Here is a 56654-nt window from a genome sequence, read left to right as displayed (position 1 = left end):
GACAGATTATTCGCAAACCGTTCGACGTGGCGCTGGAAGCGGTCAACTGCCACCACAACTATGTGCAGAAAGAGCGGCATTTTGGTGAAGAAGTGCTGGTTACCCGCAAAGGCGCGGTGTCGGCGAAGAAGGGCGAGTTGGGGATTATTCCGGGCTCGATGGGCGCCAAGAGTTTCATCGTTCGTGGTCTGGGCAACGAAGAGTCGTTCAGCTCCTGCAGCCACGGCGCCGGTCGCACCATGAGCCGTACCAAGGCGAAGAACACCTTCACCGTCGAAGATCAGATTCGCGCCACTGCCCATGTGGAGTGCCGCAAGGACGAAGCGGTGATCGACGAAATTCCGATGGCCTACAAGGACATCGACAAAGTCATGCACGCCCAGCGTGAGCTGGTGGAAGTGCTGCACACCTTGCGTCAGGTGGTGTGCGTCAAAGGATAAAAGGAAAAGCAAGTCATGGAACTGCAAGAGCGTCATCCGCTGTGCGCCACAATGCGTGCGCGGGTACTGGAAGAGCTGGCGCGCATAGAGCGTGAACGCAATGTCACGGTGTTATACGCCTGTGAGTCAGGCAGCCGGGCCTGGGGTTTTGCCTCGACCGACAGCGATTACGACGTGCGGTTTGTTTATGTGGAAAAGCCCGAGTGGTTCGTTCAGGTCGATGCGCCGCGCGATGTGATCGAACGTCCGCTGGACGATGAACTCGACGTCAGTGGCTGGGAATTGCGCAAGACCCTCGGGTTATTGCGCAAATCCAATCCGACGTTACTGGAGTGGCTCGACTCGCCGCTGGTTTATCGCCGTGAAACCGCTCAGGTGGCACAGCTGCGCGAACTCGCCGAAGCGTTCTACAGCCCGCCAGCGGCGCGCAATCACTATCTGTCGATGGCGAAGAAGAACTTTCGCGGTTACCTGCAAGGTGAAACTGTCCGTTTCAAGAAGTACTTCTACGTGCTGCGGCCGCTGCTGGCGGTGCGCTGGATCGACCAAGGGCGAGGGCGGCCACCGATGACGTTCGCCGACCTGCTGACCACCGTCGACGACCGCGCGCTGCTCGCGGAAGTCGACGAACTGCTGGCCCTCAAACGCAATGCCGACGAGAGCGCCTACGGGCCGCGTCGTCCGGCGCTGCACGGGTTCATCGCCGCCGAACTTGAGCGCGAAGTGCCCACATTACTCAGAACGTCGGAAGACTCGCGACGCCTGGATCGGTACCTCAGGGAAACCGTCGGGTTGTACGCGTAAGGAATGCAATGAAACAGGAAGTGATAGAACTGGACGGTGCCATCGGTGGCGGCCAGGTGTTGCGCAGTGCCTTGAGCTTGTCGATGCTGACAGGCAGGGCGTTTCGCATTAAACAGATCCGCGCCAAACGCAGCCGTCCGGGATTGCTCAGGCAACATTTGACGGCGGTCATGGCGGCGGCCGAGGTCTGCGGCGCGACGGTTTCCGGTGCGCACTTGGGCTCGCAAGCGTTGAGCTTTGAGCCCGGCGCGATTCGCGCTGGCGATTACCAGTTCGCCATCGGCACCGCCGGCAGCTGCACGCTGGTCTTGCAGACCTTGTTGCCGGCGCTGTTGCGGGCACCAGAGGCGAGTCGGGTGTGCATCTCGGGTGGCACGCATAACCCGCTGGCGCCGCCGACCGATTTCCTCGAGCGCAGTTGGCTGCCGCTGTTGCGGCGGATGGGCGCCAACGTCGAGCTGGACTTGTTGCGACATGGATTTGTCCCGGCAGGCGGCGGTGAAATTAAGGTGAACGTGCAGCCGTCAAATCTGACGCGGCTGGATCTGTGTGAACGTGGCGAGGCGATTTCGCAGCACGCATCGGCGCTGACCGCCGGGCTGGCGCCGACGGTGGCCGAACGTGAGTTGAGCCAGGTTGCCAAGCGCTTGAGTCTGCCGCCTGCGGTGCTGCAACATGTCACGCTCGATCCGGCGCGGGGGCCGGGCAATGTGTTGTTGCTGGAGTACGCATTCGAGCACGTCACCGAGGTGTTCAGTGCGTTTGGCCAAGTGGCGCTACGGGCTGAAACGGTCGCCGACGCTGCGATCAATCAGGCCGCCGACTGGTTGCGCAGTGGTGCTGCGGTGGCCGAGCACCTTGCCGATCAATTGCTGTTGCCAATGGCGCTGGCCGGTGGCGGCTCGTTTACCACGCCGCGCATGACCGAGCATCTGCACAGCAATATCGCGGTGATCGAATTGTTTTTGCCGGTTCGCATCGATTGTCAGGAGGAGGGCGCGGATCGATTGCGCATTGAGGTCATCGCCAACTGATCGTCAGGCCAGGGGCGATGGGATTTCATCAGAAAATCCCGTCGCCCATTTTTATGTCCGCAAAAAAACTCATGAAAGGCGGCAAATTGCTGGCCCCCGGACTTTCGCTTCCCCGGCAAAATCGCCTTTTTTCAGAAGGTTAGGTTGGCTTATGCGGACGATTGTCATCACCGTTGCAACGCTTTCCCTGGCTGTTTTCGCGGTGGGAGTGCAGGCGAAAGAGCTGAGTAAAAGCCATCGCTTTGCCTGCACTTGGGGCTCGGATATTGCTGCCGGTGCCCAGCAATCGAAACTGTCAGGCGTCTCGCTGTATGGCGCGCGTAAGCAATTGCAGGTGCGCCGGTTCCAGCAGCCGTGGATGCGCATGACGGCGATGGGAATTACCGAGCAAACCTACAACAGCACGTCGAAGCTCAAGCCTGCGGCGGTCAAACAGACCTATTACGAACAATGCGTACGCCACGAACTGGCCCAGCGATAACGCAGAAAGCCCAATCTTTTCAGGTTGGGCTTTTTCATGCCTGACTAAATGTCAGGGTTACTTTTCACTTTCGCAATTGACCATCCACGCCACGCCAAAGCGATCCACCAGCATGCCGAAGCGTGCGGCCCAGAAGGTCGCTTCCAGCGGCATGTCGACGCGACCGTCCGTGGCCAGTGCGTTGAACACGCGTTCGGCCTCGGCAATGCTGTCGACGTTCAGCGAGATCGAACAACCGCTCATGCCTTGAGTCGGCCGATCGGGCGTGGTGTCCGAGGCCATGATCATTTGATCGCCGACTTTCAGGCAGGTGTGAATGATCAGGTGGTGATGCTCTTTCGGCACATGCTCGGCGGCGGGTGTTTCGCCGAACGTCATCATGGCCTCGAGTTTTCCCTGCAAGGCTTGCTCGTAAAAGGTGAAGGCCTCGCGGCAGTCACCGTTGAAGATCAGGTACGGGTTGATTTTCATGTCTCTGCTCCCGGCAGTCAGGCGCGGAGCGTGGCGGGGGTTCGCCGGGTTCCGCGTAGGGCGGTTAAAACATAGCAGAGCGTTGGACGCCGGAAAGGCCTGAGTCTTCCAGATGTTTTTGTTCTGAAAAGCGCGTCGACGATAACGCGCTCGTCGTGTGAAATTTGGTCGTAGCGCTGGAGTACCATAACGCACCACCATCGCCTGCCGAGTCCAATGCCCCATGCCTGACTTATCGCGTTTCACCTCCTTGTTCGATCAGGCGCAACGAGCGTTGCGTTTGGTTTGGGGGACATCGCGTGGCTTGTTTCTCGGGCTGGTGCTGGCAACGTTGGTGGCCGGGCTGCTGCCGGCACTGGCGGCGTGGCTGGGGCAGCGGATTGTCGATGCCGTGGTTGCCGCGATGCAGTTGCACGCGCAACACGGCAGTGCACCGCTATGGCCCGTGTTGCGATACGTGTTGTTGGAGGCGGGGGTGTTGGCAATGTTGTCCGGCACGCAACGGGCACTGTCGGTGCAGCAGTCGCTGCTGCGGGTGCAACTGGGGCAGAAGGTCAACACGCTGATTTTGCAGAAAGCGCAGACCCTGTCACTGGTGCAGTTCGAGAACTCCGAGTTCTACGACAAACTGGTGCGTGTCCGGCGCGAGGCTTCGACCCGGCCACTGGCGCTGGTGATGAAGTCGTTGGGCTTGATTCAAAACCTGATCATGTTGATCAGCTTCGGTGTGCTGCTGGTGCACTTTTCCCCTTGGGCGCTGGTGCTGCTGGTGGTCGGTGCGTTGCCGGTGTTCTTTGCCGAGGCGCATTTTTCCGGTGACGCTTTTCGTCTGTTCACCCGCCGCGCGCCGGAGAGTCGGCAGCAGAGCTACATCGAAACTTTGCTCTCCCACGAAACCTATATCAAAGAGGTCAAGCTGTTCGGCTTTGCCCCACTGTTGCTGCAACGCTACCGCGACACCTTCGCCAGGCTGTATGCCGAAGACCGGCGCCTGACACTGCGGCGCGACGGCTGGGGCTTCGGCCTCGGACTGCTCGGTACGGCGGCGTTCTACGTGGCCTATGCCTGGGTGGTGATCGATGCCGTACATGGCCAGATCAGCCTCGGCCAGATGACCATGTATCTGGTGCTGTTCAAGCAAGGCCAAAGCGCTGTGAGCAGCAGTCTGAGTGCGATCAGCGGCCTGTACGAAGACGGCCTCTACCTGACGAGTCTTTATGAATACCTGGCCGAACCGGTTCAGGTGGAAACCGGCCACCTGACGGTCGGCGTCTGCCCGGGCGATGGTTTGCGTTTCGAAAACGTCGGTTTCCGTTATCCCGGTGCCAGTCGGCCAGCGCTGGAAAACATCGACCTGCAACTGGTGCCCGGCAAGAGCATGGCGTTGGTTGGGGAAAACGGTTCTGGCAAGACCACACTGATCAAGTTACTGACCCGGCTCTACCGCCCTGACCAAGGGCGCATCCTGCTCGACGGCAGCGATTTGCAGGATTGGCAAGAGACCGCGTTACGGCGGCGGATTGGCGTGATTTTTCAGGACTACATCCGCTACCAGTTCAGCGTCGGAGAGAATATTGGCGTCGGCGATACCTTGGCGTTCTACGACGCGCAGCGTTGGCAGGAGGCGGCTGCCCAAGGCATGGCGGCACCCTTTATCGAAGGACTGGACAAGGGTTATGCCACGCAATTGGGACGCTGGTTTGCCGGTGGCCAGGAATTGTCTGGCGGGCAGTGGCAGAAGATTGCCTTGTCCCGCGCTTACATGCGCCGTGAGGCCGACATTCTGATCCTCGATGAGCCGACTTCCGCCCTGGATCCGGCGGCCGAGGCGGCGGTGTTCGAGCATTTCAGCCAGCACAGCGAAGGGCGCATGACCTTGCTGATCTCCCATCGTTTTTCCAGCGTGCGCAATGCCGACCATATTATCGTGCTGCAACAAGGCCGGATTCTGGAGCAGGGTGGCCACGATCAACTGATCGCAGCGGCCGGGCATTACGCGCAACTGTTCGATTTGCAGGCTCGCGGCTACCGTTAAGTATCCCGCCCGCTGCGCACGGTTGCCGGCCCGGCCATCCGTGGGGCGGGCTTGCTCTGCATCAGGCTGTCGAGCGCCTTGCGGTAATTCTGCCCGCCGAGCGCCATGCTGTTGTTGTGCGTCGCGCCCGGCACCAGCAGCAGGCGCTTGGGTTGTTGCGCGGCGTTGAACAGTTGCTCGCTGAAACGCGGTGGCACGAAAGCGTCAGCCAGACCGTGAACCACCAGCAGCGGCATATGAATGTCGGCGATCTTGTCGATCGAATCGAATTTCTGCGACAGCAGCCAGCGCACCGGCAGTGACGTGTTGGCCACGGACGCGGCGACATCCGCCAGCGTGGTGAAGGTGGACTCGATCACCAGTCCGCGCACGGGTAGCGCGGAGTGATCGCGGGCGGCCGCCTGCCCAAGTTCCGCTGCCAGATCGATCGCCACGGCGCCACCCAGAGAGTGTCCGTAGATCAGCCGTTTGGCTGGGTCCGGTTGCAGCAGTTTGAAGCGTTCCCACGCCACTCGCGCATCTTCGTAGACACTGCTCTCCGACGGCAGATCACCGTGACTCTTGCCGAAACCACGGTAGTCGATGGCCAGCACTGAATAACCCGCCGCACGCAATTGTTCGATGCGGAACAACTGCCCGGTGAGGTTCCAGCGCACGCCATGCAGATAGAGAATGGCCGGCGCATTGGCCTTTTCTGCCGGCCACCACCAGGCATGAATGTTTTCCCCGGCCTTGAAACTCTTTGGTTGCAGGTCGAGTTCCTGCACGCTGCCAGGCAAGCCGTGATACCAGCCGGCGGTGCCCGGTTCGATGCGAAACAGCAGTTTGCGTTCGGTGTGTTCGAGTACGGCACAACTGGTCGGCACGCCGATAATCAGCGCGGCCATGCAGGCGAACGCCAAACGGCGGCGGCGCAGACGCGTCATGAAGGACAGGAACATTAAACGTTTCACCCAGGCGCAGACAAAGAAGGCTTTTTACCAGATGACTTGGTCTGCGCGTGAATTTTTCGACCACCGTCCCGATGCAACGATTACCAAATGCTGCAAAGACTCACACGACCTGCATCACGATCTTGCCGATATGATCGCCAGCCTCCATGTGCGCGTGAGCCTGAGCCGCGTCGTTGAGGGAATAAACCTTGTCGATCATTGGCAGTAAGCGCCCGGCAGACAGTGCCGGCCATACGTGCTCGCGCAGTTGATCGGCAATCGCGGCTTTTTCGGCAGCGGTGCGGGCGCGAAGGAGCGATCCGGTAATGACCGCGCGTTTGGCCATCATTGCCAGCAAATCAAAGTCGTTGGCCCGCGCGCCGCCGAGAAAGCCGAGCATGACCAGTCGGCCATCCATCGCCAGGGCGCTGACGTTACCGTTGAGATACGAGCCGCCCATGATGTCGAGAATCACATTGACGCCCTGGCCTGAGGTTTTCTCGGCGATCACCTCAGCGAAATCCTCATCGCGATAATTGATCGCTTGACCACCCAGTTCGCGAATCGCTGCGCATTTGTCCGGGCTGCCGGCGGTGGCGAACGCTTCTATACCGAATTCGCGGCAAAGCATCAGTGCGGTAGTGCCGATGCCGCTGGTGCCGCCGTGAATCAGCGCGCGTTGACCATGGCTGGCGCCGCCGAGACCGAACAGGTTGGCCCACACGGTGAAGAAGGTTTCCGGGATCGCGGCGGCGTGCACCCAGTCCAGGCCTTGGGGAATCGGCAGGGTCTGGCCGGCGGGTACGGCGCAGTATTCGGCATAACCGCCACCATTGGTCAGCGCGCAAACTTTGTCGCCTACGGCGAACTGATTGACACCCGCCCCGAGCGCCACGACTTCACCGGCGACCTCCAGCCCGGGAATCGGGTTCATGCCGGGTTTCATCGGGTATTTGCCGGCTCGCTGCAAGGCATCTGGCCGATTGATCCCGGCGGCGTGCACGCGGATCAGCACTTCGCCATCTGCGGCGACCGGCAGCGGTACGCGGCGGGGTTGCAAGACTTCGGGCCCACCGGGCGCGGTGATTTCGATTCGGGTCATTTCATTGGGCAGAGACATGTCGATTCCTCTTGGCATCAGTTCTGTAAATGGGAGCGTGCTGCGCAAGCAATGATTCCCTTCAATTTGCACAGCAGCGCGGCTCAACCGGGGCGGGCAGCCATTTCATGGCTTGCTCCAGCAGCAACGCCACGACGATCGCGCCAGCGGCAATGACGAACAACAACGCGTGATGACCGCCGCTGGCATTGAACAGCGCCGAATAGGCAAACCCGGCCAGCGCCTGAAACGTGGCGAATGACACCGTGGCACGGCTCCAGGCGATCTGTTGGCGATGGTGCTCCGGCACCAGTTCATGCACTCGAGCCAGGGCGAGCGGCACGATTCCGGGCGGAAATGAACCGAGAATGACCGCCAACAGCGCCAGCGCCACAAACGAGTGGGACATCGCCAGCAACCCAAGGGCAATCGCCTGCACTGCCAGCACCAGGCGAATGCCGGAGCGTGCGCCAAGCTGATCGGCAAGAAAGCCATAACTCACCGGGCCGACAATCGCGCCCAAGCCGTACATCACCCAGATCAACGCGCCGATATGCGCCCCGGCACCGAGTCCACGTGCCACGTAATCCACCAGAAACACCATCGCCGGCACCAGGCCAGCGGCCATGAAGGCGTATTGGGCGAACAGCAGATACACACCGCGAGGTGTCGGTTCAACGGACACTTTTTCCTGCGCAGCCTGCGGATGCGGAAAGTCAGACGGCCAGCCGAACCAGCTCAGCGCCGTCAGCAATAAAGCCAAAGCTCCCAGGCCCAGCCATGTCGCTTGCAAACCAAGACTCAAAAGCGGTGGCACCAGCGTGCCCGAACCGGCAATGCCGAGACCGATGCCGAGAAAGATTGCGCCACTGGCCAGACCTTTACGCGCCGCCGGAACATGCGGCAATACCGTCGCGGCCACCAACACCATGATCGCGCCACCGGCAATCCCGGACAGCAGCCGCCAGCCGAAGAACCAGCTCACCGACAAGGGAAATGCACAGGCAAAAAATGCGGCGGTGACGATCAGCATCATCAGCCGCAAAGCATTTTTATTGCCGAGCTGGCGCGCTACCGGGCGGCCGAGCAGGGCGCCGATCAGATAGCCCACCAGATTGGCCGCACCGAGGTAGACCACATCATTGGCGCTGAACCACTGCGCTTCAATCAGTGAAGGAATCAACGGCGTGTAAGCGAAACGCGCCAGACCGATGCTGACCAGGCTGGCGCAAAGGCCGGCGAAGATCGGCAGCCAGATACCGGTGGAGGTTGAAGTGCGCATGGGAGCGATCTCGAGGAAGGTTTATGGCGTTCAGCATATCCGCTATCGTTGCTGCGTTAATGCAGCGAATTGGCGGCACAATGATGCGAATTTGCATCGCTGGGAGACAGTATGAATTGGGATGATGCACGGGTATTTCTTGCCGTCTGCCGCGAGTCGACGTTGCGCGGCGCAGCACGGGTCTTGGGGGTGGATCAAGCGACCGTCGGGCGGCGCATCACGGCACTGGAAAAGTCCCTGAGCGCGACGTTGTTTTTGCGCACCTCGGACGGGTACGCGTTGACGGCGGTGGGCGAAGCGGCGCTCAAAAGCGTGGAGAAAATGGAGCATTCGGCACTGGAGCTGGAGCGGCAGATTCAAGGCCTGGACGATCGCCTGACCGGCACGGTGCGCGTCAGTACCACCGATTCGCTGGCCATCGACTTTCTGATTCCGGCGATTGCCCGTTTGCACGAGCAGCACCCGGACGTGCGAGTGCAACTGGATGCGTCCACGCAAATCCTCAGCCTGGCCAAGCGCGAGGCGGATATCGCCGTGCGCAATACCCGGCCGGACAATCCGGACCTGATCGCCCGGCGAATTGCCCGATGGCCGGTGGGGTTGTTTGCTTCCCAAGCTTATATAGATGCCAATGGAGTGCCGCAGCTGGGCACGGCATTTGAAGGGCATGATCTGGTGGTTTATCAACCGTATCTGCAAGGCAAAAAAGACCTGACGTTGGTGTCGGAGCCGTTGAGTCGCGGTCGGATCGTCGCCAGCCTCAGTTCCAGCTTGCTCGTCCGCCGGTCAATTGCCGCAGGGTTGGGTGTAGGAGAAATCCCGGTGTACATGGGCGAGCGCGATGGCCTGATCAGGCTCTGGCCGGAGCGCACGACGCCGCTCCCGTATGAGGTATGGCTGGTAACCCACGCAGACCTGCGCCATACCGCGCGGGTGAGGGCGGTGATTGAGCAGCTTGTCGACGTGTTCGCGTCGGAAAATGAGTAGGTAGACGCTGTTTTGGCAGGGCTACAACCTCTGACGAAACGGCCTACACCAGAGGCAGAATCTCCCGGCTTGTGAGCCTGTTGGATGGGGCCTACTGTTACGGCATGTCGGTGAGGGGCGCAGGACTCGCACTGATGTTGATACCAGGGAAGGTATTGGTAAATCCAGGAAGGTGCCGAATTGAGAACCACGGAATTCAGTCAAAATCCAATCAGTGACCTATCGAGTAAAGGTCGGAATACTCAAACCATGAACGCTATAAGCCGTGAAGAGTTCAATGCCAGGATCGAGACCATTGAGACGAGGATGGATGCTCGGTTCGAGGGTGTGTCGGCAAAAATCGATGCTTACCTTTTGACTCAGGCGGAGAGGGACAAACGGTACGATTTGATGTGGGACGGCGTACAAAAAATCGCCGAAGACTCAAAAGAAGCCATCAAACAAGCCTCGACAGTGAAAGCGCATTACTGGGCGACGACAGCCGTCCATTTTCTCGGAATGATCACCGTCGTCGTGGGGGCGCACTTCGCCAATCAGGCAGCGGTGTTAACCACCTTGCAGACGACACTCGCGGCGATCCAGGTAGGTAAAGATATAGGCGCACCAAGACCTGCTTCGCAACAAGCGCCCGAATCACCACAATAGAAAACGGCCTTCAAAGAAGGCCGTTTTTCGTGAGCACTGAAATACCAGGTCATGGCATCTCTGGCAGTTCCTGCGGCCGCAAATCGAACACCAACACCTCGGCATCGACACCGTTGCTCAAAGTCAGCAACTGTTCTTCGCGAACCCGTACGCCGTCACCTTCCTGCAATGGCTGGCCGTTGAGCTCAACACTGCCGCGTGCAACATGCACATAGGCGTAGCGGTTGGCCGGCAATTTCAGCGTGGCGCTTTCCTTGCCGTCGAACAGCCCTGCGTACACCCGTGCGTCCTGCCGCACTTTCAGCGAGCCGTCGTGGCCGTCCGGCGAAATGATCAACTGCAGACGACCGCGTTTTTTCTGTACGGTGAAATGCTCCTGTTGATAGCGCGGTTTGGCACCGGCAACCTCCGGCACAATCCAGATCTGCAGAAAATGCACCGGTTTTGTTGCCGAATGGTTGAACTCGCTGTGGGCTACGCCGCTGCCAGCGCTCATCAACTGTACGTCACCCGGGCGGATAACCGAGCCGGTACCCAGCGTGTCCTTGTGTTCCAGCGCGCCTTCCAGTACGTAGGAAAAGATCTCCATGTCGCGATGCGGGTGCTGACCGAAACCTTTACCGGCAGCAACGCGGTCATCGTTAATCACCAGCAGGTCGGAAAAACCCTGTTCGCGAGGGTCGCGATAGCTGGCGAAAGAAAAGGTGTGAAAGGACTTCAACCAGCCATGATTGGCGAGGCCACGATCGGAGGCTTTGCGAAGGGTCAGCATGATGAATCTCCTTGCGGGACGTGAATTCGTCCGAGTGAGGAGAAGGTTACTGTTTACCGGGTTGCGCAATAAGTAGGTGGAAATTGAAAGACTGTCCCTGTCAGGTTGACAGTTTTGCGATAGCCTTCACACAAAACTTTTGCGCCCAAGCGGTCGTGGTTGGCCATAATGTCCGGGTTGTCTCACGCCTCTTAGATTTAAGTGATGTCCTCCCATGAAAACCGTGGCAATGGTGCTGTTTCCCGACTTTCTTCTGCTCGACATGGCCGGGCCATTGGAGGTTTTTTCGGTTGCCAATCGCTACTTGAAGCCCGATGCGCATTATCGCTTGATCACCCTCGGCACCGAACCGGGTCCGCTTCGGGCGTCCAACGGCGTCTTGGTACATGCCGACCAGACCATTGACGACGACGCCGAGCATTATGATCTGCTGCTGGTACCGGGAGGCCCCGGCGCCTACAACCAGCGATTTCCGTCTCTGTTTGCCTGGCTCAAGGGCGCCGCCCAGCGGGTCGACTATTACGGTTCGATTTGCACCGGCGCCTTCGTGCTGGGGCATGCAGGTTTGCTTGATGGTTATCGCGTGACCACGCACTGGAATTACACCGAGCGCCTGATCAAGGGTTTCCCGAAAGCCCATGTCGCAACCGATCAGATCTATGTCGAAGATCGCAATCTGATCACGTCAGGTGGCGTCACGGCCGGCATCGATATGGCGCTGGCGGTGATCGCCCGTGATCACGGGAAGAAACTCGCCCAGGATGTAGCCAAAGTCCTGCTGGTGGTGATGAAACGGCAGGGCGGTCAAGCGCAGTTCAGTCCGCTGATGGCTGCCGTGGCACCGCAGGAAACGCCGATCACCCGCGCGCAGAATTATGTGCTGGAGCACCTCGACGAAGCTTTCACGGTCGAGCGCATGGCGGCCATTGCCAACATGAGTGCGCGGCACTTCGCGCGAGTGTTCACCCGCGACATCCACATGACGCCGATGGAGTTTCTGCAAAGTGCGCGCATCGACTGCGCGCGAAATCTGCTGGAAACCAGCGATCTGCCGCTTAAAACCGTGGCTTACAAAAGCGGTTTCGGCAGTGTGCGGCACATGCGTTCACTGTTCGCTGAAAAGCTCGGCCTGACCCCTGCGCAGTACCGCGAACAGTTCAGCTAGAGCGCTTGTGTCCGTCTGGCGCACCCGGATGTCCGTGCTGCGCCTCGTCTAGCGGTTGTCGCGTCATCTGAGGCTGCCAAGATAGTTGGCATGGATAGCCTCAACGATTTGAACACGGCGTCGGTGCTGCATTTCGGCCCTTACGCCTTCCACCTGCGGCAACGGCTGATACTCGATGGAGATCGGCCCTTGCGCATGGGTGGTCGTGCGCTGGACATCCTGCAAGTGCTGGTCGAGCGTGCCGGTCGAGTGGTCAGGAAGGAACAGTTGATCGCTTTGGTGTGGCCGACGTCGGTGGTCGAGGAGATCAATCTGCGCGTGCACATCGCCGCGCTCAGGCGCGCCTTGGGTGACGGCGAAAACGGTCAGCGCTACATCGTTAACGTGCCGCAATGCGGTTACAGCTTTATTGCCCCGATACGCTGCGACAGCGTCACGCAAGTGGTCTTCGAGGGCTTGCAAACGCCCCAGTATAATCTGCCTGCGCGACTGACCCCGGTCGCCGGCCGCGATGCGCTGGTCGGCGGGCTGGTGCGGCAAATGCCACTTTGTCGACTGATGACCGTGACGGGCGCGGCCGGGGTAGGTAAATCCACTGTCGCATTGCGGGTCGCAGAGCTGCTGTTGCAGTACTACCGAGACGGCGTGTGGCAGGTCGATCTGAGCTTGATCGACGGCGACACGTCGCTCCTCGATCATGTGCTGCGCACCCTGGATTGCGATTTGACCGGTCTCTCGACTCGCCATGCCTTGCTGCTGCTGGATAACTGTGACCACCACCGCGACGCTTGCAGAGCCGCGATTGAAACGTTGCTCGAAGCCGCGCCTCGACTGTCGATTCTCGCCACCAGCCGTGAAGCCTTACACGTCAGTCTGGAAACGCATCAGTACGTGCCACCCCTGGCCATCCCGAAACGCTCGACGGCAGATTGCATCACTGAAGCCATGGGTCATTCTGCGGTGCAGTTGTTTGTCAGCCGGGCTCGGGCTCGACAGCATGATTTCCGCCTGCGTGAACAGGATGTCAAAGCGGTCTTTGAAATCTGTCGCCAACTCGACGGTTTGCCCTTGGCAATCGAGCTGGCGGCGGCGCAGATCGATGCGCTGGCGCTGGTCGGTTTGCAAGCGCAAATAGCCAAAGGTCTGCAAGTGCTCAGCCATGGCCGGCGCACCGCAGTGTCGCGGCACCAATCCATGCAGGCGGCTCTCGACTGGAGCTATCAGCGCTTGAGTGAGCAGGAACAACGTGTGCTGCAACGCTTATCGGTGTTCAAACTGGCGTTTACGCTGGAGGCGGCGCTGGCGGTGATCAGTTGTCCGCAATTGGCTCCGCAGCGGCTTGCCGCGATTATCGACGGTCTGGCGCAGAAGTCATTATTGACGGTGGAGCGGGGCGGCAGTGCGGGCCGATACCGGATGCTCAACACCACCCGCTGCTATGCCCGCGAGCAACTTGAGCGCAGCGGGGAAGGGATTGAGCTTGAACGCCGGCATGCGCGTTACATCAAACGGATTCGTCTGGCCTCAGGTGTGCACGCACTCGCGTAATTCGTCGATCAGCACGCGCACCTTGCGCAAGTCCGGGGTCGCGTAGCCCTCGGTGAAGCGTTGATAGATCGGACTGAGCAAATCCAGCGCCTCGCGACAGCGTGACTGGCGCTGCCAGAGTTGCGCCAATGAAGTAGCGCTGCGCAGTTCCCAGGCGAGCGCGCCTTGGGCACGGGCGATGGTCAGGGATTGTTGCAGGAGGTCTTCGGCTTCCTGAATGGCCCCGTCCAGACAACCCGGATCGTCACTCAATAACGCATCCGCCCGAGCCCGCAGGATCTCCGCCGTGCTCCAGCCGGCGTCACCCCTCAGCGCCCGCTCAAGCAGCGCGTCATCCATAAAACGGCCATCCAGCGTGACCATGATTTCCCGTATCAGCCCGCTGCTGTCCTTGGGCACCGGCGCCTTGGCTTGCGCGTCAATCACCTGCGCGTAGTGCCGCGCCCACGTGTTGAACAGCAGCACCGAATGTTTCTGCGACTGCTCCAGCAACAACTGCAACAGCGCCCGGGCGTTTTGCTGATCACCGTTGTAATGAGCGATCAGGCAACTCGCCAGCGCCAGGGTGTAGCAAATCGAAGTGCCATGGTCGATCTGCACGGCAATGTCCAGGGCCTGCCGCGCCGTGCGCCAGGCTTGTTCCGGCAGACCTTGCATCCATAAGACCCGTGCCAGCACCGTCAGCGACGCGACGCTCTGGTCGTATTGCACGCCAAAGCCATGAGTGAAGCGGTTGACATGGCCGCTTTGCGCCATGCGCTGGAGTACCTGTTCGGCATGAATGCGTGCCTGCGGCTGGTCGCCGGCATAGTGCAGAGCCAGCACTCGCAAACGGTGGGTGCTCAGTGACAACAACGGGTCACCGTGCAGACCGAGGCGGTCGAACTGTTCGCTCTGGGCCAGCGCCATGCGGTAGTGCCCGCAACTGAGGTTGACTGCCATATGCCCGGACACTGCGCGCAATTGCCCGGCGACGTCGTCGTGCTCGTGGGCCAACTGGCGAGCTTCGGCGAAAGCTTCGATGGTTTCCGCCGTGCCACCCCAGGTGTGATAGCAGGCACTGCCGAGGGCCAGTTTAAGGGCGACTTTGAGGTGCGGACAGGGTTCGCCGAGTTCATCAAGCAGGCTCAGCGCCCGGCGCACATAGGCACCGTACTCCTTGAGCAGTGACAACTCCTGCCATAAGGGCGCCGACGCCGCCGCCAGGCGAATTCCCAAACTCCCGGGGCCGACACCGTTCAGGCTCCAGTCCAGCGCTGTGCGCAAATCTTCCAGGCCTCGGGCGTAGCGATCGATCCACAACAGCGTCGGGGTATTTTCCCAATCGTTCTGCGCCTGATGCATTAACGCCAGACAGCGTTCGGCATGCCGTTCGCGGGTTTCCTCGCATTCGGCGGCATGCTCGAGTTTTTCCAGCGCGTAACGCCGGGTGGTATCGAGCAAACGGTAGAACACCTCCTCGTCACCCACTTCGACGGCGAGCAGGGACTTGGCCACCAGTTGCGTGATCGAGACAAACACCACGCCGGGGTCGATCTGTTGGCCGACGATAACGGCCGCTGCCGACTCCAGGGTAAAACCACCGCGAAACACGCCCAGACGACGCAGGCAGGTTTGCTCGCAGTGGTCGAGCAGATTGAAACTCCAGTCCAGCGTTGCGCGCAGGGTGAGGTGGCGCTCCAGACTGCTTTGATTGCCCGCTGTCAGCGGCGGCAAACGACCCTGCAATTGGCTCAGCAGGCCGTCCAGACCGAGTTCGGTGACCTGCGCTGCCGCCAGTTCCAATGCCAGTGGAATGCCATCGAGCCGATGGCAGATCTCGATCGCTTGGGGCAACTGGGTATCGCTCAGTTCGAAGCTTTCCTGCGCGGCCGTCGCTCGTTCGACGAACAATTGCAGCGCCGAAAAATTCAGCGTTTGCTCACGATCCAGCGTCGTCGTCATCGGCGGGTATTCGAGGGAGTCCAGACGCTGCACGTATTCGCCTTCGGCTCGCAGACTCTCGCGACTGGTGGCGAGGATATGCACGTGCGGCGCCCCGCGCAGAATGCTTTCACTGAGCGCCGCAACGGCGTCAATCAAATGCTCGCAGTTGTCGAGCAGCAACAGCATCTGCCGCTGTTGCAGGCCTTTGACCAGCGCCGTCTGCGGGTCGCCCTCGAGGAGTGCCAGATCAAGCAGGGCGGCCAGGTGTGAACAGATCAGACGCGGATCGCTCAGCGGTGCCAGATCCACCAGACGAATGCCGTCGCGATAGTGGCCGATCAACTGCTCGGCTACGCGCAGGGCCACGGTGGTCTTGCCGATCCCGCCAGGGCCGACCAGGGTGATGCAGCGTTGGCGCGGCAGTTGCGTCATCAAGCTGTCGACCAGCGGTTGGCGGCCGATCATCCGCGTGCGCCGCAAGGGCAGATTGTGCCGACCGCCAACATCGCCCACAGGACGCTCCTCCATGGATTCCAGCAACACTGGCGCGACAAAACTGTAGCCCCGTTGCGCCACGGTGATGATGTAACGCTGGCCGGCCTGACCGTCACCGAGCGCCTTGCGCAGCGCCGCCATGTGCACCCGCAGGTTGATGTCTTCGACCACGCTGTCCGGCCAGACGCCGGCCATCAATTGCTGCTTGCTCACCACTTCGCCGGCATGGGCCAGCAGAATCAGGAGGATGTCCATTGCCCGTCGGCCCAGACGTAACGGCTGCTCGCCTTCGAGCACGCGCCGTTGTCCGGGATGAATCCGATAGGGGCCAAAACCGAGGGCCTGATTCGGCGAAAGACTCAACAGCTCACTCCTGCGGTGCTGCGGCGGACAGAGCGGAGTAGTGCCGCGCGCATGCGCAGGCCTTCTAATCCGGGGTGTTCCGGCATAATCCTCAGGTTTGAGCGTCAGTGCAACGGTTGCCGGGCTCAAAACACGGCAGGTTGTAAACGGTGAGCTTTCGGTTCACGCATGATCTGGCAGCGCCAGGCAAACGGATTGATGCCTTCGCTGCGGGTGAACATATGGCAGAAATGCGCCTGATCGCAGAACCCGCACTCCAGGCTGATTTGCGTCAGGCTCAGGTCCGTGTGCTGAATCAGCAGCTTGGCACGCGCGATGCGCTGGGTGCGAATCCAGTCCTGCGGCGACACCCCGGTGCTGCACTTGAAGGCGCGGGAAAAATGGCTGCGTGACAGCGAACAGGCGCGGGCCAGCTCGGTGACTTCGAGGCTTTCGCCCAGGCGTTCGAGGATCAGTTGTTTGACCTGTCGTTCGCGCTGTGGGCTTAGCCCACCGATCCCGGTCTTGCGCGGTTCGCTGGCAGGGGCGAGGGCGACGGTGTGCTGTGAGTGAGCCATGGCCAAGGTCCGTGTCGATGGGGAATGCACGGTCGGCGCATCCCCTCAGGTCAAAAAACAACGCTGCGCAGTGGTATTCATTGTTGGGCGAGGGCGGGGGGCTGACGAGTTAATCGTTGTTAATTCCAGCGCATTGACCTGAACTCAGCACATCCCTGCAAGTCTGCGCCCCGCTGTTTGCGGCACGATGACTGCAAGCGTGGCGAACCGATGGGGCGCTGCAATCGGCAGGTCCAAGGGGAATCAAATGAAAGGCATCCTTAATGCAGCGATGATGTTGACGTGCGCGCTGGTGATTTCCAGTGCAATGGCGCAAGCGCCACAGTTAGGCACGCAGGCACCGGGCTATTTCCGCCTGGCCGTGGGGGATTACGAGGTCACCGCGTTGTTCGATGGGTACAACGACCTGTCGCCGAAGTTGTTGCAGGGCATGAGTCAGAGTCAGATCCGCGCGCTGCTGGCACGCCGTTCGATTGAAACCCCGGGTGTCCAGACGGCGTTCAATGCCTTTCTGGTCAATACCGGCAAGCAACTGATTCTGGTCGACAGCGGCGCCGGGCAATGCATTGGCGCTACCGCCGGGCAGCTCCTGGCGAACATGCAGGCCGCCGGCTACCAGCCAGAGCAGGTTGATACGATCTTGCTGACGCACCTGCACCTTGATCATGTCTGTGGTCTGGTCGATGCACAGAAACAAGCGTTGTTCACGCATGCCACAGTGTATGCCGCCAAGGCTGAAGCGGATTACTGGCTTGATCCAACGGCGCTGGCCAAAGCTCCGGCCGGCGCCAGAGAGTTTTTCAAGATTGCTCAGGACTCCACAGCACCCTACGTCGCCGCCGGGCGTTTCAAGACATTCGCCGCTGGCCAGTCGCCGTTGCCGGGATTAGTCGAAGCGACACTGGAGGCCGGACATACGCCGGGCAGCACCACCTACCGTTTCACCTCGCAGAATCAGAGCATCGTTTTCATGGGGGATCTGGTGCATAACCTGGCTGTGCAGTTCGAGCATCCGGAAGTGTCTATCGGCTTTGACGTCAACAGTGCGCAAGCGATCAACGCGCGTCAGGCGGTCTTCAGTGCGGCGGTGGTCAGCAAGACGTGGGTGACGGCGGCGCACCTGCCGTTCCCGGGCATCGGTCATATCACCGCGCAGGGCAAACATTTTCAGTGGGTGCCAGTGGAATACGGTCCTTACAAGCGCGCGGCCAAGGTGCCGTTAATCGAGTAAAGTGCGCAGCGCCCACCCGCAAAAGCGGCCGACACCGAAAAGGAAAACATGCCCATGAACCGTAACGATCTGCGTCGCGTCGACATGAACCTGCTGGTGATTTTCGAAGCGCTGATGTTCGAAAAGAACCTGACCCGCGTCGCCGAAAAACTGTTCATGGGGCAACCGGCCGTCAGCGCTGCGTTGGGGCGTTTGCGTGATCTGTTCGATGATCCGTTGTTGTTGCGCAACGGTCGCGGCATGGAGCCGACCGCGCGGGCGCTGGCGATTCTCAAGGAGTTGCAACCGGCGATGGACGTCATCTCTGGCGCGGTCAGCCGGGCCAAGGAGTTCGAACCGGCGAGCAGTTGCGATGTGTTTCGTATCGGCCTCTCAGACGACGCCGAGTTTGGCTTGTTTCCGCCGTTGTTGCGTCAGCTTCAGCAAGAAGCACCGGGGATTGTCGTGGTCGTGCGCCGCGCCAATTACTTGTTGATGCCGGCACTGTTGGCCTCTGGGGAAATCTCCGTCGGCGTCAGTTACACCACTGAATTGCCGGCCAACGCCAAGCGCAAAAAACTGCGCGACATTCCCTGCAAAGTCCTGCGTGGTGATGACCGACCGGGGCCGCTGACCCTCGACGAATACTGCGAGCGCCCGCATGCGATGGTGTCGTTCTCCGGCGACTTGAGCGGCAACATCGACATGGACCTGGCCAAGGTCGGACGCAGTCGCCGCGTCGTGTTGGGCGTGCCGCAATTCAGCGGTCTGCGCGCCTTGCTCGCCGGCACCGAGATGATCGCCACCGTGCCGGATTACGCGGCCTGCGCGCTGGTTGAAGGGTGTGCGTTGCGCGCCGAAGATCCACCGTTTCCGATCGATGCGGCGCAATTGTCGATGGCCTGGAGCGGGGTGCATGACAACGACCCGGCGGAGAAATGGCTGCGTTCGCGGATCAGCCAGTTCATGGCGGCGCCGCTGGATATCCCAGCGATTTGAATCCCTGACAAAATGCCAGCAAGCACGCGAAACCCCTGTGGGAGCGAGCCTGCTCGCGAAAGCGCTGTGTCATTCAAAGCATTTAGCGACTGACCCGACGCCTTCGCGAGCAGGCTCGCTCCCACATTGGCTCGGTGTGATCCATAGATTTTCGGTGGTTTAAACACCGCCGTTTAAGCAACACCCTCAGACACTCTTTCAGGCTACGCAACCTTGCGCCTTTGCCTACAGCTACGCCAGAATCCGCCGGCTTGTGCGCTTGTGGTCGGGTCTCTATCGTTTGGTGGTCGCTGAAAACTCAGCGATCGGGTTTAGCGACTCGGACCAAAAAAAAGTGCATCAGCGCTCCATGCTTCGTTGCAGGCTATCGTCTGCACTTCGCTATGGCGGCTGTATGCGGGAGACCTTCGGGTCTACCGGGTTGCCTTTTTACCGGTTCGCTAACCTGCATACGGTCGCCACCCATCCTGTTTGGCGACAGGACGTGGTGATCCCGGCTCTAAAAAGGAGATTCACCATGTTCAAAGTCACACCCAACCCACCAGACATCGACCCCACATCCCCCTACGAATCCATCGATTCCAGAAAACTCCACGAAGCCGCCGACCGCGCCCTCGACCATTACCTCCTTCCACCCGGCTCCACGCCACCCCCACGCAGAACCCGTGGCATGTACGCGGTAACTGCCGACACCAAAAACGAAGAACTGCTGACCGATGCCAGCGAAACACTCGCCTCGGCCAAGACCATTGCACAGGACGTCGCCCATCTGTTGCCCGCACCGCAGCGCAGGGCGCTGTTGGGGATTGCGCAGTTGATCATGCTCGGCGAGCTGGCGGTGAATCGGGTACTGGATAACCTCGAAGTGCCAGGCTAACCGGGACCACTGATCGTTCCCACACAGAACTTGTGGACGTTCAGAAACCCTGTGGGAGCTGGCTTGCCAGCGATGGCGTCAGCTCAGCCAACAGCGACGGCGCCTGACACTCCGCTATCGCTGGCAAGCCAGCTCCCACAGAGTTCTTCGGCGTTCCGGTAACCTGGTTGATCGCAAGAACTGAGCACACCCATCCAATTTCCTCCCGACCATCATTGGCATGATTCCAGTCAATGACATTTCAAGGGTCGGGTCATGAATGCCTCAACAGATGAACGGGCACGCGACATCGGTTTGCTGTTCCTGCGGGTGAGCGGCGGATTGTTCCTGCTGTGGGTTCACGGCTTGCCCAAGCTGCTCGACTTCACCGCGCAACTGCAACTGATCGAAGACCCATTCCACCTTGGTTCTCACCTCACCTTGATTCTGGCGATCTTCGCCGAAGTCCTCTGTCCGTTACTGATCGTCGCCGGGTTACTGGCGCGATTGGCCTGCGTGCCTATTCTCTTTGTGCTGCTGGTGGCGCTGTTGGTCGTGCATCCGCAATGGAGTGTGGCCGAAGGGCAGTTCGGCTGGTTGCTGTTGATCCTGTTTACCACTGTGTTGATCGCCGGGCCGGGACGGCTGGTGATTCCTGTTCGTTTACCCGGAGTGCTGCGTTATGCCTGAAGTCCTCAACCCACAAGCACCGGGGGCCGACGAGACGGTCACGTTGATCATCAAACACCGGGTCAAGGCCGGTTTCGAGTCGGCGTATGAAGCCTGGCTGCGCAATATCGTTCACGTGGCAGGGCAGCGGGAAGGGCATCTGGGTGTGGACGTGGTGCGCGGCAAGCGCGGCCGTCTCGATTTCTACACCTGCGTACTGCGCTTCAGCTCCACCGAATCGATGCAAGGCTGGCTGGAGTCGCCGCAGCGTCAGGCGCTGGTCGCCGAAGCCGCGCCAATGCTGGCTGATGGCGACCAGACCGAAGTCGCGCCGATCAATGAATTCTGGTTCACACCACTGGCCGATGCCGCTTCGCCGCCGCCGCGCTGGAAGCAAGCCGTGGTCACGCTGCTGGTGATTCTGCCGCACACCTTGCTGGTGCCGTTGATCTGGGGACCGCTGCTGGCGTTGCATCCGATTCTTTCCAACTACGTGGTCGCCACGTTCCTGATCACCCTGACCATCGTCCTGTCGGTGGTGTACGTGGTGATGCCGCCGGTCACCCGTTTGTTTACGCCGTGGCTCGAAGCCAGCCAGGCCCATGAACACCTCGATTCCCAAGAAACCTCGCCACGCTGAGCGCGCGGGGTTCGCTTCTTTTCACTTTGCTTGAGGAACTGCGATGAGCGCCGATCTGATTTTATTCAATGGCCAGTTTCATACCGTAGACCGCACCAAACCGCTGGCCAGTGCCGTGGCCATCACCGACGGCCGTTTCGTGGTTGTCGGCAACGACAATCAAGCGATGGCCCTGCGCGGGCCGAACACGCAAGTGGTCGATATGCACGGCCGCTGTGTGATCCCTGGCCTCAACGACTCGCACTTGCACCTGATCCGTGGCGGTTTGAACTACAACCTCGAACTGCGTTGGGAAGGCGTGCCGTCGCTCGCCGATGCGCTGCGCATGCTCAAGGATCAGGCTGACCGCACGCCAACCCCGCAATGGGTGCGCGTGGTTGGTGGCTGGAACGAATTCCAGTTCGCCGAAAAGCGCATGCCGACCCTTGAAGAAATCAACCAGGCCGCGCCGGACACCCCGGTGTTCATCCTGCACCTGTATGACCGAGCGCTGCTCAACCGCGCCGCGCTGCGCGTCGCCGGTTACACCCGCGACACGCCGAACCCGCCGGGTGGCGAGATCGTCCGCGACAGCAACGGCAACCCGACCGGCATGCTGGTCGCGCGGCCAAACGCGATGATTCTCTACTCGACGCTGGCCAAGGGGCCGAAGCTGCCGCTGGAATATCAGGTCAACTCGACCCGCCAGTTCATGCGCGAACTCAATCGCCTCGGCCTGACCAGCGCGATCGATGCCGGCGGTGGTTTCCAGAACTACCCGGACGATTACCAAGTGATCGAGCAACTGGCCAAAGACGACCAGTTGACCGTGCGCATCGCCTACAACCTGTTCACCCAGAAACCCAAAGAAGAGCTGAGCGATTTCCAGAACTGGACCGGCAGCGTCACGTTGCATCAGGGCGACGACTACCTGCGCCACAACGGCGCCGGCGAGATGCTGGTGTTCTCCGCAGCGGATTTCGAAGACTTCCTCGAGCCGCGCCCGGACCTGCCGCAAACCATGGAGCAAGAACTGGAGCCGGTGGTGCGCCACCTGGTCGAGCAGCGCTGGCCGTTCCGTTTGCACGCGACTTACAACGAATCGATCAGCCGCATGCTCGATGTGTTCGAGAAGGTCAATCGCGACATTCCGTTCAACGGTCTGCCGTGGTTCTTCGACCACGCTGAAACCATCACCCCGCAGAACATCGAACGGGTGAAAGCGCTGGGCGGCGGCATTGCGATTCAGGATCGCATGGCCTTCCAGGGTGAGTACTTCGTCGACCGCTACGGCAAGCAAGCCGCCGAGGCGACCCCGCCGATCAAACGCATGCTCGCCGAAGGTGTGCCGGTCGGCGCCGGCACTGATGCGACGCGGGTGTCCAGCTACAACCCATGGACTTCGCTGTACTGGATGGTCAGCGGTCGCACCGTTGGTGGTCTGGCCTTGTACGAAGAAGGTCTGCCGCGCACCACCGCGCTGGAACTGTTCACCCACGGCAGTGCCTGGTTCTCCTCGGAGCAGGGCAAGAAAGGCCAGATCAAGGTCGGCCAATTGGCGGATCTGGCGGCGCTGAGCGCGGACTTCTTCCATGTCGAAGAAGAAGCGATCAAGTGGATCGAATCGGTGATGACCGTGGTTGGCGGCAAGATCGTTTACGCCGCTGGCGACTTCGAAGACCTCGGCCCGCGTTCGATTCCGGTGCTGCCGGACTGGTCGCCGGTGGTCAAAGTCCCGGGCCACTGGCGGCCGAATTCGCCATTGCAGGCGCAGGTGCACCAATGCAGCGGCCCATGCGCGGTGCACACCCACAGCCATGAAAAGGCACGGATGTCGAACGCACCGGTCAGCGACTTCGCCGGTTTCTGGGGCGCGTTCGGCTGCTCCTGCTTCGCTTTCTGATTTCCCCTGAAGCGCCGGCCATCCGGTCGGCGCTCAACGCTTCATCCATCCGTCCATCAGGAGTTTTCCCATGAGCGTTCCTTACACACGTCTGAACAAAGATGATGCGGTTGTACTGCTGGTCGATCACCAGACCGGTCTGATCTCGCTGGTCCAGGACTTCACTCCGAACGAATTCAAGAACAACGTGCTGGCGCTGGGCGATATCGCCAAGTTCTTCAAGCTGCCGACCATCCTGACCACCAGTTTCGACGCAGGTCCCAACGGCCCGATCGTGCCTGAATTGCGCGAGCAGTTTCCGGATGCGCCGTTCATTCAGCGTCCAGGCCAGATCAATGCCTGGGACAACGAAGACTTCGTCAAAGCGATCAAGGCGACCGGTCGCAAGCAACTGATCATCGCCGGTGTGGTGACGGACGTTTGCGTAGCGTTCCCGACCTTGTCGGCCATCGCTGAAGGTTACGAAGTGTTTGTGGTGACTGACTCGTCCGGCACCTTTAACACCACCGTGCAACAAGCGGCGTGGGCGCGGATGTCGGCGGCGGGTGCTCACCTGCTGAACTGGTTCTCGGTGGCGTGCGAGCTGCAGGGCGACTGGCGCAACGACATGGAAGGCCTGGCGCACCTGTTGTCGGAGCGTCTGCCTAACTACCGCAACCTGATTAACAGCTATACCAAGTTCACTGCCAAGTAATCGGCCGATCCTGAAAAGCCCCTCACCCTAGCCCTCTCCCGGAGGGAGAGGGGACTGACCGAGGGGCTTTTTCGAGGTACGCCGACCTGTAATACCGAGCCGAACTCAGGTCTTGAAAACCCCGGAGATCGGCTCCCTTTCCCCCTCGCCCCCCTGGGGGAGAGGGCTGGGGTGAGGGGGTAGTCTTTTGATCTTGATTCTTGCGCATCAACGCTTCTGCAACCATCCCAAAAACCCACCTTTCCTCACCGCCACCGGTTTGGCCATCAACGCGAGGCGACTGTTCTGCTGACGCACCGCCTGCAACTTATTCAACGCCCGGCCAACCTCCGTACGTTGCTCCATGCACTCGCGGGTCAGATTCTTGTCGAGACGATAAATGATGCTCGACGTCAATGCTGTGAACGTCGCTTGCGACGGCGTATCCGCCAGAATACTTTGTTCTCCCATGACCTCGCTCGGCCCCATTCGCCCGGCCTCGACCTGTCCGTTACCGTCCGGCACGGTCGCACTGACCACGCCTGTGGCGATCACAAACAGACTGTCCGGCACTTCGTCCAGATCCAGCACCACCTGGCCCGCCGCATACTGCTGCGCAACCATCGACTCGCCGAGGCGATCACGTTCCTCACTGCTCAGCGAGCGGAAGATCTTCACCTCATCGAGCAACGCGCGAGCGCGGGTCGACGGTTCGATCACGCCATCCGGGTGCCGCGAAATACCCGCTGCTTCGAGATGCCGGTGAGCGAGGTCGAACAGTTGATTGCGCACCTCGCTTTTCTTGCCCAGCTCGGCGATGAAGCCGCTGGCGACATACTCCGACATGGTTTCGCCGGCCTCTTTCAGCACGGCTTTCGGCGCCGGACTCAGCAACAGCGAGCTGCTGCCTTGCAGCGTACGATCCAGTGCATCGAGCACCCTGCGTGGGCGAATATGATTGGGCACCTGAATGCTGATCGACACACCGTGCATGTTGCTCGGGCGACTGAGGTTGACGATTTTCGCTTTAGCCGCCACCGAGTTCGGCACCACCGCCATGGTCCCGGCGCTGGTCAGCAGGTGCGTGGCGCGCCAGTCGATGTCGAAGACCTTGCCTTCGACGCCGTCGATCACCACGAAATCATCCACCTGATACGGCTTGGTGGTGTTGAGCACGATCCCGGAAAACACATCGGCCAAGGTGCTTTGCAGCGCCAGGCCGACAACGATCGCCACCACGCCGGAGGTCGCCAGCAAGCCTTTCACCGGCAGTTCCAGCACGTAACCAGCCGCGGCGACGGTGGCGACCAGAAAGACCAGGGCGCCGATCACGTCTTGCAGCAACCGACCGCTGTGGCCGATGCGGCGCATCAGCGCCAGGCCAATCACTTCGGTCAGCACCCGCGCGGCGTACAGCCACCAGAGAATCCCCAGCGCCGTCGCACCCAGTTGCGCCACGCGGTCATCGGCGAACAATGGCGCTTGCAACGGACTGACACCCGCGTTGATTACCAGTGCCGTGAACGCCAGAAACAGCACCAGCCGCACACCCACTCTCGGGGCGCGATGGGTGAAGGGCGAGAAGTGCCAGAGCACAGCGTCGAGCAGCAGCAGGGCGGCGCTGAAAGACAGCAGGTGGGTGTAAAAAAATGTCATGACCTTGGCTCCGCAGTGTCTGCCAATAAAAAGATCGCAGCCTGCGGCAGCTCCTACAGAAAATGCATTCCAAAGTAGGCGCTGCCGCAGGCTGCGATCTTTTGCCGTTAAGGCTGCAAGTGGGTTTTCAACTCGGCCGCCGCCTGACGCACCGCCGCTTTCACCTCAGGAATCTGACTCAGCGGATTGAGCAGGCCAAAGTCATGAATCATCCCGTTGTAACGCACCGAGGTCACCGCTACGCCGGCCGCATCGAGGTGCCGCGCATAACCTTCGCCTTCGTCACGCAGCACGTCGAATTCGGCGGTCTGCACCAGTGCGGCGGGCAGGCCTTTGAGCTGTTCGGCGCTGGCATTCAGCGGCGAGGCGTGGATCTGCGCACGCTCGGCCGGGTTGGTGGTGTAGTTGTCCCAGAACCACTGCATCATGCCTTTGGTGAGGAAGTGGCCCTCGGCAAATTGCTGGTACGAACCGTCGTCGAATTGCGCGTTGGTCACCGGCCACATCAGCAGCTGGAAACGCAGCGCCGGGGCTTTCTGTTCCTTGGCCATCAGCGCCACGACCGCCGCCATGTTGCCGCCGACGCTGTTGCCGGCCACGGCCAGGCGCTTGCCATCGACACCGATGTCCTTGCCGTGCTCGGCCACCCATTTCGTCGCGGCGTAGGCCTGGTTGATTGCGGTCGGGTACTGCGCTTCCGGCGACGGCGTGTAATCGACGTACACCGCAACCGCGCCGGAACCCACCACCAAGTCGCGAATCAGGCGTTGGTGCGTCGGGTAATCACCGAGCACCCAGCCGCCACCGTGGAAGAACATGAACACCGGCAACTCGCCTTTGACCTTGGCCGGACGCACCACTTTCAGGTTGATCGTCTGGCCATCGACCTTGATCGCCTTGTCGCTGACTTCAACACCGGACAGGTCCACTTTCACCGAAGCCTGCGCGCCGGTCAGTACTGCACGGGCGTCTTTCGGGCTCAGTTGTTCAAGGGGTTTGCCACCGCCAGCGGCGAGGGCGTTGAGGAAGGCTTGGGTGTTGTGTTCGACACCGCTGCTTTCAGCGGCGAAAGCATTGCCGATGGACAGGGCGAGGAGGGAAGCGGCGAGGGTTTTCTTGATGTTCATGTTCAATTCCATTTTTTAGTTGGTATGCAGTTGTGTAGGAGCTGCCGCAGGCTGCGATCTTTTGATCCTGTTTTTGCCTTCACGCGATGTCATCGCAGATCAAGATCAAAAGATCGCAGCCTTCGGCAGCTCCTACCTGTTCAGGGTTGTGTTCAAACCGTGAGCACAGATTAATGAGCTGCTCGAAAGTGAAAAAGCGGCTATAAAGCGTTTAACTGTCCACCAGAGAGTGACAATGAACCCGTTCGAAGACATGCGTATTTTTTGCCAGGTCATGGACTCCGGCAGCTTCACCGCAGCGGCCGATCAGTTGGGCCTGTCCAAGCAGTTCGTCAGCCGGCGCTTGATGCAACTGGAAGAGCGCCTCGGCGTGCGGTTATTGAACCGCTCGACGCGGCGCCTCGACGTGACGCCGCTGGGGCAGAGTTATTACGAATCGGCATTGCGCCTGCTCGGTGAAGTCGAGCAAGTGGAGCAGGGCATCGCCGGGCAAACCGCCGAACCGCGCGGGACGATTCGATTGAGTGCGCCGCTGTCGTTTGCCGTGGCGCATCTGGGCTGTCTGCTGCCGATGTTCTTGCAGCGCTATCGGGAGGTCACTGTGGAGGTCGATCTGAGTGATCGGCCGGTGGATTTGCTCGGTGAGGGCTACGATCTGGCGCTGCGCATTGGCGTGCTGGAAGATTCGACCCTGATTGCCCGGCGTATCGCGTCGATCGAACGGGTGTACTGCGCCAGCCCGGCGTATCTGGCTGAACGGGGTACGCCTCTTGAACCGGAAGACCTGCACAGCCATGACTGTCTGCCTTACGGCCACGGGCGCTCGGTGCAGTGGCGCTTCAACGCGGGGCAGGGCAAGCCAGTGTTGGTCAATGTCACGGGGCGTATGCGCGTGAACAACGGCGAATTGCTCAGGGACGCGGCGGTGCAGGGGATGGGCATTACTTATCTGCCGACGTTCATTGTTGGCGCGGCGCTGAAGGATGGGCGGCTGGTGCCGGTGCTGGATAATTTGCGTCCGGAGCCGCTGACGTTGTCGGCGGTGTATCCGCAGCATCGTCAGGCTTCAAGGCCGGTGCAGGCGCTGGTTGAGTTTTTGCGTGAACGCCTGAACCAGAACAACGTCGCCCTCTGAGCCTTACGCGGATCAAAACTGTAGGAGATCGTAGGCGGCTGCGGAATTTGTGCACACTGCAGAACATTGTGGGAGCTGGCTTGCCAGCGATGGCGGTGTGGCAGGCAATACAATTTTGCCTGACCCGGCCTCATCGCTGGCAAGCCAGCTCCCACAAGAGTTGCGGTGTTTTCAGGATTGATCAGTTGGCGCGCTTGTCATCGCCCGGCTCGCCGCCGACATGCACGCCGCGATCATCGCCGGCCTCAGCCGCAGCATGGACGCCACGATCATCACCGACTTCACCGGCACGATGAACGCCATGGTCATCTCCCGCTTCAGCATGGGTGCCGTTGCGGCCGGATGAGGCGTTGTCGCCCGAGTGCCCCGAGCCGTGGTCGCTGCCGCTATGGCCACTGTTGCCACCGCCACCACCACTGCCACTGTTGCCGCCACCGCCGTGACTGCCTCCGCCGCCACTTCCGCCCCCACCATTTCCACCGCTGCCACCACCGCTGCCACCGTGACCGCCGCCGCCGCCACTTCCTCCACCTCCGCCACCGCCCCCTCCGCTACCACTGCCTCCACCACCACTCCCACCATCCTTGGCATAAGCACTGGACACCCCGGACAAGCTATCGGGAATGAGTACCGTAGACGCCGACAGAACTGCGCCGATGGCCATTGCGAGCACGAGCTTTTTAATGTGCATATCGTTCTCCGTCTTTGTGGTCTTGTTGGGAACGTGAGAGTGCGTTGTTGCAGGGATTCGGCCCGTTCCCGGGGGTCAGTGAATACTCGAAGCCAGTTCGAAAATCGGGATGTACATCAGGATCACGATGACCCCGATCAGCAAGCCGATGAAGGTCATCAGCAGCGGTTCGAACAACTTCACGAACCACTCCAGCCAGCGACTGATTTCCTCGTCGTAGAAGTCGGCGCTGCGTTCCATCATTTGCCCGAGGTTGCCGGACTGTTCGCCGGCCCGGAGCAGTCGTAGCGACACCGGCGTCACCAGGTGATTGAGCTCCAGCGCGGTAGACAGCGACTGCCCCTCGCGCACCCGCTCGCAGGCCTGATCCAGTCGCGTCCGCGAAGCCACAGTGAGCAAACCTCGGACCATGGCCATGGCGGTCACCAGCGGAATCCCACCTTGCAGCAGAATCCCCAGCGAGCGATAAAACCGCGCCAGTTCATACATGAAAATCCGTTGATGCACCGCCGGCAGTTTCTCCACCAGCCGATCCAGCCCTCGGCGAAACGCCGGTTGTTTTTGCAGCACGGCGAGGGCGATGACAATCGCGGCCAGCGCGCCAAAAAATTCCGCCTGATGCGCATGTAGAAACATCCCGCTGTTCATCAAAACCTGCGACAGCCACGGCAGGTTATCGCCCAAGCCTTCAAACACCAGACTGAAGCGCGGCACCACATAGCCCATCAGGAACAGCACCACGCCACCGCCAACGATCAGCAACAACATTGGATAGATCGAGGCGCTGATGATCTTCTGCCGCACCTCGTCCATGCGCTGGCGATAGCTGACGTAGCGGCCCAATGCGTCGCCGACCGCGCCGGTCTTCTCGCTGGACTGTACCAGCGCCACGTACAGCGGCGGGAACACCGCCGACAACTGGCCCAACGCCTGCGAGAAGGATTTGCCCTCATAAAGCAGGCGCACCAGCTCACTCAAGGTTTTGCGGGCAGCGGGGGCGGATTCTTTTTCGGCGAGGCTTTCCAGCGCATCGATCAACGGTAGGCCGGCATTGAGCAGCGTGGTCAGTTCCTGGCTGAACAACACCAGGTTGAAGGTTTCGCGCTGGCGCAGTTTCAGTGAGCGCCAATGCTTGTCGGCATGCGAGCTGAGCACACGCAAGCCCTGATCCTCGGCGATCCGTCGTGCCTCGCTGTCGCCAGCCGCTTCGACGCTCAACGACACCACGCCCGCCTTGCCGACCGCTTTCAAATGAAATCGCATGGGCCGCGCTCCGCTCACTGCCAGTTGGTCACTTCAGCGTTTTCGCCTTCGCCGCCGGGCTGGCCGTCCTTGCCCATCGACAGCAAGTCGTACTCGCTGTTTTCGCCGGGATAACGGTAAGCGTAATTACGCCCCCAAGGATCCTGTGGCAGCTTTTTCTGCAGGTACGGGCCGGTCCATTTCGCCTCGTCGCTCGGTGCGGTGACCAAGGCTTGCAAGCCCTGTTCGGTGGACGGGTAGTGGCCGACTTCCAGTCGATAGATGTCCAGTGCTTTGCTCAGTCCTTCGATCTGCGCCTTGGCCACTTTCACTTCCGAGCGACCGAGTTGGGCGAAGTATTTCGGCGCGACGATGCCGGCCAACAGGCCAAGCACCACCAGCACCACGAGCAATTCGAGCAGGGTAAAACCGCGTTGGCCACGCGGACGAAATTGCAGCTTCATGATGACCTCCCGTGAGTGGCAGCCGTGTCGCCTGAAGGGCTTATGCAAATGCCATGCTCAGCCCCCACTGAAAACCCGCTTATGCGTTGAAACCCTTGAAATACGGGCCTTTCAAGAGTCGGCACAGTGCTTGCGTATGGCTCAAACGTGATCGGCCATTGGGGCATTTCCCCCAATTTATCGGGGTCGATCCGGGGAGGCCCGACATGAAAATTATCGCCAGCGGATTGCTCGGTTGTGTGCTGCTCAGCGGCGCCGCGCAGGCCGATGTGTTCATCTCGGTGGACGCCAAGGGCAGCTATGTACTGTCCAACGTTCACCGGCCCGGACGCACTTACGAACGGGTGATCCACGAGGCTGAAATGCCTGTGGCCAGCCTCGATCAACAGCCACAAATGATCGCCAATCAGCCCTACGCGGAGCTGGTCTCAGCGGCAGCCAAAGTCAATCAATTACCTGAAGCGCTGCTGCACGCGGTGATCAACGCCGAATCCCATTACAACCCGGGCGCCACCTCAGCCAAAGGCGCCGGTGGACTCATGCAATTGATGCCCGACACCGCGCGCGAACTGGGCGTGACCGACGTCTACGACCCCAAGGCCAACATCCAGGGCGGAGCGAAATACCTCAAGCGCCTGATGACCCTGTTCGACAACGACATCGCCCTTGCCGTGGCGGCCTACAACGCCGGCCCCGACGCGGTGCTCAGCCGTGGCCGGGTGATTCCGCCGTTCGCCGAAACCCAGCGTTACGTGCCGAACGTGTTGCGTCAGTACCGGCGTCTTCAGGGCCTGGCGATGGATGCGCCGTTGTGAACCCCCAACCCGGTTTCCCCACTTTCGGGGCAAACCGGATAGCCCCGAAAAGTGGGGAAAAAGGGTGGGGAATATCCCCCGGGTTCTCAAGTGGTCGCGGTAACTGATTGAACGCTAATGCAATTTTTTGTGGCACGCGGATTGCTCCGAGGCATTTGTCGAGAAGTGTTCCCAAGAGCACCCACTACGAGGTTACTGATCATGGTTGGCATTCATCACGCTCCGTCTCTGTTGAACTGGCTAGTGATTCTGGCCTCGATGCTCAGCGTCGAGCTGGCCGGCGCGGCCGTGCGTTGCGAGCGCAACCTGGTGGCCAACGTCGTCGCCTTCGATCAACCGTTGATGTTCAACCGCCTCGGTGCGCAGAACATCAACGGCATGATGTTCGCCTTGCGCCGCGATGTCGTTGATGAACATGAGCAGTCGCTGGCTTACGGTGGCGCCGCGGTGCCGGGCAGAGTCTCGTTGCGCCCGGACAAGCGTCCTCGGCCATTAGTGTTGCGGGTGGCGGCGGGTGATTGCCTGACGATCAATCTGCAAAACCTGCTCGACTATCAGGCCAACCCGAACAAGCATTTTGAAAACGAGGGCGAAGAAGAGGGCGCGGAAAACGCCAACGGCGCCGAAGACTTCAAAGTCGATGAGCAAGTGGCTGATCGTCACGTCGGTTTCCAGGTCAACGGCCTGCAAGCAGTGAACAGCATTGATGACATCTCTTCATTCACCGGACGTAACGCCAACAGTCTGGTGCCACCGGGGGCGAGCCGTTCCTACACGCTGTACGCCGAACGCGAGGGCGCGTTTGCCGTCAGCAGCCGTGGCGCGACGTTTGGCGGCGAGGGCGCGGCCGGCAACGTTGCCAATGGTCTGTTCGGCCAGGTCGTCGTGCTGCCCAAGGGCGGTCGCACTTATCGCAATACCCTCACCGAAGAAGAAATGCGCCTGGCCACGACTGGCCGCGCACCCACCGGCCAACCGATCGTCGACTACCAGGCGCGCTACCCACAGCGTGAACCGTGGTTGCGTGAAGGCAAGGCCGGCACGCCGATCATCGGCATGGTCGACGGCAATGAAATCATTTCCAGCGAAAGCGATGCGATTGTCATGGGCAGCAACGCCGACGGCAGTTTCCCGCCCAGCACTTATCCGCTGGAATCGGTCGGCAAACGTAACCCGGCGATCCCCAACCGCCTCGAAGCGTTCCGCGATTTCGCTTCGCAATTTCAGGACGAAACTGCAGCCACCCAAGCGTTCCCTGCGTTCTGGGCTGATCCGGTGATGGCCCATGTGCTGGAGCCGACCCGCGACTCGTTCATGATCAACTACGGCTCCGGCGGCATGGGCGCCGAAGTGGTCGCCAACCGCTTGGGCGTGGGGCCGATGCACGACTGCCTGTCATGCGCCTACGAAGAATTCTTCCTCAGTTCGCACACCGTCGGCGATGTGGCGATGCTGGTGGATGTGCCGGCCAACACCGGGCTTGAGAACATCGCCCCGGGCCAGACACCGCGCGCCGATCAGATCGGCGTGAAAGCCACCATGGCGCTGTATCCGTCGGAGCCGTCGAACGTCAACCACAGCTACATCGGTGACTTCGTCAAATTCCGCAACACCCACAATGGCCACGAGCAGCACATCTTCCACCTGCACGGCCATCAGTGGCTGTTCAACCCCAACGACGACAACTCCGATTACGTCGACGCCCAAGGCATTGGCCCGGGCGCCGGTTACACCTATGAAATCGCCAACGGCGGGTCGGGCAACCGCAACCGCGTGGCCGGCGATGCGATCTATCACTGCCATTTCTATCCGCACTTTGCCCAGGGCATGTGGGCCATGTGGCGGGTGCATGATGTGTTCGAAGAAGGCACTCGACTCGATGTTTCGCAGCAGGGCGCCGACGGCTACCACAGTGAACCGTTTGCCTTGCGCAGCGGTAAACCGGCGGCCGGCGCACGCGCCTTGCCCGATGGCGAAATCGTTGCCGGTACACCAATTCCGGCCATCGTGCCGCTGCCCGGCAAAGCCATGGCGCCGATGCCGGGCAAAGTCGTGGTCGTGCCGAAAATCGGTGAAACCTTGATCGCCGGCAATGATGACGACGAGGATGAAGAAGAGGGCGATGACGACGGTGAACACCATGGCGGCAACGCCGGTGGTCAAGCCATCGGCTCACTGGCGCTGGTTGATCGCAGTGAAGCCAATCGCAATGCCGACGGCAGCCTGAAAAATCCTGGCTATCCGTTCTGGATCGGCGGCATGGAAAGTTCGGTCGGCCAACGTCCGCCAACGCCGCCACTGGACATGCTCGACGCCGCCACCGCGCAATCGCTCAAGGCCAGCGGCAAAGCGCTGTGGGCCAACCTCGACCCGGCGCAGTCCGGCGGTTGGAACGGCGGTTTGCAGCGGCACGCACTGGATGGCGTCGCGGCCGGTGGCGAAGCGCACACCGTGACCACTTCGCTCGACTTCTCCAAGGAAGTCACCCGCGCCAAACCGATTTACCTGCCGGAAGAAGGCACTGAAGTCGAACAGGCCGCGATGGCTTTCCACGCGAAAAAAGATCACCCAAGCTACGCCTTGCTGCCGGGCAACCAAGTGGTGGCCAAGGCCTTCCGTACCAACGGCGCCTTGCCGATGGCGGGCGCGCCGTACTACGAACCGTGCATGGACGATCGGCAGAAACGCCTGACCAGCAGCGCCGGCAGCGGTGAGTTCGCCAGCGGTGAGCGCATCGACGGCATGTCCTTTGTCGGCGCTTCAAGCTTCACCGCCGACCGCCCACGCATCTACAAAGCCGCCAACATCCAGTTCGACGCGGTGTACAACAAGGTCGGTTATCACTTCCCGCAGGCGCGCATTCTCGCGCTGTGGGAAGACGCCTGGCCGGTGATCACCAAGCAGCGTCCGCCAGAGCCGCTGGTGATGCGCATGAACACTTTCGATTGCGTGCAATACCAGCAAACCAACCTGGTGCCGGCCACCTACGAGATGGACGACTATCAGGTGCGCACGCCAACCGACGTGATCGGACAGCACATCCACCTGCCGAAGTGGGATCTGACTTCGGCGGACGGCTCATCCAACGGCTGGAACTACGAGGACGGCGTGCTCTCGCCCGGCGCCGTGCAGGAACGTATTCACGCGATCCGTGAGTTCAATCAGTGCGCCAGTACTGACTCGCGCGACGGCACCCAGACTTGCCCGAAAGCCAGGAACCATCCGTTCTTCGGCCAGTACGGCCGCGCCGATTGGCTCGGAGCGCGCACGGCGATGCAGCGCTGGTTCGTCGACCCGGTGGTCAACGCCAAAGGCGTCGATCGCGGTCTCGGCACCATCTTCACCCACGACCACCTCGGCCCATCGACGCACCAGCAGATTGGTCTGTACGCCACTGTGTTGGCCGAACCCGCCGGTTCGACCTGGTTCCACGCCGAAACCGGCGAACCTCTCTACAGCGGCGCGCGTCAGGACGGTGGGCCGACGTCGTGGCAAGCGGTGATCAATACCGGCGACCTCGATGGCGACGGCAAGAACGACAGCTTCCGCGAGTTCTTCCTCGAATACAGCGACTTCCAGCACGCCTATGAAGCCGGCGTCTATGTCGGTGCCGGCCCTAACGGCGTGCCGAATGCGCAGGCGTTCCCGGCCACCGCTGACAGCTTCCGCTACGCGATCAATCCGCCTGTGCGTAACAACGCCAGCAATCTGCTTGAAGGTGTGCTGGAAGTGCAGGGCGGTCAGGTCCCGGGCTGCCCGAGCCGGCCATGTCCGCAGGCGATCTCGGTGGATGATCCGGGCATGTTCGTCGTCAACTATCGCAACGAGCCGCTGGCCCTGCGCGTGTACGACCCGAACAAGGTCGGCCCGGACGGCAAGCGTGGCATGCAGGCTGACGGCCTCGGTGGCGATCTGTCGTTCGCCATGCAAAGCCGTACCGACCGGGCGATCCCGGCGATGAACCTGGCGCCGAATCTGCTCACCTCGGCGACCGGACCCACCGGCGGCACCACGCTGTTTCCGCCGCACATCAACAAGGGCGGCGCCGAACCCGGTGACCCGTTCACGCCGATGCTGCGCACCTATACCGGCGACAACGTGCGGCTGCGGGTGCATGCCGGCGGCCATGAGGAAGAGCACAACGTCACCCTGCACGGTGTTAAATGGCTGCAGAGCGGTTCCGGTTTCGGCAACAGCTCCAACTCCGGCTGGCGTGCGTCGCAGATGATCGGTATTTCCGAGCAGATGGGCTTCATTGCGCCGGTGTCGATGCTGTCCAGTTCGGCAGCGACCACCGGGGATTATTTGTACTCGATGGACGCTTCGATCGAAGGCTACTGGAGCGGTATCTGGGGGGTGATGCGCAACTACACCGCCAAACGCGCCGACCTGTTCGCCATCCCGAACAACCCGAGCCCGGCGGGCATGCGCAACACCGTGGCGTTCGAGGGCAGTTGCCCACGGATCAGCGCTAACCCCAATGGCATCGGCACCCGTCCGACGGTGCAGCGCAACTATGAAGTGGTCGCAGCGCTGGCCAACGACATTCTCGGCAATACGCTGGGCCTGACCCTCGGCGATCCCGAAGGGCTCGGCCAGCATGTCGGCGGGCCGCTGAATCCGGCGGGCGGCACCCTGGTGCTGAACTCGCGCACGGTGAGCATTCCACAAGTCACCGTGACCGATCCGGAGGATGGCGAGACCATCACCATCGGCGGGCAGAGCGGGCCCTTGCATGATCCGACTGCGATTCTGTATGTGCGCAAATCCGATCTGGATCCGCTCAGCGGCAAGCTGAAACCCGGCATCCCGGTTGAACCGCTGGTACTGCGTGCGGCGGCAGGGGATTGCATCAACATCACCCTGGAAAACCGTCTGCCGAGCGTGATGCCGGACCTGACGCAAACCGCAGTGATGCAAGGCATGGTCAAGCGTGATCGCAACAGCGGTCTGGGTTCGACCACCTTCAGCAACAACCTGATGCGGCCCTCCAGCCACGTCGGCCTGCACGCACAGTTGCTGGCGTATGACATCACCAAATCCGACGGCGCCAACGTCGGCGCCAACCCGATCCAGACCGTGCCACCGCGCGTTGGCAACAGCGGCGCGTACCCGACCCGTACCTATCAGTACTACGCCGGGCACCTGGAGCGTGAAGGCAAACCGGTGACGCAACTGGGCCGTAGCGTCGACAACATCAATGCCACGGCGGTCGAGTTCGGCGGTTTGAACATCACCCCGGCGGACGTGATCAAGCAGCCGCAAAAAGGCCTTGGCGGGGCGATGAGTATTCTGCCGATCGGCGCGACCTGGGTTGATGATGCGCGCAAGGTCAACGCCACGGTGACGGCGCCAGGGCAAACCAGCTACCGCGATTTTGCGATGGTCTGGCACAAGGCGTTGAACACCCGTTGGGCCAATGGCCGGCCGGTGGAAGGGATTGCAGCTGAAGGCTTCGGCGTGCCGACCGATCCGCAGGACAACTCGAGCATGGCGATCAACTACAAGACCGAACCGCTGTGGTATCGCTTCGGCCTCGCCCCGGACGCACCGTTTGGTCATGCCGATGGCGCGGGTTATGGCGACATGACCAATGCGCACATGGCCTACAGCAATGCGCTGGTCGGCGGCGATCCGCAGACGCCGGTGCTTTACGCCAAACCGGGGCAGCCGTTCCGCACGCACATTCTGATGCCAAGCGGTGGCAGTCGCGGCACCACGTTCCAGCTCGACGGGCATGTCTGGTCGGTGAATCCGTTCCAGGCTGAGAAGAGTGACGTCGGTGGTTATCCGATGGGCTCGCCGGGCGTCGGCTCGGTGCGCTTCGGCTACAACCCGATGTCGATGTACATCGGCGCCCACGAAAGCGTCCTGCCGGCCGCGCACTTCAGCTTCATGATCCCGAGCGCCGGCGGTAGCAATGCGATCCCGGGGGATTACCTGTTCCGTGACTACGCGGCCTACGGCAACACCTCCGGGTTATGGGGACTGCTGCGCGTGACCAACGAACCGGAACCGGCGCCGCCAAGCCAGTAGGCACAAACGCAAGACCTGTAAATGCAAAACCCTGTGGGAGCTGGCTTGCCAGCGATGACGGCGGCACAGGCGCCATTGATGTGACGGAAAGGACGCCATCGCTGGCAAGCCAGCTCCCACAGGGACTGCGGTGGGCAGTGAGGGAGTGGGATGGATGCAAATCCCTTGTGGGAGCGAGCTTGCTCGCGAATGGGGGCAACTCGGTTTTTAAGGGTGAGGTTGAAGACGCCTTCGCGAGCAAGCTCGCTCCCACAGGCACCGCGTCGTTTGGACTGAATGTGTAGGGGAGTGCTGGATGAACAGGATCATCAACATCATCGGTATTTGCACGCTGGCCATGGCCGGGGCGGTGCTGACGCTGAGTGAGATTGCGCTGGCACAGACCGGCAGCGGGCAGACGCTAAGCCGTGATGGCGTTTCGGTGGATTTCAAGCTTCAGCCACTGGCCGCCGACGGCAAGCTGCGCGAAGGCGAATTCGCCGATGTGCAGTTCCGTGTCACCGACAGCGCTTCTGGTCAGCCTTTGTCCGGCGTGGCCCCGGGTGCCTGGGTCGACCCGCAAACCCTCGCCGCCGATCAGGCTCAGGGCCGCGACCAGAGCTGCAAAGCCCGGGTCGGCGTGTTCCTCAAGTCCAACATCGGCGCGCGGCCGTTGCTCGACCTCAACAGCTATTTCCTGCTGGTGATGAACCGCGACGCGAGCATCGCCGTGGTCGATCCGTCGGTGTCAGTGGGCGGCATCACCAGCACCCTGGCGCGCATCGAACTCAAGCAACCACCGATGGACTGGGTCACGCCCAAAGACAACAAACGCGTGTTCGTCTCGATGCCGACGGCGGGCGAAGTGGCCGTCATCGACAGCGAGCAATTCAAAGTCATCGATTCGATCAGCGCCGGCAACCAACCGTTTCGCGTCGCGCTGCAACCGGACGAACGCCTGCTCTGGGTCGGCAACAACGCGAGCAAAGCCGAAGACTCCGGCGTCACGGTGATCGACAGCCAAAGCGTGAAACCCCTCAAACATCTGCAGACCGGTCGCGGCCACCACGAAATCAGCTTCAGCAAGGACAGCCGCTTCGCCTTCGTCAGCAACCGCGACGACGGCACCGTCAGCGTGGTCGACGTTGCCAGCCTGACCATCGTCGAGCAGATCAAAACCGGCGCGCATCCGTTGTCAGTCGCCTATTCAGCCCTGTCCGGCGCGGTCTACGTCGCCGACGGCAAGGACGGCACCGTCACTGTTATCGACGCCAGCACCCACGCCATCCGCCGGGTGCTCAAACTGCAACAAGGTATCGGCCCGATGGGCTTCAGCGCCGACGGCCGCTTCGGTGTGGTGCTCAACACCGTGGAGAACCGCGCCAGCATCATCGATGCCGCCACGAACAGCGCCATCCATGATCTGGAGGTCAGCGCCGAGCCGTACCAAGTGGTGTTCACCCAGGCCTACGCCTACATTCGCGGACTGGCCTCGCCGAAAGTCACCATGATCAACCTGTCCTCGCTCGGCGAGGGCCGCCAGCCGATCAGCCAGGGTTTCGAAGCCGGCCCGCAAGCGCCGCGCCTGGCCGGCGATTTGCCACTGGCCTCAAGCCTCGCGGTCTCGCGCGACGACAACGCGGTGTTCGTGGTCAACCCGGTCGACAACACCACCTATTTCTACGCCGAAGGCATGAACGCGCCGATGTCCGGTTACCCCAACCGTGGCCAGATCGCCCGCGCCGCCATGGTCATCGACCGCAGCCTGCGCGAAGTCTCGCCGGGCCTCTACAGCGCCAGAGTAAAACTACCGGCAGCGGGGCGCTTTGACGTGGCGTTCCTGCTCAATCAGCCGAACATCATTCACTGTTTCAGCGCGCAGATTGATCCTGACGGCAAACCGCAAAAACACCTCGGCCAGCCGAAAGTCGAGTTCCTCCTCGACAAGACTGCCGTGGCGCTCAACGACCCCTACGTCGTGCGTTTTCGCATCGTCCAGGGCAAAGACAAAACCCAGCGCAGCGGCGTCAAAGACGTGCAATTGCGCTACTACCTCGCGCCCACCTCGCACCCCCGCGAAGTGGCGGCGCTGGAAGTGGCCGACGGCGTATACGAAGCGCCAATTACCCTCGACCGCAGCGGCGCCTGGTACCTGCATGTGCGCGCGGCCTCGCTGGGTGCCGGTTTCGATGACAAGACCTTTGCCAGTGTTCGGGTAGCCCCCGGCCAGGCCCGTTGAAGAGGAGTTTCGACATGAACCGATTTGCATCCAGTGGTCTGCTGACCCTGTGCCTGTTGAGCCTTGGCATTCAACACGTCCACGCCCATTCGGCCGACGAACACGCCGGACACAAAGCCCCGGCCAGCAACACGCAAGAACACGCTCAAGTGAAATTCGCCAACGTGCCGCTGCTCGATCAGAACGGCAAAACCGTACGCCTGGAACAAGACCTGGTGCAGGGCAAAATCGTCGTCATGAGCTTTATCTACACCAGTTGCACCACGGTCTGTCCGGTGGTCTCGTCGATCATGGGCAAGGTGCAGAAACAGCTCGGCGCGCGCGTCGGCAACGAAGTGCAACTGGTGTCGATCAGCATCGACCCGCAGCGCGACGACCCGAAACGCCTGCAGGATTATGCGCGCACCTTCCAGCGCGGCCCGGGCTGGAGCTGGCTGACCGGTTCGCCGCAGTCGATCAATGAAACCCTCAAGGGCCTCGGCAGTTTCAGCGGCGACCTGAAGAGTCATCAGCCGCTGATCCTCGTCGGCGACGGCGACAGCCGCCACTGGATGCGCTACTACGGCTTCACTGATCCGGCGCTGCTGGCCAAGGAAGTGGAAAAACTCAGCGGCCTGCGCACCCACGCCAAACACACCGCCATCGCCATGGAGCAACAGCCATGAGACTGCTCGACTGGATCTCCCTGACCGTGTGTTTCTGGATTCTCAGCAACGTCGCGCTGGCCCACGAAGGTCACGTTTCAGAGCCGCCAGCCGCTGTGGCTGCCGCGCCGGCCAAAGGCACACACGACGCGAAAACCTGGTTCACCGACACGCCGTTGCAGGATCAGAACGGCGAAACCCTGCGCTTCTACAGCGACGCACTGCAAAACCGCATAGTGCTGCTCAACGTGATTTTCACCAGCTGCAACGATGCCTGCCCGCTGATCACGCAAAAGCTCAAGGAAGTCCGCGAGCTGTTGGGCGACAAGGCGCCGGAAATCACCTTCATTTCCCTTACCAGTGACCCGCTGCGCGACACGCCAGCGGTGCTCAAGGCTTACACCTTGAAGCAGGGTTCCGATGACCCTCATTGGCTTTTTCTTACCGGCGACAAGGCTCAGATGGACCTGGTGCTGAGCCGCATCGGCCAGATCGTGCCGACGCCCGAGCAACACTCCACACAATTGATCGTCGGCGATGTCGCCAATAAACGCTGGAGCAAAATCCGTCCCGATGCCCCGGCTGCCGCCATTGCCCAGCGCTTGCAGTTGCTGACAATGCCCGTGGCTGGCCGCTGAGTCCGCGCCATGAAACGCTGCCGCGTACTCGCCCTGATCCTGCTCGCTGGCCTCAGCCTTGGCGCCAGTGGTGCACCGCTGACGCCGGAAGAGGCAGCGGGCAAACGCCTGTACCGTCAGGGCTTGTCGGCCAGCGGCGAGGCGATCATGGCGCGGGTCGGCGCGGCGGATGTGTTGCTGCCGGCGACCAGTCTGCCGTGCGCCAATTGCCACGGCGCCGATGGCCTCGGTCGGCCCGAAGGCGGCTTGCGTCCGCCGCCGCTGAACTGGGCGCGACTGACCAGCACCTACGGTCAGCAACAGGTCAACGGGCGCAGCTATCCGGCGTACACCGAAAACACGCTGGCGACGGTGATCGAGCAGGGCCGCGACCCCGGCCACAATCGCCTCGACCCGAGCATGCCGCGCTTTGTGCTGTCGATGAAGGATCAGCGCAACCTCATTGCGTACCTCAAACGCCTGGCCGATGAACGCGACCCCGGCCTCGACGCCGAGACTCTGCACCTGGGCACCTTACTGCCCAGCCAAGGACCACTGGCCGAGGAGGGCATGACCGTTGCGGCGGTGCTCAACGGCAGCGTGGCGCGGATCAATCAGGCCGGTGGCATTCATGGTCGTCAACTGCGTCTGACGGTGATCGATCCCGGTCCGGATCGCGCCAGTGCCGAGCACGCCTTGCAGCGTTTGATCGAGCAGGAACAAGTGTTCGCCCTGATCGCGCCGTTGGCGCCGGCCCTCGACAACGAACTCGGGCCGCGCCTGGAACAGGCCGGCGTGCCGCTGATCGGCGCGTTGTCATTACTCGGAGCGATGCAGGCCAGTCCGCAGATTTTCGAACCATTACCGGGCTTGCGTGAGCAACTGATCGCCTTGGCCGACTACGCCACGGCCAGCCTGCGCGTGCTGCAAGGACCGACGCTGATCGCCTATCCCGATGACCCTGCACAAACGCTGGCCGCGCAAAACCTCGGCCAGTACTTGCAGGATCACGGCTGGCAAAAAGTCCATCTGCAAGCCTATGACCCGGCAGCAGATACGCTGCCGCTGGGTTCGCGCTCGGTGTTTTATCTGGGCAATGGCGGTGGTTTCAGTCGTCTGGCGACAAGGCTGCAAAGCGCCGGGCAAGTACCTTACCTGTTCGCTGCTTCAAGCCAGGTGGCCGGCGATCTGCTGCAAGTCCCCGACGGCTTTACCCGGCGGGTGTTTCTCGCCTATCCGTTCGTGCCCAGCGACTGGACCCAAACCGGGCGCATGGCCCTGACGCTGCTGCGCGAAGGTCAGGGCCTTGGCGCCCAGCACGCCGTGCTGCAAGTCGGCGCCTACGCCTCGATGCTGCTGCTCAGCGAAGGCATGAAGCAGGCCGGCCGCGACGCCAGCCGCGAGAAACTGGTGGCGGCGCTTGAAGGCCTGCACGACTTCGACACTGGCCTGACCCCGCGCCTGAGTTTCGGCCCCGGTCGACGTCTGGGCTTGAGCGGCGCGCACGTGGTCACCGTGGATTTGCCCGATCAGCGTTTCTATCTGGTCGCGCCTTATAAACCGATTGTTGCCAGCCCCTGAACGGAGGGCCCGATCATGAAACGCACAACGCTGATCTTGCTGATGACTTGCTGGCTCCCGTTGGCGTGGGCCAATAACGAACCGGCCGTGGCGCGAGTCAATGGTGAGGAGATTTCCGGGTTTCGCTTCGAGCGTTTTTTCGCCGAATACCTCGAAGACCAGGGCCGCGCGGTCGCCAGTATTCGCAGTCCCAAGGCCTACAAGGAACTGCGTCAGGCCGCGTTGCAAATGCTGATCGACAAAGAATTGCTGTGGCAGGAGTCGCAGAAACGTGGCCGGCAGATCGACGATCAAGTGGTGCGCGAGCAAATCGAGCAAACCCGCATGGCCATCGGCGGCGCGGATAAATTCGTCCGTCGCCTGCAGGATGCCGGTTTCGATGAGGCGTCCTTCGCCGAGTACACCCGCCGCGAGCTGGCGGCGCAGCAGATGTTCGCCGAGCTGATCCGCGCCAATACCTTGCAACCCCGCCACCTGCTGATCCGTGTGCCTGCGCAAGCGGATGCAGCCACTGTGGCTCAAGCGCGTCTACGCTTGATGCAAATGCGCGCCTCGGTTGTCAGTGGGGCGACATTCGCCAGTTATCCGGTGCGTTCACCGTTCGGCTGGCATGTGATTTATTTACCGAACCACTTGGAGGCCGCCGATGTCCCAGATTTGCAGGGGCTGGACACAGTCAGGGCACAGCTCGCCCGACAGCAACAGACCCAGGCTCGTCGCCAAGTGCTCGCGCAATTACGGGTGCAGAACAGGATCGAACGAATTGACGACGACTGAAGGTTCCCCCCCAATAGTGGGGAATGGCTTCGATGCCCATTCAGGTGCTTCCCCGTTTCTGGGGAACGGGGTACCGGGACGAGCGGGCATTGTCATTAAATTCAAGGACATGAAGAGATAAAATTACCGGCACTCAGCCTGGCATGAAGTGTGCGTTACCGATGGTAAGGCGCACTCTCAGGGCGGGGTCATCGGACCTGCTGTTTCAAGGAGTCGACCTTGGTTAACAAAGTACTGGTTGTCGAAGACGAACAGCTGCTTGCACAGAACCTTCAGGATTATCTGTCGGCGCAGGGGCTGGACGTCGCGATTGCACATGACGGAGCGACGGCTATCGGTTTGGCCGAAACCTTTGCCCCCGACGTGCTGGTGTTCGATTACCGCTTGCCCGATATGGAAGGCTTTGAGGTGCTCGACGCGGTCCGCCAGAACAGGACGTGCCATTTTGTGCTGATAACGGGTCACCCGACCGCTGAAGTCTGTGAGCGGGCGCGGCAACTGGGGGTCAGCCACATCCTGTTCAAACCGTTTCCCTTGGCGGAACTGGCGCGGGCGGTCTGCGACCTTCTGGGCATCAAGCGCGAAGCGAAACCCGGTGCGAGCCCCTCCGAGGGCTTTGTCGAACGACGCCAGAGCAGGACCGAGAGCTTCCCGTTGCAGTTGTACGATGGCAGTTGGGTGTTGGCGGATCGGCGACGACAGTTGCACGCCATGGCACCGGACGACGATCAAATGCTCACCGGGGAGTAATGGCGCGAACAGACGTTCCGGCACTTGCCGCCAAGGTTTGCCGCGCCGACAGGGCTCTGAGCCCCGGTTGGAGAGCAAGCCATGGAACGTCTGTCCGTTGTCGTCGAACCACTGCCGGCCGAAAGCGCCCCCGCGCGCTTTTCCAGTGAATACTTTTCCAGCGAGCAGTTGTCCCAGGCCCGGGCGCGGGCCGCCACCTCCGGCGAACGCGTCCTCGAAGCCCTCGGCGTACTCTGTGAACTGGCGCCGATGCCGTTCATTCACACCCTCGGCGCCACCCTGCATTACCCGGTGCTCGACACCGACAACCTGTTTGCCGCGACGCCGGTGTTCGACCGGGTCACCCTCGCACAATGCCTGAAACGTGAATTCATCCTGCTGCGCCACAACGACGAAGTCATCGGCGTGTTTGCCGATCCCTTCGACCCGGCGCGCCTGGCCTGGATCGACGATTGCCTGCACGGCGCGCCGCTGTATCTGGTGCACGCCGATGACCTCAAAGCCTATCTGGCCCGCCATGAAGAAAGCTTCCACGCCGTCGAATCGCTCAACGCTCAAGGCGACACTCACCACGAAATCGACACCCTGCAAAGCCTGTCGCTGACCAGCATCAGCGAAGACGCCAGCAGCGTGGTGAAACTGGTCAACTCGACGCTCTACGACGCGCTGAAGATGCACGCCAGCGACATCCACCTCGGCACCACCGGTCACGGTCTGGTGATCAAGTACCGCATCGACGGCGTGCTCAACAACATCAGCAAAGTCCAGGGCAACGAGTTCGCCGAGCAGGTGATCTCGCGGGTCAAGGTCATGGCCGAGCTGGACATTGGCGAAAAACGTGTGCCGCAGGATGGGCGCTTCAAGATCGGCATCAGCGGCCGCCAGATCGACTTTCGCGTGTCGATCATGCCGAGCATCTTCGGCGAAGACGCGGTGCTGCGGGTGCTCGACAAACAGGATCTGGCCGACAAGGTCTGCGGCGTGCAATTGCAGGCGCTGGGCTTTGAAGACGAAACCCTGCGCCAGTTGCGCCGGCTCGCCGCCGAACCCTACGGCATGGTCCTTGTGACTGGCCCGACCGGCAGCGGCAAAACCACCACGCTGTACGCGATGATCACCGAGATCAACCACGGCGTGGACAAGATCATCACCATCGAAGACCCGGTCGAATATCAACTGCCGGGGGTACTGCAGATCCCGGTCAACGAGAAAAAAGGCCTGACCTTTGCCCGGGGTTTGCGCTCGATCCTGCGGCATGACCCGGACAAAATCATGGTCGGCGAAATCCGCGACCCGGACACCGCGCAGATCGCCGTGCAATCGGCGCTCACCGGCCACCTGGTGTTCACCACCATCCACGCCAACAACGTCTTCGACGTAATTGGCCGCTTCACCCAAATGGAAATCGACCCCTACAGCCTGGTCTCGGCGCTCAACGCGATTCTCGCCCAGCGCCTGATCCGGCTGGTGTGCGCCAGTTGCAGCGCGCCAGTCAATCCGAGCGATGAAGAGCTGCGCGCCTCGGGCCTCGATCCGCAGAAAGTCGATCATTACCACTTCGTTCACGGCAAGGGCTGCGGCCATTGCCGGGGCAGCGGTTATCGCGGGCGCACGGCGATTGCCGAGTTGTTGCACCTCGATGACGAACTGCGCCAGATGATCGTCGAGCGCCAACCGATCAAACAAATCAAAGCCCTGGCCTGCGCCCGTGGTTTGCGCCTGCTGCGTGAATCGGCGCTGGAGCTGGTGGAACAAGGTCGCACCACGCTGGAGGAGATCAACCGTGTCACATTTATCTCGTGAGCGTTTTGTCGCCGTGCTCGGCGCCAGCGGTGTTGGCTTGGGTCAACGGCGCGGCAGCGACACTCTATGGCTGGGCAGCGTCGGTTACATCGACGAAGGCTTCCAGAGCTACGCGGTGGCGCTGGACACCCTCGATCGCCTGCTCGGTGAACACGCCCGCGCCGGTGCCGAATTGAGCGTGGTCATCTCCGGGCATTTCAGCCGTTTCTGCCTGGTGCCGTGGAGCGCGCAGATCAGCAGCCCGGAAGAACTGCGCGGCTTTGCCCAACTGTGTTTCGAAGACCTGTTTGGCGCGCCAACCCAGCCGTGGAGTCTGGTGCTGTCCGCCGAACCAGCCGGTTACGACCGCATCGCCAGCGCCTTGCCGCAGGACTTGCTCGAACGCCTGCGCACGCTGGTCAGCGCTCGCGGTTTGCGCCTGCGCTCGGTTCAGCCGTACCTGATGGCGGCGTTTAACCGCTTCGACAAAAGCCTCGACGCCGGCGACTTCCTCTTTGTTGTAGCCGAGCCGCAACGCAGCGTGTTGTTGCTGGCGAGGGAAGGGCGCTGGGCCGGCGTGCGTTCGGTGGGCGGCAGTGACAGTGATGTGGCACTCAGCGCATTGATCGGTCGCGAACGGCAATTGCAGGCCTCGACCAGTGAACGCGCCTTCAACGTTTATCTGCATGCCCCGGCGCGCCTCGATGCGCATCCGGACGTGGCGGGGGTGCAATTGCGCACCCTTGAAGACGCCTCAATGACCGTGCGTGACGGCTTGTACGTCATGTCCCGGGCGGTGGCCTGAGATGCGCGCGCTCAATCTCGACTTCCAGCCGCGTCCTCGTTCCGGCCCGTTGGGTTGGAGTTTGCTCGGCGGCGGCGTGCTGCTGGCGCTGCTGTGCTTCGGCGTGCAACAGCACCTCGACGCGCACACCGAACAGCAACAGGGCCACTTGCAAACCACCCAGCGTCAGCTCACTGGCGACAGCGGCGCCAAGTCCACCTTGAGCCCGGCGGAAACCCGCGAGCAAGCGGCAAACCTCGCCGAGATGCGCAAGGTCTCGCAGCAACTGCGCCGCCCATGGGAACGCCTGTTCGCCATGCTCGAAGCGATGCCGCGCGATGATGTCGCACTGCTCAGCCTGACCCCGGATGCGCGCAAAGGCCAGGTGCGGATCAGTGCTGAAGCGAGGGATCTGCAAGCGATGCTCGATTTCCACAAACGTCTGGAAGCCAGCGACGAGCTGTCCGACGTCTCGCTGCTCAGCCACGAAATCGTCGTCAAATCGCCGGAACAACCGGTGCAATTCAACCTGTCGGCGACCTGGGAGATGGGCGATGCGAATCCCTAGACTGATCGTCCACGAATACCTGCAAGGCCTCGGCATTCCGGGCCTGGCCGGGCTGGCGCTGCTGCTGGTCGCCGTGGCGTGGGCACTCGGCGGTTTGCTGCCGGGCTGGCAATCGTTGCAGCACTTGAGCCAGCAGACTCAGGAAGCCAGCGAGTACCTGGCCAAGGTTGAAGACGGCAGTATCGCGCCGCCGGTGGTGCCGCAACGTCAGCTCGACGACTTCCGCAACAAGCTGCCGGCGCAGCCGCAAGCCACCGTTGCCATCGACCGCATCTACGCCCTCGCAGCGCAAGAACACATCACCCTGGCGCGCGGCGAATACGCGCTCGGTGTCGACCCGAAAACCCATCTGGCGCGTTATCAAATCCTTCTTCCCGTGCGCGGCAGCTACCCGCAACTGCGCCGCTTTGTGCACGCCTTGCTCGGCCAATTGCCGGCGGTGGTGGTGGAAGACCTCGAGTTGCAACGCAAGAAAATTGGCGACACCGACCTCAATGGCCGGATCCGTATGACCCTTTACCTGTCGAGGTCGTGATGAATACCAAGCGCGTGACAGGTTGGTTGGCGTTCTTCGGCGTAGCGGCCGCGCTGGCGTGGTTGCCGGCGTATTTCTCGCCAAGCGAAGACGCCGATTCCAATGAAGTGGCTGTCGCTACGCCGGGGAAAACCCGGGGCGCGCTGCCGGCCAGCAGCGCCAAGGCCAAGGATGCGCCAATCAAAGACCTCAGCCCGGCCGGCGACCTGTTCGCCGCCAAATCCTGGAAGGCCGCGCCAACCCTGGCCACGGTCACCGAACAAGCGATCAACCCGGCCACAGTGGTGCAAGCCCCGAGCCTGCCACCGGTGCCGTTTCAGTTCGTCGGCAGGCTGCATGACCGCAGCGACCTGCAAGTGTTTTTGCAGAACGGCGAAAAAATCTACGTCGTGCGCAACGGGGATGTGATCGACGACACCTGGAAGATCACCGGCATTTCCGACCTGGAATTGAGCCTGGTTTACCTGCCTTTGCATTTGTCGCAGACCTTGTCTGTGGGGAGTACGCAATGAACCGTTCCCGTTTGCTGATGAGCCTGGGCCTGTGTGCCGGGCTGGCCGCGTGCAGTTCTGCACAAGTGGCCAACAAGGAAGCCGCCGACCTGATTGAACAGGGTCAGTACGAGGCGGGACTGGCCCGAATTGAGGAAGGCCTGCGCGAGAATCCCCGCGACACCGAATTGCACTTGCTGCTCAACACCGGTCGGGCCAAGGCCATCACGTCTTTGCTGACGGCCGGCGACACCGATCGCTCGCGTCGCGATTTTACCTCGGCGCGCACCGCCTACATGCGCGTGCTGACCATCGAGCCGAACAACCGCCGCGCGCAGGATGCGCTGAAGCAGATGGAATACCTGCGCAGCATGGACGAGAAACTCGAACTGGCCCGTGGCGACCTGCGTCGCGGTGACATCTACGGCGCTGATCGTCAGGTCAAACAGATCCTCGAACTCGACCCGGCCAACCAAGGCGCGCTGGAGCTGCAAGGCAATATTCGCCTGGTGCAGAGCCGCAACGTCATTCCTTATCCGCAACTGCGCACCAAGCTTGATCGGCCGGTGACCCTGGAATTTCGCGAGGCCAATCTCAAGACCATTTTCGAAGTGCTGTCGCAGGTCGCCGGGCTGAATTTCATCTTCGACAAAGACCTGCGCCCGGACATGAAAGCCACGATCTTCGTGCGTGACGTGCGCATCGAAGATGCGGTGACCCTGCTGCTGCAACAGAACCAGTTGCACCAGAAAGTGGTGAACGAAAACACCTTGCTGATCTACCCGGATTCGCCGCAGAAAGTGAAGGATTACCAGGAACTGGTGATGCGCACTTTCTACCTGACCAGCATCGACGCCAACACCGCGCTGAACATGGTCAAAACCATGCTCAAGACCCGCGACGTGTTCGTCGACGAACGCCTCAACACCCTGACCATGCGCGACACCGAAGACGCCGTGCGCATGGCCGAGAAACTCCTGCAATCGCAAGACCAGTCCAACCCGGAAGTGGTGCTCGAAGTGGAGGTGATGGAAGTCGCCACCCAGCGCATTCTCGACCTTGGCCTGCAATGGCCGAGCACCTTCGGCGTGGTCAACTCCGATGGTTCGCCGGTCACGCTGCTGGGCCAGCTCAAAGGCATCAACTCTGACCGCATCTCCATCGGCCCGTCGCCGCAAGCCAAGATCAACGCGCAGGACAACGACATCAACACCCTCGCAAGTCCCGTGATTCGCGTCAGCAACCGCGAGCAGGCGCGCATTCACATTGGTCAGCGCGTGCCGATCATCAGCGCCACTTCGGTGCCGTCGACACAGGGGCCGGTGATCACTGAAAGCGTGACCTATCTGGATGTCGGTCTGAAGCTCGAAGTGACGCCCACCGTGCATTTGAACAACGAAGTGGCGATCAAGATCGCGCTGGAAGTGAGTAACGCCACGCCGCTGGAACCGACCCGCCAGGGCACGATCCCGGTGCAGGTCGATACCCGCAACGCGCAAACCTCGCTGCGCCTGCACGACGGCGAAACGCAGATCCTCGCCGGGCTGGTGCGCAACGATCACGGCGCCACCGGCAACAAGATTCCCGGCCTCGGTGACATTCCCGGCTTGGGCCGCTTGTTCGGCAGCAACAAAGACACCGTCGGCAAATCCGAACTGGTGCTGTCGATCACCCCGCGGATCGTGCGCAACCTGCCGTATCAGAGCCCGTCGGACATGGAGTTCTCCACCGGCACCGAAACCAGCATGCACATTCAGGCACCGGATCGTTCGCAGAGCTACGTGATGCCGTCGCCGGCCGCGCAGCCGCGTGCCGTCGGTGAGTCGGCCGTGGCCACCACCCGCGTCACTGTCGAGAAGCCTTGATCATGAACGCCTCCCAACGCGGTTTCACCCTGATCGAAGTCGTGGTGACGCTGGCCCTGATCGGCCTGTTGGCGAGCATGGCCGCGCCGCTGACCGAGACCCTGGTGCGGCGTGGCAAGGAGCAGGAATTGCGCAACGCGCTGTATCAGATTCGCGACGGCATCGACGCCTACAAACGTGCGTTCGATGCCGGCTACATCGAGAAGTCGCTGAACAGCAGCGGCTACCCGCCGAACCTGAAAGTACTGGTCGAAGGCGTGCGCGATGTGCGCAGCGCGAAGGGCGCCAAGTTCTACTTTTTACGCCGCATCCCGCGCGATCCGCTGGTGCCGGCCAAACGTGATGATGAAGGGGGTTGGGGCGTGCGCGCCTACGACAGTTCGGCTCAGAATCCGCGCGATGGCGAGGACGTGTTCGACGTCTACTCCCACGCCCGGGGCAAGGGCCTCAACGGCATCGCCTACCGCGAGTGGTGAACCTCATGCGCCGGGAAAAAGGTTTTACCTTGCTGGAGCTGATGGTGGTGATGGCGATCATCGCCACGCTGATGACCATCGCGCTGCCGCGCTACTTCAACAGCCTCGAAGCGTCGAAGGAAACCACGCTGCGCCAGAGTCTGTCGGCGATGCGCGAGGCGCTGGATCACTTCTACGGTGACACTGGGCGCTACCCGGATTCCATCGAGCAACTGATCGAACAACGTTACCTGCGCAACGCGCCACTCGATCCGATCACCGAACGCAAAGACCAGTGGGTGCTGATCGCGCCACCGGACGGCGTTGCCGGTGGCGTGGCCGATATCAAAAGCGGTGCTACCGGGAGGGCGCGTGATGGCAGCCAGTATTCCGAGTGGTAACCGCGCGCAGCAGGGTGGCTTCACGTACCTGGGCGTGCTGTTCCTGATCGTGGTGATGGGCATGGGCCTGGCCAGTGCCGGCGAGTTGTGGTCGACCGCGTCGCGCCGCGACCGTGAACGCCAGTTGCTCTGGGTTGGCACTCAGTACGCCCAGGCGCTGCGCAGCTATTACCGCAGTTCGCCGGGGCTGGCGCAGTACCCGAAAGAGCTTGAAGACCTGCTCGACGATCAGCGTTTTCCAGAAGCGAAACATCACTTGCGTCAGCTCTATCCGGATCCGATCGGTCAGGGTGAATGGGCGCTGCAACGCGGTTTTGACGGACGCATCACCGGCCTCAACAGCCCGTCGACCGAGCTGCCGTTGAAGCAGGCGGACTTCCCGACGCAGTGGTCGGATTTCGACGGTATGCAGCGTTATTCGGACTGGCAGTTCGTCGCGGAAAAAGCCTTCCTCGAAGGCACCAATGGCCCGGCGAAAGGCCAGTCGAATCTGCCGCAGGCGTTGCAGCCATGACTCGCCAATGGTGGTGCGCGTTGGTCCTCACCGTGGTGACGGGCTACGCCCATGCCGGTGAAGAAGACGAAATGATGGGCTTCATCGTCGATGACACGATCTCGCACATCGGCCACGACTTTTATTACTCGTTCAGTGAACGCCTGCGCGACACCAGCCCGATGGATTTCAACCTGGTGGTGCGCGAGCGGCCCGACGCGCGCTGGGGCAGCCTGGTGACCGTGGAATATCAGCAACGCCTGGTTTATCGGCGCTTCCTGCCGCCGAACACCGTGGAACTGAAGGACGAGGCGTATGACGCCGCCGACTGGGTTCGACGCCAGGTTGTCCAGCGCAAGCTGGAGGCTCTGTTGCAGGACACCACCGACCTTGAGAAGGACGAACTATGAACAGCACAACGTTCTCACGGCGCAGCGGATTGTGGATCTCGGGGTTGTTGATCGGGCTCGCCAGCGCTGCCGCTGTCCAGGCCACTGAACTGGTCTACACGCCGGTCAACCCGTCGTTCGGCGGCAACCCGTTGAATGGCACCTGGCTTCTCAACAACGCCCAGGCGCAAAACGACTACGACGATCCGGACCTGAAGAAGCGCACCACGGTGGCCGGCACTTCGGCGCTGGAGCGCTTCACCAGTCAATTGCAATCGCGGCTGCTGGGGCAGTTGCTGGACAACATCTCCACCGGCAACACGGGGAGCCTGTCCACTGACGCTTTTATCGTCAACGTCGTCGACGACTCGGGGGCACTCACCATTGAGGTGACCGACCGAGCGAGCGGTGAAGTTTCGGAAATTCAGGTGAACGGCCTCAACCCATGACGGGCTGACAGTTCCGGGGAGTGATGGACATGAAAAAAATAATTGCGCTAGGGCTGATGTTGGCGACATTACAAGGGTGCAGTCTGCGTGAGCCGATGTCGGCCGAGCAGGACACCGAAACCCCGACCCTGACTCCAAGGGCCTCGACTTATTACGACTTGCTGAAGATGCCGCGACCCAAGGGGCGGTTGATGGCGGTGGTGTACGGCTTCCGTGATCAGACCGGGCAGTACAAACCGACGCCGGCGAGTTCGTTTTCCACCAGCGTGACCCAGGGTGCGGCGTCGATGTTGATGGACGCGATGCAGGCCAGTGGCTGGTTTGTCGTGCTGGAACGGGAAGGGCTGCAGAACCTGTTGACCGAGCGCAAGATCATTCGCGCGTCGCAGAAGAAGCCGAATACGCCGGTGAATATTCAGGGTGAGCTGCCACCGTTGCAGGCGGCGAACATGATGCTCGAGGGTGGGATCATCGCTTATGACACTAACGTGCGTAGCGGTGGGGAAGGGGCGCGGTATTTGGGGATTGATCTGCAGCGTGAGTATCGGGTGGATCAGGTGACCGTCAACTTGCGTGCGGTGGATGTGCGCAGTGGGCAGGTGTTGGCGAATGTGATGACCAGCAAGACGATTTATTCGGTGGCGCGCAGTGCGGGGATTTTCAAGTTTATCGAGTTTAAAAAGTTGCTTGAGGCTGAGGTTGGGTATACGACGAATGAGCCGGCGCAGCTTTGTGTTCTGTCGGCGATTGAGGCGGCGGTGGGGCATATGGTGGCGCAGGGGATTGAGCGGCATTTGTGGCAGGTGGCGGGGGACGCTTCTGTGCCTGGGCAGGATGATGTGTTGAATCGGTATTTGACTCAGAACAAGGTTGATCCGGAGGCGGAGTGAACGTGGCGGCCTTCGGGCCGACCAGGTTCTTGCCGATGTACTCGGTTCCAACTGTGGGAGCGAGCCTGCTCGCGAAGGCTTTTTGTCAGGCGGCGGGGTTCTTTTTTGACTGAGTACATATCCGTTTCTGCGGTAACGGCTACTTAGGGTTTCGCCCTTACGGCGAGTCACCTTTTCCAAACGCCGAAAAGGTAACCGAAAAGGCTTGCTCCTACGTGCGGCCCGCTCGCTGGGGCTCGGGGTTCCTTCGCTCCGGGATCGATCCGGGCGCAGCGCCTACGGTTTGCTTCGCTGCACCTCCTCTCGCTGTGTTTGGCTGCGCCAAACGGTCGCTGCGCTCCCACGCCCGGATCAATCCCTCCACTCAGCCTTCCGACGTCGCCCGTGGATCAAGATCAAAAGCAGGCGAGCTGACACTCGGCCTATTGAGTGGTGAGGAGCACAGCGTGCTCGGCTTTGGGTTTGTGATGTTCTTGCCCCTCACCCCAGCCCTCTCCCGAGGGAGAGGGAGCCGATTTTTGGGCCTTTCAAAATCTGAGTTCAACGCGGTATCGCACGTCGGCGTACCTCTACCAAACCACTCGGTCAGTCCCCTCTCCCTCCGGGAGAGGGCTAGGGTGAGGGTGAGGGGCTCTTGATTCAAAGCTTGAAAATCCAATTTCGGCTCGGTATTGCACGTCGGCGTACCTCTACCAAACCACTCGGTCAGTTCCCTCTCCCTCCGGGAGAGGGTTAGGGTGAGGGCTGCGATCTGAAGTTTGTTTAAAGAAGTGTCTGAATCGGCGGAACCTTCCCACAAGGTTTTCAGGTTGTCCGTCGGACGTCCGGTCTCTAGCCTGTGTTCGTCGCTGTCAATTCAGCGACCGGGCATGGAAACCCGAAGACACGAGAGAGCAGATACGCCTTTCATAACGTATGCTTGCGCACTTTCATTGTGTGCACTCTGTTATGGCGGTTGTGCGCGGGAGACATTCGTGTCTGCCGGGTTGCTCTCTCCCGGATTTCCAGCCTGCGTACAGCTGCCACCCATTTTTCCTGGAAGTCGAATGGGCCAGCTGCAACTATCAATGAGAGAGAATTACCATGAAAAAACCAACACCCAACCCCCCAGAACCAGACACCAACACCACATCCCCCTACGCCTCAGTCGACAGCAAAAAACTCCACGAAGCCGCCGACCGTGCCCTCGATTTCTACCTCAACCCCACCGCCCACATTATGTCCAGCGCCAACGAGCCGGAACCCATGTACCTCGCCAACCCCAGGTACAACACCGAATCCCTGCTGGCCAACGCCAGCGAAACCCTCGGCTCGGCCAGCGAAATGCTCATCAACTTCGCCGCCTCCCTGGAAACCTCACAGCGCAAAACCGCCTTGGGCATCGCTCAAGTCGTCATGCTGGGCGAACTCGCCGTCAATCAAGCGCTGGATCACGTCGAGTTGAAGGATGGCTGATTGATCGTTCCCACTCTCTGCGTGGAAATGCAGCCCTTGAAGCTCTGCGTCAAATTCGCGAGTTGGAACGCGGAGCGTCCCGAGAGGCATTCCCACGCAGAGCGTGGGAACGATCAAGATACAAAAAAAACATACCTCCAGGGGAAGCACGGTTTCTTGTGTTGAGACGAGGAAGCGACCTTAACCGGGGTCGCGTCGAGGGTACTCCTGACGCGCATGCAAGATGCTCACAATCTCAATGTGGTCCGCCACTTGATAAACGACGAGATAGTTCGGGCTTACCACAATCTCTCGAGTGCCGGGAGAGCGACCTTTGCGATACAGGTGGGGATGCCAACAAAGCGCAGATGTAGTTTTTACGACGGACTTGTGAAGTGCAGTCGCCGCTACAAAATTTCGCTCGCCAATGTACTTCAGGATTTTCGAGAGTTCGACCCGAGCCTTGGGTCGCCACTTAATCTGCATCAGCGCTTTTGCGCATTGATTCCATCAAGGCATTGATTTCCTCCATCACTTGCTCATGGGGAATACTCGGACGCGGATCATCGAGAGAGGCCTGTACTTCGGCCCGAAACCAGCGGTCATAACTCGCAGCCTGCTCCTCGGGACCAAGATCCGAAACAACAGGGCACAATGGGTCGATCAAGGACGGGTCGATCATAGAACCTCCGGGTTTGGTGCCTCGAAGTCTATTCGTTAACGGTATTGCTGTCGTCGCTGTCTGGATGAATTGCATGTAGGCCAAGCTCCATGAGGATCAAGTTGTCCCGGCAAATCCTAGGGCCTGCACTTCCGACGGCCAACCGCCAGAACTTGTCAGAAAACTCCCCGAATTTCTGAAAACGTTCCGTTTTCCGTAGGACGCAACTCAAGCGTCAGCGCAAAAAAACCGCGACCCCCCTCACCAGAGAATCGCGGCCCATCAACACCCAACCCCTACTGCTGCAACACCGTCGCCTGGTTAGCCGACCCGAACTGCTGAATATTCGCGGTCTGCGTAACCCCGCTCTGATCGACATTGGCAATGTTCCCCGTCCCGCCCTGGGTCACATATGCCACGTTCATCGTATCCGCCTGTTTCACCGTGATCATGTTGTCACTGCCATACAGTTGCGCGGTATACGCCTGGTTGCCCGTCCCGGATTGATCAAACTCAGCACTGTTGCCGGTGCCATTCGAAGAACCCTGCACCAGGTTGCCAGTGCCGCGCTGATCGGAGATCAAAATGTTGTCGCTACCATTCTGGTCAAAATACAGCTCGTTATACGACTCAGCCTGACTGACCGTGGTCTTGTTGCCGGTCCCGGTCTGGTGCGTGGTCATCACGTGCCCGACGCCATCCTGAGTGAAGCTGGCGATGTTGCCATTGCCCGCTTGGGTGACGGTCGCACGCTGGTTGCTGCCGAACTGTCCACCCGATTGCGGGCCTTTCCAGTTGCTGGCGTAGACCTTGTTGTCGTTGCCCACGGAGGTGGCGCTGAGCGTGTGGCCGTCGCCGCTCTGATAGGTGTAGTGGACGTTGCCATTGCCGACTTGGTACAGCGCCAGCGTCGAGTTGACCGACTCAAACTGATCGGCGTAGATCGCGTTGGTGTTACCAACCTGGGTGACGGCGGCAGTGTTGTTTTCGCCGAAGCTTTGGTCGACCACGGTTTCGTTGCTGTCGCCGTATTGGTTGACGGTGGCCTGGCTTGCCAGTTGCGAGTCTTGCCAGATTTCGCTGCCGTTGAGGTTGCCGAACTGGTTGATGGTGATGTTGCCGCCGGTGCCGTTGCGCTCGTCGCCGTAGGCGTAGTTGCTTTCGCCAGCCTGGTTGATGCCGATCTGGCCGCCGTTGTGGGTGACTTGTTCGGCGGTGCCGTAGTTGGCGGTGCCGTATTGGGTGATCACCGAACTGTTGCCGCTGCCTTCATAGAGTTGTTCGATGTTGGCTTCGTTGCTGTCGCCGAACTGGAAGGTTTTGCCTTCGCTGCCGTTCTGCGAGTCCTGATAAATGAACGAGAAATTACCGGTGCCTTGCTGCTGTTGCAGCGCGCTGTTCGGTGAGCCGAAGCCCAGCGACTGGCTGGCGTGGGCGGTGTTGAAGGCGCCGACCTGTTGTTGGGTGATGGTGGCGTTGTCTTCGTAAAGCTGTTCGGCGTAACCGGCGTTGTAGTCGCCGACCGCGTCCTGGGTGATCACGCTGGTGGCGTGGTCTTGCACGGCGGCGGCGTCGTTGCCCTGGCCCAGTTGGGTCTGGGTGGCGGTGCTGAACGGCGCCTGGGTCTGTTTCACGTCGGCAATGTTGGCGGTACCGACCTGGCTTTGGTTGGACAGGCTGTCGTCGGCCATGGCCTGGGCACTGATCATGACCAGCAGGGCGGCGGTGAGGGGCGTCAG

The 56654-nt window shown here is 61.1% G+C and carries 53 protein-coding genes (2 of these 53 cut by a window edge); 38 read left to right on the top strand and 15 right to left on the bottom strand.

The window, feature by feature from the left end:
* The 4 genes from ACIF4X_RS11310 to ACIF4X_RS11295 all read left to right on the top strand — a co-directional run.
* Positions 1-440 carry the final stretch of an RtcB family protein gene (locus ACIF4X_RS11310; RefSeq protein ID WP_397482177.1) on the top strand. Its footprint begins 787 nt before the window's first position, so 440 of the gene's 1227 nt are visible here — the last part of the coding sequence; its start codon lies off the left edge, out of view; the stop codon is at positions 438-440.
* A 15-nt stretch (positions 441-455) separates the two neighbouring features.
* Positions 456-1244, top strand: coding sequence for a nucleotidyltransferase domain-containing protein (locus tag ACIF4X_RS11305; protein ID WP_397482176.1), 789 nt, complete (start codon positions 456-458; stop codon positions 1242-1244).
* Between the two features lie 8 nt (positions 1245-1252).
* The gene (gene rtcA, locus ACIF4X_RS11300; RefSeq protein ID WP_397482175.1) at positions 1253-2278 is read left to right on the top strand and encodes an RNA 3'-terminal phosphate cyclase; all 1026 of its coding nucleotides are present in this window, start codon (positions 1253-1255) and stop codon (positions 2276-2278) included.
* Positions 2279-2429: 151 nt separating this feature from the next.
* A complete protein-coding gene (locus ACIF4X_RS11295; protein WP_016987808.1) occupies positions 2430-2759 on the top strand; it encodes a hypothetical protein in 330 nt (109 codons plus the stop codon).
* 57 nt (positions 2760-2816) lie between these two features.
* Here the strand turns inward: ACIF4X_RS11295 and ACIF4X_RS11290 are convergent, their stop codons facing one another.
* Entirely contained in the window at positions 2817-3230 is a 414-nt protein-coding gene (locus ACIF4X_RS11290; protein ID WP_397482174.1) for a VOC family protein, read from the bottom strand.
* A gap of 223 nt (positions 3231-3453) precedes the next feature.
* Here ACIF4X_RS11290 and ACIF4X_RS11285 point away from each other — a divergent pair, with 223 nt between their 5' ends.
* Entirely contained in the window at positions 3454-5265 is a 1812-nt protein-coding gene (locus ACIF4X_RS11285; RefSeq protein WP_397482173.1) for an ABC transporter ATP-binding protein, read from the top strand.
* On the opposite strand, the gene ACIF4X_RS11280 is transcribed toward ACIF4X_RS11285, so the two are convergent.
* The 3 genes from ACIF4X_RS11280 to ACIF4X_RS11270 all read right to left on the bottom strand — a co-directional run bounded on the left by ACIF4X_RS11280 (position 5262) and on the right by ACIF4X_RS11270 (position 8578).
* Complete coding sequence (locus tag ACIF4X_RS11280; RefSeq protein ID WP_397482172.1) at positions 5262-6206, bottom strand: alpha/beta hydrolase; 945 nt, start codon at positions 6204-6206, stop codon at positions 5262-5264. The two genes, ACIF4X_RS11285 and ACIF4X_RS11280, sit on opposite strands and share 4 nt — an antisense overlap.
* A gap of 112 nt (positions 6207-6318) precedes the next feature.
* Positions 6319-7317, bottom strand: a complete 999-nt coding sequence (locus ACIF4X_RS11275; protein WP_397482171.1) for an NAD(P)H-quinone oxidoreductase — start codon at positions 7315-7317, stop codon at positions 6319-6321.
* Between the two features lie 61 nt (positions 7318-7378).
* Positions 7379-8578: a YbfB/YjiJ family MFS transporter gene (locus ACIF4X_RS11270; protein ID WP_397482170.1), complete on the bottom strand. Its 1200-nt coding sequence runs from the start codon at positions 8576-8578 to the stop codon at positions 7379-7381.
* A 111-nt stretch (positions 8579-8689) separates the two neighbouring features.
* Between ACIF4X_RS11270 and ACIF4X_RS11265 the strand changes: the two genes are divergently transcribed.
* Both ACIF4X_RS11265 and ACIF4X_RS11260 read left to right on the top strand, forming a co-directional pair.
* Positions 8690-9565 (top strand): LysR family transcriptional regulator, encoded by an 876-nt coding sequence (locus ACIF4X_RS11265; protein ID WP_397482169.1) that lies wholly within the window; start codon positions 8690-8692, stop codon positions 9563-9565.
* 249 nt (positions 9566-9814) lie between these two features.
* Positions 9815-10210: a hypothetical protein gene (locus ACIF4X_RS11260; protein ID WP_397482168.1), complete on the top strand. Its 396-nt coding sequence runs from the start codon at positions 9815-9817 to the stop codon at positions 10208-10210.
* 49 nt (positions 10211-10259) lie between these two features.
* Here ACIF4X_RS11260 and ACIF4X_RS11255 read toward each other — a convergent pair whose 3' ends face one another.
* Positions 10260-10982 (bottom strand): pirin family protein, encoded by a 723-nt coding sequence (locus ACIF4X_RS11255; RefSeq protein ID WP_397482167.1) that lies wholly within the window; start codon positions 10980-10982, stop codon positions 10260-10262.
* A 214-nt stretch (positions 10983-11196) separates the two neighbouring features.
* Between ACIF4X_RS11255 and ACIF4X_RS11250 the strand changes: the two genes are divergently transcribed.
* Positions 11197-12147, top strand: a complete 951-nt coding sequence (locus ACIF4X_RS11250; protein ID WP_397482166.1) for a GlxA family transcriptional regulator — start codon at positions 11197-11199, stop codon at positions 12145-12147.
* 90 nt (positions 12148-12237) lie between these two features.
* Positions 12238-13695 (top strand): ATP-binding protein, encoded by a 1458-nt coding sequence (locus tag ACIF4X_RS11245; protein ID WP_397482165.1) that lies wholly within the window; start codon positions 12238-12240, stop codon positions 13693-13695.
* Here the strand turns inward: ACIF4X_RS11245 and ACIF4X_RS11240 are convergent.
* Entirely contained in the window at positions 13672-16479 is a 2808-nt protein-coding gene (locus ACIF4X_RS11240; RefSeq protein ID WP_397482164.1) for an ATP-binding protein, read from the bottom strand. The genes ACIF4X_RS11245 and ACIF4X_RS11240 overlap by 24 nt on opposite strands.
* 125 nt (positions 16480-16604) lie before the next feature.
* Positions 16605-17036 (bottom strand): helix-turn-helix domain-containing protein, encoded by a 432-nt coding sequence (locus ACIF4X_RS11235; protein WP_397482163.1) that lies wholly within the window; start codon positions 17034-17036, stop codon positions 16605-16607.
* 247 nt (positions 17037-17283) lie between these two features.
* On the opposite strand from ACIF4X_RS11235, the gene ACIF4X_RS11230 reads away from it, so the two are divergent.
* From ACIF4X_RS11230 to ycaC, 7 genes are all read left to right on the top strand, one after another.
* Positions 17284-18267, top strand: a complete 984-nt coding sequence (locus ACIF4X_RS11230; RefSeq protein ID WP_397482162.1) for an MBL fold metallo-hydrolase — start codon at positions 17284-17286, stop codon at positions 18265-18267.
* Between the two features lie 54 nt (positions 18268-18321).
* Positions 18322-19245, top strand: a complete 924-nt coding sequence (locus ACIF4X_RS11225; protein ID WP_397482161.1) for a LysR substrate-binding domain-containing protein — start codon at positions 18322-18324, stop codon at positions 19243-19245.
* 517 nt (positions 19246-19762) lie between these two features.
* The gene (locus ACIF4X_RS11220; RefSeq protein ID WP_397482160.1) at positions 19763-20122 is read left to right on the top strand and encodes a DUF6124 family protein; all 360 of its coding nucleotides are present in this window, start codon (positions 19763-19765) and stop codon (positions 20120-20122) included.
* Between the two features lie 255 nt (positions 20123-20377).
* On the top strand, positions 20378-20791 hold the full coding sequence (locus tag ACIF4X_RS11215) for a DoxX family protein (RefSeq protein ID WP_397482159.1): 414 nt from the start codon (positions 20378-20380) through the stop codon (positions 20789-20791).
* Positions 20784-21410, top strand: a complete 627-nt coding sequence (locus ACIF4X_RS11210) for an antibiotic biosynthesis monooxygenase (protein ID WP_397482158.1) — start codon at positions 20784-20786, stop codon at positions 21408-21410. Before ACIF4X_RS11215 ends, ACIF4X_RS11210 begins: the two co-directional genes overlap by 8 nt.
* A gap of 43 nt (positions 21411-21453) precedes the next feature.
* Positions 21454-23292 (top strand): amidohydrolase, encoded by a 1839-nt coding sequence (locus tag ACIF4X_RS11205; protein ID WP_397482157.1) that lies wholly within the window; start codon positions 21454-21456, stop codon positions 23290-23292.
* A 70-nt stretch (positions 23293-23362) separates the two neighbouring features.
* The gene (ycaC, locus tag ACIF4X_RS11200) at positions 23363-23986 is read left to right on the top strand and encodes an isochorismate family cysteine hydrolase YcaC (RefSeq protein WP_007913541.1); all 624 of its coding nucleotides are present in this window, start codon (positions 23363-23365) and stop codon (positions 23984-23986) included.
* A gap of 207 nt (positions 23987-24193) precedes the next feature.
* Here the strand turns inward: ycaC and ACIF4X_RS11195 are convergent, their stop codons facing one another.
* Positions 24194-25621, bottom strand: a complete 1428-nt coding sequence (locus tag ACIF4X_RS11195) for a mechanosensitive ion channel domain-containing protein (protein ID WP_397482156.1) — start codon at positions 25619-25621, stop codon at positions 24194-24196.
* 107 nt (positions 25622-25728) lie between these two features.
* Positions 25729-26748: an alpha/beta hydrolase gene (locus ACIF4X_RS11190; protein WP_397482155.1), complete on the bottom strand. Its 1020-nt coding sequence runs from the start codon at positions 26746-26748 to the stop codon at positions 25729-25731.
* Between the two features lie 235 nt (positions 26749-26983).
* On the opposite strand from ACIF4X_RS11190, the gene ACIF4X_RS11185 reads away from it, so the two are divergent.
* Positions 26984-27883: a LysR family transcriptional regulator gene (locus tag ACIF4X_RS11185; protein ID WP_397482154.1), complete on the top strand. Its 900-nt coding sequence runs from the start codon at positions 26984-26986 to the stop codon at positions 27881-27883.
* Positions 27884-28064: 181 nt separating this feature from the next.
* Here the strand turns inward: ACIF4X_RS11185 and ACIF4X_RS11180 are convergent, their stop codons facing one another.
* From ACIF4X_RS11180 to gspG, 3 genes are all read right to left on the bottom strand, one after another.
* Positions 28065-28574 (bottom strand): hypothetical protein, encoded by a 510-nt coding sequence (locus tag ACIF4X_RS11180; RefSeq protein ID WP_397482153.1) that lies wholly within the window; start codon positions 28572-28574, stop codon positions 28065-28067.
* Between the two features lie 75 nt (positions 28575-28649).
* Complete coding sequence (locus tag ACIF4X_RS11175) at positions 28650-29837, bottom strand: type II secretion system F family protein (protein ID WP_397482152.1); 1188 nt, start codon at positions 29835-29837, stop codon at positions 28650-28652.
* A gap of 14 nt (positions 29838-29851) precedes the next feature.
* Complete coding sequence (gene gspG / locus ACIF4X_RS11170; RefSeq protein ID WP_007913548.1) at positions 29852-30280, bottom strand: type II secretion system major pseudopilin GspG; 429 nt, start codon at positions 30278-30280, stop codon at positions 29852-29854.
* Positions 30281-30486: 206 nt separating this feature from the next.
* Between gspG and ACIF4X_RS11165 the strand changes: the two genes are divergently transcribed.
* From ACIF4X_RS11165 to ACIF4X_RS11065, 21 genes are all read left to right on the top strand, one after another.
* A complete protein-coding gene (locus ACIF4X_RS11165) occupies positions 30487-31095 on the top strand; it encodes a lytic transglycosylase domain-containing protein (protein ID WP_397482151.1) in 609 nt (202 codons plus the stop codon).
* 201 nt (positions 31096-31296) lie between these two features.
* On the top strand, positions 31297-37131 hold the full coding sequence (mnxG, locus tag ACIF4X_RS11160) for a manganese-oxidizing multicopper oxidase MnxG (RefSeq protein WP_397482150.1): 5835 nt from the start codon (positions 31297-31299) through the stop codon (positions 37129-37131).
* 295 nt (positions 37132-37426) lie between these two features.
* On the top strand, positions 37427-39349 hold the full coding sequence (locus tag ACIF4X_RS11155) for a YncE family protein (protein ID WP_397482149.1): 1923 nt from the start codon (positions 37427-37429) through the stop codon (positions 39347-39349).
* Between the two features lie 14 nt (positions 39350-39363).
* The gene (locus tag ACIF4X_RS11150) at positions 39364-40014 is read left to right on the top strand and encodes an SCO family protein (protein WP_397482148.1); all 651 of its coding nucleotides are present in this window, start codon (positions 39364-39366) and stop codon (positions 40012-40014) included.
* Positions 40011-40631 (top strand): SCO family protein, encoded by a 621-nt coding sequence (locus tag ACIF4X_RS11145; RefSeq protein ID WP_397482147.1) that lies wholly within the window; start codon positions 40011-40013, stop codon positions 40629-40631. The genes ACIF4X_RS11150 and ACIF4X_RS11145 overlap by 4 nt, the downstream gene beginning before the upstream one ends.
* A gap of 9 nt (positions 40632-40640) precedes the next feature.
* The gene (locus ACIF4X_RS11140; RefSeq protein WP_397482146.1) at positions 40641-42191 is read left to right on the top strand and encodes an ABC transporter substrate-binding protein; all 1551 of its coding nucleotides are present in this window, start codon (positions 40641-40643) and stop codon (positions 42189-42191) included.
* A gap of 15 nt (positions 42192-42206) precedes the next feature.
* Positions 42207-42968, top strand: coding sequence for a SurA N-terminal domain-containing protein (locus ACIF4X_RS11135; RefSeq protein WP_397482145.1), 762 nt, complete (start codon positions 42207-42209; stop codon positions 42966-42968).
* A 219-nt stretch (positions 42969-43187) separates the two neighbouring features.
* Complete coding sequence (locus ACIF4X_RS11130) at positions 43188-43718, top strand: response regulator (RefSeq protein WP_034152602.1); 531 nt, start codon at positions 43188-43190, stop codon at positions 43716-43718.
* Positions 43719-43799: 81 nt separating this feature from the next.
* Positions 43800-45521: a GspE/PulE family protein gene (locus ACIF4X_RS11125; protein WP_397482144.1), complete on the top strand. Its 1722-nt coding sequence runs from the start codon at positions 43800-43802 to the stop codon at positions 45519-45521.
* Complete coding sequence (locus ACIF4X_RS11120) at positions 45502-46305, top strand: hypothetical protein (RefSeq protein WP_397482143.1); 804 nt, start codon at positions 45502-45504, stop codon at positions 46303-46305. The genes ACIF4X_RS11125 and ACIF4X_RS11120 overlap by 20 nt, the downstream gene beginning before the upstream one ends.
* A gap of 1 nt (position 46306) precedes the next feature.
* Entirely contained in the window at positions 46307-46852 is a 546-nt protein-coding gene (locus ACIF4X_RS11115) for a PilN domain-containing protein (protein WP_016987882.1), read from the top strand.
* Entirely contained in the window at positions 46839-47387 is a 549-nt protein-coding gene (locus ACIF4X_RS11110) for a GspMb/PilO family protein (RefSeq protein WP_034152598.1), read from the top strand. The genes ACIF4X_RS11115 and ACIF4X_RS11110 overlap by 14 nt, the downstream gene beginning before the upstream one ends.
* A complete protein-coding gene (locus ACIF4X_RS11105) occupies positions 47387-47899 on the top strand; it encodes a hypothetical protein (protein WP_397482142.1) in 513 nt (170 codons plus the stop codon). Before ACIF4X_RS11110 ends, ACIF4X_RS11105 begins: the two co-directional genes overlap by 1 nt.
* Positions 47896-49743: a secretin N-terminal domain-containing protein gene (locus tag ACIF4X_RS11100; RefSeq protein ID WP_397482141.1), complete on the top strand. Its 1848-nt coding sequence runs from the start codon at positions 47896-47898 to the stop codon at positions 49741-49743. Before ACIF4X_RS11105 ends, ACIF4X_RS11100 begins: the two co-directional genes overlap by 4 nt.
* A gap of 2 nt (positions 49744-49745) precedes the next feature.
* Positions 49746-50219, top strand: a complete 474-nt coding sequence (locus ACIF4X_RS11095; RefSeq protein WP_099758586.1) for a type II secretion system protein — start codon at positions 49746-49748, stop codon at positions 50217-50219.
* A gap of 5 nt (positions 50220-50224) precedes the next feature.
* Positions 50225-50599 carry a type II secretion system protein gene (locus ACIF4X_RS11090; protein ID WP_007919395.1) on the top strand — a complete coding sequence of 125 codons (375 nt, stop codon included), beginning with the start codon at positions 50225-50227 and terminating at the stop codon, positions 50597-50599.
* A complete protein-coding gene (locus ACIF4X_RS11085; RefSeq protein WP_008086659.1) occupies positions 50574-51113 on the top strand; it encodes a type II secretion system protein in 540 nt (179 codons plus the stop codon). The genes ACIF4X_RS11090 and ACIF4X_RS11085 overlap by 26 nt, the downstream gene beginning before the upstream one ends.
* Positions 51110-51502: a curli production assembly/transport protein CsgE gene (gene csgE / locus ACIF4X_RS11080; protein ID WP_397482140.1), complete on the top strand. Its 393-nt coding sequence runs from the start codon at positions 51110-51112 to the stop codon at positions 51500-51502. Before ACIF4X_RS11085 ends, csgE begins: the two co-directional genes overlap by 4 nt.
* Entirely contained in the window at positions 51499-51930 is a 432-nt protein-coding gene (locus tag ACIF4X_RS11075) for a curli assembly protein CsgF (RefSeq protein ID WP_242208691.1), read from the top strand. The genes csgE and ACIF4X_RS11075 overlap by 4 nt, the downstream gene beginning before the upstream one ends.
* Positions 51931-51959: 29 nt before the next feature.
* Entirely contained in the window at positions 51960-52820 is an 861-nt protein-coding gene (locus tag ACIF4X_RS11070) for a CsgG/HfaB family protein (protein ID WP_397482139.1), read from the top strand.
* A 1083-nt stretch (positions 52821-53903) separates the two neighbouring features.
* Positions 53904-54275: a DUF6124 family protein gene (locus ACIF4X_RS11065; protein WP_123463223.1), complete on the top strand. Its 372-nt coding sequence runs from the start codon at positions 53904-53906 to the stop codon at positions 54273-54275.
* A gap of 180 nt (positions 54276-54455) precedes the next feature.
* Here ACIF4X_RS11065 and ACIF4X_RS11060 read toward each other — a convergent pair whose 3' ends face one another.
* The 3 genes from ACIF4X_RS11060 to ACIF4X_RS11050 form a co-directional block, all read right to left on the bottom strand.
* The gene (locus ACIF4X_RS11060; RefSeq protein WP_082341417.1) at positions 54456-54740 is read right to left on the bottom strand and encodes a type II toxin-antitoxin system RelE/ParE family toxin; all 285 of its coding nucleotides are present in this window, start codon (positions 54738-54740) and stop codon (positions 54456-54458) included.
* The gene (locus ACIF4X_RS11055; protein WP_150693397.1) at positions 54730-54936 is read right to left on the bottom strand and encodes an antitoxin; all 207 of its coding nucleotides are present in this window, start codon (positions 54934-54936) and stop codon (positions 54730-54732) included. The genes ACIF4X_RS11060 and ACIF4X_RS11055 overlap by 11 nt, the downstream gene beginning before the upstream one ends.
* A 275-nt stretch (positions 54937-55211) precedes the next feature.
* A protein-coding gene (locus tag ACIF4X_RS11050; RefSeq protein ID WP_397482138.1) for a curlin crosses the window boundary here: on the bottom strand, positions 55212-56654 show its 3' portion. 9 nt of this gene lie beyond the right edge of the window; only the last 1443 of its 1452 coding nucleotides appear in the window; its start codon lies beyond the right edge, outside the window; the stop codon is at positions 55212-55214.

Origin of the sequence: Pseudomonas sp. NPDC085632 (assembly GCF_044541255.1) — a bacterium.
Lineage (GTDB): Bacteria > Pseudomonadota > Gammaproteobacteria > Pseudomonadales > Pseudomonadaceae > Aquipseudomonas.
The sequence above is the reverse complement of the archived record's forward strand: the minus strand, read 5'-3'. Positions and strand labels throughout refer to the sequence as shown.

Coding starts and splice junctions, on each gene's coding strand:
- ACIF4X_RS11305 (WP_397482176.1), top strand. CDS start 456: ATGGAACTGCAAGAGCGTCATCCGCTGTGCGCCACAATGCGTGCGCGG.
- rtcA (WP_397482175.1), top strand. CDS start 1,253: ATGAAACAGGAAGTGATAGAACTGGACGGTGCCATCGGTGGCGGCCAG.
- ACIF4X_RS11295 (WP_016987808.1), top strand. CDS start 2,430: ATGCGGACGATTGTCATCACCGTTGCAACGCTTTCCCTGGCTGTTTTC.
- ACIF4X_RS11290 (WP_397482174.1), bottom strand. CDS start 3,230: ATGAAAATCAACCCGTACCTGATCTTCAACGGTGACTGCCGCGAGGCC.
- ACIF4X_RS11285 (WP_397482173.1), top strand. CDS start 3,454: ATGCCTGACTTATCGCGTTTCACCTCCTTGTTCGATCAGGCGCAACGA.
- ACIF4X_RS11280 (WP_397482172.1), bottom strand. CDS start 6,206: ATGTTCCTGTCCTTCATGACGCGTCTGCGCCGCCGCCGTTTGGCGTTC.
- ACIF4X_RS11275 (WP_397482171.1), bottom strand. CDS start 7,317: ATGTCTCTGCCCAATGAAATGACCCGAATCGAAATCACCGCGCCCGGT.
- ACIF4X_RS11270 (WP_397482170.1), bottom strand. CDS start 8,578: ATGCGCACTTCAACCTCCACCGGTATCTGGCTGCCGATCTTCGCCGGC.
- ACIF4X_RS11265 (WP_397482169.1), top strand. CDS start 8,690: ATGAATTGGGATGATGCACGGGTATTTCTTGCCGTCTGCCGCGAGTCG.
- ACIF4X_RS11260 (WP_397482168.1), top strand. CDS start 9,815: ATGAACGCTATAAGCCGTGAAGAGTTCAATGCCAGGATCGAGACCATT.
- ACIF4X_RS11255 (WP_397482167.1), bottom strand. CDS start 10,982: ATGCTGACCCTTCGCAAAGCCTCCGATCGTGGCCTCGCCAATCATGGC.
- ACIF4X_RS11250 (WP_397482166.1), top strand. CDS start 11,197: ATGAAAACCGTGGCAATGGTGCTGTTTCCCGACTTTCTTCTGCTCGAC.
- ACIF4X_RS11245 (WP_397482165.1), top strand. CDS start 12,238: ATGGATAGCCTCAACGATTTGAACACGGCGTCGGTGCTGCATTTCGGC.
- ACIF4X_RS11235 (WP_397482163.1), bottom strand. CDS start 17,036: ATGGCTCACTCACAGCACACCGTCGCCCTCGCCCCTGCCAGCGAACCG.
- ACIF4X_RS11230 (WP_397482162.1), top strand. CDS start 17,284: ATGAAAGGCATCCTTAATGCAGCGATGATGTTGACGTGCGCGCTGGTG.
- ACIF4X_RS11225 (WP_397482161.1), top strand. CDS start 18,322: ATGAACCGTAACGATCTGCGTCGCGTCGACATGAACCTGCTGGTGATT.
- ACIF4X_RS11220 (WP_397482160.1), top strand. CDS start 19,763: ATGTTCAAAGTCACACCCAACCCACCAGACATCGACCCCACATCCCCC.
- ACIF4X_RS11215 (WP_397482159.1), top strand. CDS start 20,378: ATGAATGCCTCAACAGATGAACGGGCACGCGACATCGGTTTGCTGTTC.
- ACIF4X_RS11210 (WP_397482158.1), top strand. CDS start 20,784: ATGCCTGAAGTCCTCAACCCACAAGCACCGGGGGCCGACGAGACGGTC.
- ACIF4X_RS11205 (WP_397482157.1), top strand. CDS start 21,454: ATGAGCGCCGATCTGATTTTATTCAATGGCCAGTTTCATACCGTAGAC.
- ycaC (WP_007913541.1), top strand. CDS start 23,363: ATGAGCGTTCCTTACACACGTCTGAACAAAGATGATGCGGTTGTACTG.
- ACIF4X_RS11195 (WP_397482156.1), bottom strand. CDS start 25,621: ATGACATTTTTTTACACCCACCTGCTGTCTTTCAGCGCCGCCCTGCTG.
- ACIF4X_RS11190 (WP_397482155.1), bottom strand. CDS start 26,748: ATGAACATCAAGAAAACCCTCGCCGCTTCCCTCCTCGCCCTGTCCATC.
- ACIF4X_RS11185 (WP_397482154.1), top strand. CDS start 26,984: ATGAACCCGTTCGAAGACATGCGTATTTTTTGCCAGGTCATGGACTCC.
- ACIF4X_RS11180 (WP_397482153.1), bottom strand. CDS start 28,574: ATGCACATTAAAAAGCTCGTGCTCGCAATGGCCATCGGCGCAGTTCTG.
- ACIF4X_RS11175 (WP_397482152.1), bottom strand. CDS start 29,837: ATGCGATTTCATTTGAAAGCGGTCGGCAAGGCGGGCGTGGTGTCGTTG.
- gspG (WP_007913548.1), bottom strand. CDS start 30,280: ATGAAGCTGCAATTTCGTCCGCGTGGCCAACGCGGTTTTACCCTGCTC.
- ACIF4X_RS11165 (WP_397482151.1), top strand. CDS start 30,487: ATGAAAATTATCGCCAGCGGATTGCTCGGTTGTGTGCTGCTCAGCGGC.
- mnxG (WP_397482150.1), top strand. CDS start 31,297: ATGGTTGGCATTCATCACGCTCCGTCTCTGTTGAACTGGCTAGTGATT.
- ACIF4X_RS11155 (WP_397482149.1), top strand. CDS start 37,427: ATGAACAGGATCATCAACATCATCGGTATTTGCACGCTGGCCATGGCC.
- ACIF4X_RS11150 (WP_397482148.1), top strand. CDS start 39,364: ATGAACCGATTTGCATCCAGTGGTCTGCTGACCCTGTGCCTGTTGAGC.
- ACIF4X_RS11145 (WP_397482147.1), top strand. CDS start 40,011: ATGAGACTGCTCGACTGGATCTCCCTGACCGTGTGTTTCTGGATTCTC.
- ACIF4X_RS11140 (WP_397482146.1), top strand. CDS start 40,641: ATGAAACGCTGCCGCGTACTCGCCCTGATCCTGCTCGCTGGCCTCAGC.
- ACIF4X_RS11135 (WP_397482145.1), top strand. CDS start 42,207: ATGAAACGCACAACGCTGATCTTGCTGATGACTTGCTGGCTCCCGTTG.
- ACIF4X_RS11125 (WP_397482144.1), top strand. CDS start 43,800: ATGGAACGTCTGTCCGTTGTCGTCGAACCACTGCCGGCCGAAAGCGCC.
- ACIF4X_RS11115 (WP_016987882.1), top strand. CDS start 46,307: ATGCGCGCGCTCAATCTCGACTTCCAGCCGCGTCCTCGTTCCGGCCCG.
- ACIF4X_RS11110 (WP_034152598.1), top strand. CDS start 46,839: ATGCGAATCCCTAGACTGATCGTCCACGAATACCTGCAAGGCCTCGGC.
- ACIF4X_RS11105 (WP_397482142.1), top strand. CDS start 47,387: ATGAATACCAAGCGCGTGACAGGTTGGTTGGCGTTCTTCGGCGTAGCG.
- ACIF4X_RS11100 (WP_397482141.1), top strand. CDS start 47,896: ATGAACCGTTCCCGTTTGCTGATGAGCCTGGGCCTGTGTGCCGGGCTG.
- ACIF4X_RS11095 (WP_099758586.1), top strand. CDS start 49,746: ATGAACGCCTCCCAACGCGGTTTCACCCTGATCGAAGTCGTGGTGACG.
- ACIF4X_RS11090 (WP_007919395.1), top strand. CDS start 50,225: ATGCGCCGGGAAAAAGGTTTTACCTTGCTGGAGCTGATGGTGGTGATG.
- ACIF4X_RS11085 (WP_008086659.1), top strand. CDS start 50,574: ATGGCAGCCAGTATTCCGAGTGGTAACCGCGCGCAGCAGGGTGGCTTC.
- csgE (WP_397482140.1), top strand. CDS start 51,110: ATGACTCGCCAATGGTGGTGCGCGTTGGTCCTCACCGTGGTGACGGGC.
- ACIF4X_RS11075 (WP_242208691.1), top strand. CDS start 51,499: ATGAACAGCACAACGTTCTCACGGCGCAGCGGATTGTGGATCTCGGGG.
- ACIF4X_RS11070 (WP_397482139.1), top strand. CDS start 51,960: ATGAAAAAAATAATTGCGCTAGGGCTGATGTTGGCGACATTACAAGGG.
- ACIF4X_RS11065 (WP_123463223.1), top strand. CDS start 53,904: ATGAAAAAACCAACACCCAACCCCCCAGAACCAGACACCAACACCACA.
- ACIF4X_RS11060 (WP_082341417.1), bottom strand. CDS start 54,740: ATGCAGATTAAGTGGCGACCCAAGGCTCGGGTCGAACTCTCGAAAATC.
- ACIF4X_RS11055 (WP_150693397.1), bottom strand. CDS start 54,936: ATGATCGACCCGTCCTTGATCGACCCATTGTGCCCTGTTGTTTCGGAT.